Annotated in this window: 52 protein-coding genes (2 of these 52 running past the window's edge); 24 read left to right on the top strand and 28 right to left on the bottom strand. The window is 40.9% G+C overall.

Annotated elements, in window-relative coordinates:
* Positions 1-400, bottom strand: partial view of a YggN family protein gene (locus tag CWB85_RS04695; RefSeq protein ID WP_016708449.1) — the 5' portion only. It extends 374 nt beyond the left edge of the window; the window shows 400 of its 774 coding nt (coding positions 1-400); the start codon lies at positions 398-400; the stop codon falls past the left edge of the window.
* Between the two features lie 110 nt (positions 401-510).
* Positions 511-2,940, bottom strand: a complete 2,430-nt coding sequence (locus tag CWB85_RS04690) for a zinc-dependent metalloprotease (protein WP_138554239.1) — start codon at positions 2,938-2,940, stop codon at positions 511-513.
* Positions 2,941-3,103: 163 nt separating this feature from the next.
* On the opposite strand from CWB85_RS04690, the gene CWB85_RS04685 reads away from it, so the two are divergent.
* Positions 3,104-4,072, top strand: coding sequence for a class 1 fructose-bisphosphatase (locus CWB85_RS04685; protein WP_016708447.1), 969 nt, complete (start codon positions 3,104-3,106; stop codon positions 4,070-4,072).
* Between the two features lie 130 nt (positions 4,073-4,202).
* Here the strand turns inward: CWB85_RS04685 and CWB85_RS04680 are convergent, their stop codons facing one another.
* Positions 4,203-4,529, bottom strand: coding sequence for a hypothetical protein (locus CWB85_RS04680; RefSeq protein WP_138554238.1), 327 nt, complete (start codon positions 4,527-4,529; stop codon positions 4,203-4,205).
* Positions 4,530-4,583: 54 nt separating this feature from the next.
* Here CWB85_RS04680 and CWB85_RS04675 point away from each other — a divergent pair, with 54 nt between their 5' ends.
* The 3 genes from CWB85_RS04675 to CWB85_RS04665 all read left to right on the top strand — a co-directional run bounded on the left by CWB85_RS04675 (position 4,584) and on the right by CWB85_RS04665 (position 9,126).
* Positions 4,584-4,940, top strand: a complete 357-nt coding sequence (locus CWB85_RS04675) for a DUF5522 domain-containing protein (RefSeq protein WP_138554237.1) — start codon at positions 4,584-4,586, stop codon at positions 4,938-4,940.
* Between the two features lie 171 nt (positions 4,941-5,111).
* A complete protein-coding gene (locus CWB85_RS04670) occupies positions 5,112-7,544 on the top strand; it encodes a TonB-dependent receptor (protein WP_138554236.1) in 2,433 nt (810 codons plus the stop codon).
* Between the two features lie 64 nt (positions 7,545-7,608).
* The gene (locus CWB85_RS04665) at positions 7,609-9,126 is read left to right on the top strand and encodes a tetratricopeptide repeat-containing sulfotransferase family protein (protein ID WP_249314784.1); all 1,518 of its coding nucleotides are present in this window, start codon (positions 7,609-7,611) and stop codon (positions 9,124-9,126) included.
* Here the strand turns inward: CWB85_RS04665 and CWB85_RS04660 are convergent.
* Entirely contained in the window at positions 9,123-9,977 is an 855-nt protein-coding gene (locus CWB85_RS04660; RefSeq protein ID WP_138554234.1) for a sulfurtransferase, read from the bottom strand. The genes CWB85_RS04665 and CWB85_RS04660 overlap by 4 nt on opposite strands.
* The gene (locus CWB85_RS04655) at positions 9,910-11,145 is read right to left on the bottom strand and encodes a capsular polysaccharide export protein, LipB/KpsS family (protein ID WP_138554233.1); all 1,236 of its coding nucleotides are present in this window, start codon (positions 11,143-11,145) and stop codon (positions 9,910-9,912) included. Before CWB85_RS04655 ends, CWB85_RS04660 begins: the two co-directional genes overlap by 68 nt.
* Before the next feature lie 225 nt (positions 11,146-11,370).
* Here CWB85_RS04655 and CWB85_RS04650 point away from each other — a divergent pair, with 225 nt between their 5' ends.
* Complete coding sequence (locus tag CWB85_RS04650) at positions 11,371-12,387, top strand: CDP-glycerol glycerophosphotransferase family protein (protein ID WP_138554232.1); 1,017 nt, start codon at positions 11,371-11,373, stop codon at positions 12,385-12,387.
* Positions 12,388-12,423: 36 nt separating this feature from the next.
* On the opposite strand, the gene CWB85_RS04645 is transcribed toward CWB85_RS04650, so the two are convergent.
* Positions 12,424-12,825, bottom strand: a complete 402-nt coding sequence (locus tag CWB85_RS04645; protein ID WP_016708439.1) for an FAD synthase family protein — start codon at positions 12,823-12,825, stop codon at positions 12,424-12,426.
* Positions 12,826-13,199: 374 nt separating this feature from the next.
* On the opposite strand from CWB85_RS04645, the gene CWB85_RS04640 reads away from it, so the two are divergent.
* Positions 13,200-14,216 (top strand): glycosyltransferase family 9 protein, encoded by a 1,017-nt coding sequence (locus tag CWB85_RS04640; protein WP_016708438.1) that lies wholly within the window; start codon positions 13,200-13,202, stop codon positions 14,214-14,216.
* Here the strand turns inward: CWB85_RS04640 and CWB85_RS04635 are convergent.
* The 5 genes from CWB85_RS04635 to CWB85_RS04615 form a co-directional block, all read right to left on the bottom strand.
* Positions 14,206-14,592 (bottom strand): group I truncated hemoglobin, encoded by a 387-nt coding sequence (locus CWB85_RS04635; RefSeq protein ID WP_374954834.1) that lies wholly within the window; start codon positions 14,590-14,592, stop codon positions 14,206-14,208. The two genes, CWB85_RS04640 and CWB85_RS04635, sit on opposite strands and share 11 nt — an antisense overlap.
* 32 nt (positions 14,593-14,624) lie before the next feature.
* Positions 14,625-15,458, bottom strand: coding sequence for a DUF3034 family protein (locus CWB85_RS04630; protein WP_138554230.1), 834 nt, complete (start codon positions 15,456-15,458; stop codon positions 14,625-14,627).
* A complete protein-coding gene (locus CWB85_RS04625) occupies positions 15,445-17,757 on the bottom strand; it encodes a bifunctional diguanylate cyclase/phosphodiesterase (protein WP_138554229.1) in 2,313 nt (770 codons plus the stop codon). Before CWB85_RS04625 ends, CWB85_RS04630 begins: the two co-directional genes overlap by 14 nt.
* On the bottom strand, positions 17,750-18,409 hold the full coding sequence (locus tag CWB85_RS04620) for a methylamine utilization protein (protein WP_016708434.1): 660 nt from the start codon (positions 18,407-18,409) through the stop codon (positions 17,750-17,752). The genes CWB85_RS04625 and CWB85_RS04620 overlap by 8 nt, the downstream gene beginning before the upstream one ends.
* Positions 18,410-18,574: 165 nt before the next feature.
* Entirely contained in the window at positions 18,575-19,681 is a 1,107-nt protein-coding gene (locus CWB85_RS04615; protein WP_138554228.1) for a phosphoribosylaminoimidazolesuccinocarboxamide synthase, read from the bottom strand.
* Positions 19,682-19,865: 184 nt separating this feature from the next.
* On the opposite strand from CWB85_RS04615, the gene CWB85_RS04610 reads away from it, so the two are divergent.
* From CWB85_RS04610 to CWB85_RS04600, 3 genes are read left to right on the top strand one after another with little or no spacing between them, the layout of a single operon-like run.
* Positions 19,866-20,552 (top strand): ABC transporter ATP-binding protein, encoded by a 687-nt coding sequence (locus CWB85_RS04610; protein WP_138554267.1) that lies wholly within the window; start codon positions 19,866-19,868, stop codon positions 20,550-20,552.
* Positions 20,552-21,826: an ABC transporter permease gene (locus CWB85_RS04605; RefSeq protein ID WP_138554227.1), complete on the top strand. Its 1,275-nt coding sequence runs from the start codon at positions 20,552-20,554 to the stop codon at positions 21,824-21,826. The genes CWB85_RS04610 and CWB85_RS04605 overlap by 1 nt, the downstream gene beginning before the upstream one ends.
* Positions 21,827-21,836: 10 nt before the next feature.
* Positions 21,837-22,337 (top strand): DUF3299 domain-containing protein, encoded by a 501-nt coding sequence (locus CWB85_RS04600; RefSeq protein WP_016708430.1) that lies wholly within the window; start codon positions 21,837-21,839, stop codon positions 22,335-22,337.
* A gap of 25 nt (positions 22,338-22,362) precedes the next feature.
* On the opposite strand, the gene CWB85_RS04595 is transcribed toward CWB85_RS04600, so the two are convergent.
* The 5 genes from CWB85_RS04595 to CWB85_RS04575 are packed head-to-tail and all read right to left on the bottom strand — an operon-like array spanning position 22,363 to position 29,475.
* Entirely contained in the window at positions 22,363-23,760 is a 1,398-nt protein-coding gene (locus CWB85_RS04595) for an efflux transporter outer membrane subunit (protein ID WP_138554226.1), read from the bottom strand.
* Complete coding sequence (locus CWB85_RS04590) at positions 23,753-26,893, bottom strand: efflux RND transporter permease subunit (RefSeq protein ID WP_138554225.1); 3,141 nt, start codon at positions 26,891-26,893, stop codon at positions 23,753-23,755. The genes CWB85_RS04595 and CWB85_RS04590 overlap by 8 nt, the downstream gene beginning before the upstream one ends.
* A gap of 2 nt (positions 26,894-26,895) precedes the next feature.
* On the bottom strand, positions 26,896-28,089 hold the full coding sequence (locus tag CWB85_RS04585) for an efflux RND transporter periplasmic adaptor subunit (RefSeq protein ID WP_283235127.1): 1,194 nt from the start codon (positions 28,087-28,089) through the stop codon (positions 26,896-26,898).
* A gap of 56 nt (positions 28,090-28,145) precedes the next feature.
* A complete protein-coding gene (gene mutM, locus CWB85_RS04580; protein ID WP_138554224.1) occupies positions 28,146-28,955 on the bottom strand; it encodes a bifunctional DNA-formamidopyrimidine glycosylase/DNA-(apurinic or apyrimidinic site) lyase in 810 nt (269 codons plus the stop codon).
* Positions 28,948-29,475 (bottom strand): hypothetical protein, encoded by a 528-nt coding sequence (locus CWB85_RS04575; RefSeq protein ID WP_138554223.1) that lies wholly within the window; start codon positions 29,473-29,475, stop codon positions 28,948-28,950. The genes mutM and CWB85_RS04575 overlap by 8 nt, the downstream gene beginning before the upstream one ends.
* A gap of 160 nt (positions 29,476-29,635) precedes the next feature.
* On the opposite strand from CWB85_RS04575, the gene CWB85_RS04570 reads away from it, so the two are divergent.
* Positions 29,636-30,562: a manganese-dependent inorganic pyrophosphatase gene (locus tag CWB85_RS04570; RefSeq protein ID WP_138554222.1), complete on the top strand. Its 927-nt coding sequence runs from the start codon at positions 29,636-29,638 to the stop codon at positions 30,560-30,562.
* Between the two features lie 318 nt (positions 30,563-30,880).
* Here the strand turns inward: CWB85_RS04570 and rpmG are convergent, their stop codons facing one another.
* From rpmG to radC, 3 genes are all read right to left on the bottom strand, one after another.
* Entirely contained in the window at positions 30,881-31,036 is a 156-nt protein-coding gene (rpmG, locus tag CWB85_RS04565) for a 50S ribosomal protein L33 (protein ID WP_004335545.1), read from the bottom strand.
* An 11-nt stretch (positions 31,037-31,047) separates the two neighbouring features.
* On the bottom strand, positions 31,048-31,284 hold the full coding sequence (gene rpmB, locus CWB85_RS04560; protein WP_016708423.1) for a 50S ribosomal protein L28: 237 nt from the start codon (positions 31,282-31,284) through the stop codon (positions 31,048-31,050).
* Positions 31,285-31,560: 276 nt separating this feature from the next.
* On the bottom strand, positions 31,561-32,235 hold the full coding sequence (gene radC, locus CWB85_RS04555) for a RadC family protein (RefSeq protein WP_138554221.1): 675 nt from the start codon (positions 32,233-32,235) through the stop codon (positions 31,561-31,563).
* Between the two features lie 153 nt (positions 32,236-32,388).
* Here radC and coaBC point away from each other — a divergent pair, with 153 nt between their 5' ends.
* The 3 genes from coaBC to CWB85_RS04540 all read left to right on the top strand — a co-directional run bounded on the left by coaBC (position 32,389) and on the right by CWB85_RS04540 (position 35,142).
* Positions 32,389-33,606: a bifunctional phosphopantothenoylcysteine decarboxylase/phosphopantothenate--cysteine ligase CoaBC gene (gene coaBC / locus CWB85_RS04550; RefSeq protein ID WP_171038986.1), complete on the top strand. Its 1,218-nt coding sequence runs from the start codon at positions 32,389-32,391 to the stop codon at positions 33,604-33,606.
* A gap of 113 nt (positions 33,607-33,719) precedes the next feature.
* Positions 33,720-34,307 carry a nucleoid occlusion factor SlmA gene (slmA, locus tag CWB85_RS04545; protein WP_016708420.1) on the top strand — a complete coding sequence of 196 codons (588 nt, stop codon included), beginning with the start codon at positions 33,720-33,722 and terminating at the stop codon, positions 34,305-34,307.
* A 628-nt stretch (positions 34,308-34,935) separates the two neighbouring features.
* The gene (locus CWB85_RS04540; RefSeq protein WP_138554220.1) at positions 34,936-35,142 is read left to right on the top strand and encodes a hypothetical protein; all 207 of its coding nucleotides are present in this window, start codon (positions 34,936-34,938) and stop codon (positions 35,140-35,142) included.
* Between the two features lie 299 nt (positions 35,143-35,441).
* Here CWB85_RS04540 and CWB85_RS04535 read toward each other — a convergent pair whose 3' ends face one another.
* Both CWB85_RS04535 and CWB85_RS04530 read right to left on the bottom strand, forming a co-directional pair.
* A complete protein-coding gene (locus CWB85_RS04535) occupies positions 35,442-36,458 on the bottom strand; it encodes a lytic murein transglycosylase (RefSeq protein ID WP_138554264.1) in 1,017 nt (338 codons plus the stop codon).
* A 4-nt stretch (positions 36,459-36,462) separates the two neighbouring features.
* The gene (locus tag CWB85_RS04530) at positions 36,463-36,744 is read right to left on the bottom strand and encodes a YcgL domain-containing protein (RefSeq protein ID WP_016706617.1); all 282 of its coding nucleotides are present in this window, start codon (positions 36,742-36,744) and stop codon (positions 36,463-36,465) included.
* 155 nt (positions 36,745-36,899) lie between these two features.
* Between CWB85_RS04530 and minC the strand changes: the two genes are divergently transcribed.
* The 3 genes from minC to minE are packed head-to-tail and all read left to right on the top strand — an operon-like array spanning position 36,900 to position 38,687.
* Positions 36,900-37,604, top strand: a complete 705-nt coding sequence (minC, locus tag CWB85_RS04525; protein WP_016706618.1) for a septum site-determining protein MinC — start codon at positions 36,900-36,902, stop codon at positions 37,602-37,604.
* Positions 37,605-37,609: 5 nt separating this feature from the next.
* Positions 37,610-38,419 carry a septum site-determining protein MinD gene (gene minD / locus CWB85_RS04520; RefSeq protein WP_016706619.1) on the top strand — a complete coding sequence of 270 codons (810 nt, stop codon included), beginning with the start codon at positions 37,610-37,612 and terminating at the stop codon, positions 38,417-38,419.
* Position 38,420: 1 nt separating this feature from the next.
* A complete protein-coding gene (minE, locus tag CWB85_RS04515; protein WP_016706620.1) occupies positions 38,421-38,687 on the top strand; it encodes a cell division topological specificity factor MinE in 267 nt (88 codons plus the stop codon).
* A gap of 43 nt (positions 38,688-38,730) precedes the next feature.
* Here the strand turns inward: minE and CWB85_RS04510 are convergent, their stop codons facing one another.
* From CWB85_RS04510 to CWB85_RS04500, 3 genes are all read right to left on the bottom strand, one after another.
* Complete coding sequence (locus CWB85_RS04510; protein WP_016706621.1) at positions 38,731-39,102, bottom strand: YciI family protein; 372 nt, start codon at positions 39,100-39,102, stop codon at positions 38,731-38,733.
* A gap of 31 nt (positions 39,103-39,133) precedes the next feature.
* Positions 39,134-39,991 carry a YciI family protein gene (locus CWB85_RS04505; RefSeq protein ID WP_138554219.1) on the bottom strand — a complete coding sequence of 286 codons (858 nt, stop codon included), beginning with the start codon at positions 39,989-39,991 and terminating at the stop codon, positions 39,134-39,136.
* Between the two features lie 100 nt (positions 39,992-40,091).
* A complete protein-coding gene (locus tag CWB85_RS04500) occupies positions 40,092-41,369 on the bottom strand; it encodes an RNA polymerase sigma factor (protein ID WP_138554218.1) in 1,278 nt (425 codons plus the stop codon).
* 183 nt (positions 41,370-41,552) lie between these two features.
* Between CWB85_RS04500 and CWB85_RS04495 the strand changes: the two genes are divergently transcribed.
* Entirely contained in the window at positions 41,553-41,903 is a 351-nt protein-coding gene (locus tag CWB85_RS04495; protein ID WP_029215972.1) for a DUF2200 domain-containing protein, read from the top strand.
* A 97-nt stretch (positions 41,904-42,000) separates the two neighbouring features.
* Here the strand turns inward: CWB85_RS04495 and CWB85_RS04490 are convergent, their stop codons facing one another.
* From CWB85_RS04490 to CWB85_RS04480, 3 genes are all read right to left on the bottom strand, one after another.
* Positions 42,001-43,005 (bottom strand): isoaspartyl peptidase/L-asparaginase family protein, encoded by a 1,005-nt coding sequence (locus CWB85_RS04490; RefSeq protein WP_138554217.1) that lies wholly within the window; start codon positions 43,003-43,005, stop codon positions 42,001-42,003.
* A 69-nt stretch (positions 43,006-43,074) separates the two neighbouring features.
* A complete protein-coding gene (locus CWB85_RS04485) occupies positions 43,075-45,924 on the bottom strand; it encodes a discoidin domain-containing protein (RefSeq protein ID WP_138554216.1) in 2,850 nt (949 codons plus the stop codon).
* Between the two features lie 142 nt (positions 45,925-46,066).
* The gene (locus CWB85_RS04480) at positions 46,067-49,048 is read right to left on the bottom strand and encodes a TonB-dependent receptor (RefSeq protein WP_138554215.1); all 2,982 of its coding nucleotides are present in this window, start codon (positions 49,046-49,048) and stop codon (positions 46,067-46,069) included.
* Positions 49,049-49,443: 395 nt separating this feature from the next.
* Between CWB85_RS04480 and CWB85_RS04475 the strand changes: the two genes are divergently transcribed.
* A complete protein-coding gene (locus CWB85_RS04475; protein WP_016706629.1) occupies positions 49,444-50,184 on the top strand; it encodes a copper homeostasis protein CutC in 741 nt (246 codons plus the stop codon).
* Positions 50,177-51,052 (top strand): glucosamine kinase nucleotide-binding domain-containing protein, encoded by an 876-nt coding sequence (locus tag CWB85_RS04470; RefSeq protein ID WP_016706630.1) that lies wholly within the window; start codon positions 50,177-50,179, stop codon positions 51,050-51,052. Before CWB85_RS04475 ends, CWB85_RS04470 begins: the two co-directional genes overlap by 8 nt.
* On the opposite strand, the gene CWB85_RS04465 is transcribed toward CWB85_RS04470, so the two are convergent.
* Positions 51,049-51,774, bottom strand: a complete 726-nt coding sequence (locus tag CWB85_RS04465; protein WP_029215974.1) for an AraC family transcriptional regulator — start codon at positions 51,772-51,774, stop codon at positions 51,049-51,051. The genes CWB85_RS04470 and CWB85_RS04465 overlap by 4 nt on opposite strands.
* A gap of 159 nt (positions 51,775-51,933) precedes the next feature.
* Here CWB85_RS04465 and CWB85_RS04460 point away from each other — a divergent pair, with 159 nt between their 5' ends.
* The 5 genes in view from CWB85_RS04460 to CWB85_RS04440 are tightly spaced (at most 36 nt apart) and all read left to right on the top strand, a layout consistent with a single transcriptional unit that may run on beyond the window.
* Positions 51,934-53,100, top strand: coding sequence for a Gfo/Idh/MocA family protein (locus tag CWB85_RS04460; RefSeq protein ID WP_138554213.1), 1,167 nt, complete (start codon positions 51,934-51,936; stop codon positions 53,098-53,100).
* 7 nt (positions 53,101-53,107) lie between these two features.
* Positions 53,108-54,163 carry a sugar phosphate isomerase/epimerase family protein gene (locus tag CWB85_RS04455; RefSeq protein WP_138554212.1) on the top strand — a complete coding sequence of 352 codons (1,056 nt, stop codon included), beginning with the start codon at positions 53,108-53,110 and terminating at the stop codon, positions 54,161-54,163.
* Between the two features lie 15 nt (positions 54,164-54,178).
* Complete coding sequence (locus CWB85_RS04450) at positions 54,179-55,396, top strand: MFS transporter (protein ID WP_138554211.1); 1,218 nt, start codon at positions 54,179-54,181, stop codon at positions 55,394-55,396.
* Between the two features lie 36 nt (positions 55,397-55,432).
* Positions 55,433-56,125, top strand: a complete 693-nt coding sequence (locus tag CWB85_RS04445) for a 3-keto-disaccharide hydrolase (RefSeq protein ID WP_138554210.1) — start codon at positions 55,433-55,435, stop codon at positions 56,123-56,125.
* Positions 56,126-56,127: 2 nt separating this feature from the next.
* On the top strand, positions 56,128-57,671 hold the 5' portion of the coding sequence (locus CWB85_RS04440) for a GMC family oxidoreductase (protein WP_138554209.1). It continues 136 nt past the right edge of the window; 1,544 of the gene's 1,680 nt are visible here — the first part of the coding sequence; the start codon lies at positions 56,128-56,130; its stop codon lies beyond the right edge, outside the window.

The raw sequence follows: 57,671 nt of genomic DNA, 5'->3' as shown, positions 1-57,671 counted from the left end.
TATCCATTAAAGCACGTTCTACATATTGCAGTTGTGTTTTCAATACCTCTGGTTCTTTATCAGACATACCTTCAACAACTTGCTCTATCGCACTTAACCCAAGGTTTACACCATCAGTTGCAAGTTCTACCAATTCAGGCACCGTATCACGAATACCTGCGCTGAACTGCATTAATACTTGGCTTTCTTCAGGGCTTAAATCTATCCAATACCCACGAATAAACAACTGGTTATCATTATTTATCTGTACGCGTGTTTGGCCTTTATCAACAATACGTATTACATCATCAGTAATGATCAAGCCATGCCCTAATTCAACGTCACAACTGACTTTCGCGCAGACATTAAAACTTGATAGTGCTATGGACATCGCCAATATCGAACGAGATAAGAACGCCATAAACACCTCAAAAAAGACTAAAAATGAAAGGCAGCTAGGTTAACAAAAACCCAGTTTTATGCAAGAAAAACTAAACCTAGGCCCTAGCAGCTAGGGCCTAGCTGGTTGTGTTAAATCGGTGACCCCGGTGGAATAGGAAGTACTTTGAAGTTCATAGGCCAAGCACCATTTATTAGAAACTGATTAATTTGCTCTACCAGATACTGCTTAAATGCACTTTCACCCACATCGACACTGCCAAGCAATGAACGCTGTTGATATTCTTCACTCAATTTCACTAAATAATAGCGCAACTGAGCTTGCACCTCTGGTTCAACTTTATCACTAGCAATTAAATCAGCAAATTGTTTAGCTGTAAGTAGCTGCACTCGCTGCGCAATTTTCTGCGCCATAGTCGTAGTTGTTTGAACTTTAAAAACCTGTTCATATAACTGTGCGAGGAGCTCGTCTAAACTAAAGAATGCTTCACTGCGTGCCTGCTGTTGCGCTAGACGATTTAGCCGCTGAGCATTTAGTAGTAACGATAAGCTATGCTGAGCAGACACTTCAGGTAATGCCATAGCATCAAGTGTTAAACCTGTACGGCCAATGACACTTTCGCGGTTTTTAGATTCACCGTACGCTTTGGGCGGAATTAAAGCGAGTACAGTCTCGGGTAACAGCAAATTATCGGCTTTTAACGTACTTAAAATAGCGCTTAATGCCTGCTGCTGCTGCTTTTTAGCAACCACCAGTGCACCTTTAACAGGTGAATTTCCGCGAACCTCGTAATCATAATCAACGCCGGCAATCAGTTTAACCACAGACTCCACTTGATAGCGATGAAATAAATAAAGCGGCACCAGCATTTCTTCTAACTGCGATAACGCCGTCCCCGTTTTTATGTTATTAATACCAAATTGAGCAAGTGCCTGTTTTCTTACTTCCAGTACCCGTCTCAGTTCTTCACTGGGTGAACTACCGTTATCCCAAAGATGTGCGGTTGGGTGCGCGCCACCTTGTGCCCTAGCATCACTATCAGAGATAAACTCCAACCCTTTATTTTGATTATCAGCCAAAATAGCAGCTAACTCTTTGCTTTCATCAAAACCAGTAAAATCACTGTAACCGTACTTAATTACTTGGGTATCCCATTGCCCCATACCGTGTGCATAACCACGGTTAACATCCAGCTCACCTTTATCATTAAAGCCAACTAATGGATGAGGGTAATCCATAACAGAAGCACGATCGGCCACTGACGCTGAAAAGTTATGCGCAATACCTAGCGTATGACCAATTTCATGGGCACTGAGTTGACGGATACGATCAAGCGCCATCGCTTGCAGTGTTTTAGCCACTTCGTTGCCTTGTAAATAAGGCGCCGCTAGGGCTTCAGCAATTAAGATATCTTGGCGTACACGCAGTGATCCTAAAGTCACATGCCCTTTTAAAATTTCCCCAGTACGAGGGTCAATCACCGAGCTACCATAAGACCAGCCTCGGGTGGCACGATGTACCCACTGGATCACGTTATAACGAATATCCATAGGATCCGCGTTATCTGGTAATACTTTAACGATAAAAGCATTCTTATAACCCGCCTGGGCAAAGGCATCATCCCACCATTTGGCACCATCAAGTAACGCCGTTTTCACGGGCTCAGGTACACCAGGATCTAAATAATAAGTTATCGGTTCAACAGGTTCACTAATCGGTAGTGTCGGATCTTTTTTACTAAGGCGGTGGCGCGGTATATAGCGCACTAACATAGACTCACCAAGCGGGGCTGCATAATCTTTGTGTTCGATACTCCAATAACCAGACTGAGGATGAAATGCACGTGGTGTGTAATTATCATCCGGTAATTCGATTAAAGAGTGATGCATATGCACTGTTAACGCATACGGATCAGCACTGACTTGACGGATATACTCACCGGGCTGGCTGCCTTTAAACGTTAATACGGCTTCGAGTTCGGTATTCTTCATAAATGCTTTTGAGCGCTCAATATAGACAGCGCTGCGGCTTTCATCAAGATTAAAGTTGCCTTGCTTACGCGCAGCTAAAGTGCGACTCACCCCATGTACATCACTGAGTAAGTAAGGCGTGTAGTCAATCAAAGCGGCCTCTGAATTTTGCGCCACGACATTGAAGCCAGCCAAAATACTCGATGCAAACGCTTCTTGAATACTTTTTTGCTCAGCCTTATTACTGGTATTAGCCCGGTAATAACTGTTAATAGCTCGCAACATCACTTTGTCGCCAAAGCGCTCAAATTGTACCAAATGAGTATTACCTAATTGACCACGGTCAAGGCCAATATCATTAGAGCCGACGCCATAAGGCAAGCTTTGCTGTAATAGAAATTGCTGCTTGAGTTTATCGACTTTTAAGTAAACTTTGCCATTTTGAGTATCATAATAAAAAGAAAAATAGCCCGGAAAATGATTCATTTGCTCAGTAAAATCACTAATAGACTTAATTGCTGCGTGCGCTTGGGTTATCATAGTCAGCAACACAGTAAAGAGTATGTAACGTATCAATGGTATTTTTTGCATAATCTTATCTTTGTTATTCGCGTTTTAAATACATTCAAGGTGTTTCCAGTATAGGATATTGCGCCTAAAATACAGTTATTTAAGACGAAATTCAGCGCTTGCTTTGATAATCCCTCTCACCCCTTATGATTATCATAGCTCATAACGTTATCAGGAAAATAGAATGCGTAGACTACCTCCAGTATTACTCGAAGACGGTTGCCCTAGAGATTTAATCTCGTTGATCCGAACAGTTTTAGCAGCATGTAAAGAAATTTCTTTTCGCGTAGGCCAAGGCGCATTATCTGGCGTACTTGGTTCAACTCTCGATGAGAATATTCAAGGTGAAACCCAAAAAAAGCTAGATGTGTTAACCAATCAGCTACTAAAAGACATTTTACTGGAATCAGGCTATGTAAAAGCCATTGCCTCTGAAGAAGAAGATTACACCGTGGCTGGTAACCCTGATGCAAGCTATATTGTTGCATTTGATCCACTTGATGGCTCGTCAAATACTGACATCAATTCATTAGTGGGCACTATTTTTTCAATAATGAAAGCACCTGAAGGCTCAGATCCTGCCGATCAAAGTATTTTCATGCAACCAGGTAAAAACCAAGTTGCGGCAGGTTATGTTTTATATGGTCCATCAACAGTGCTAGCACTAACTACAGGTAAAGGCACGCGCTTTTTCACACTAGATAAAACCCACGGCACATTCTTATTAACTGAAGATTTTGCGAAGGTTCCTGAAGAGACCAACGAATTTGCTATCAATGCATCAAACCAGCGTCATTGGCAGCCAGCCATGCAAAATTACATTAACGACTTAATTGCAGGTGAAACAGGGCCACGTGCACGTAACTTCAACATGCGTTGGATTGCAGCCATGGTTGGTGACGTGCATCGCGTATTATGCCGCGGTGGTATTTTTACCTACCCTACAGATACTAAAGATCCGAACAAGCCAAATAAACTGCGTCTACTTTACGAAGCAAATCCAATGGCGATGCTAATCGAACAGGCTGGCGGCATCGCCTCAACGGGTACTGAGCGTATTATGGATATTCAACCTGATGCTATCCACCAACGCGTAGCGGTGATTTTAGGTTCGAAAAACGAAGTAGAAACCTGCTTGGGGTATCATAAGTAGCTCTCAGCTCTCAGCTCTCAGCTCTCAGCTCTCAGCTCTCAGCTCTCAGCTCAAAAATAAGGGCCATGCTTGTTAAATCAAGATGGCCTTTATTTTACAGGGGTCAGATCACTAAACTGACGGCTGACGGCTAGATTTTCAATAACTCAACCAGCCTCGTCACTTTGCTCTTATCCAGCTCCCCCATTTGTTCGCTATTACTTAGCGCGTAAATAACCCCTTCAACGGCGCTGTAGTCGATGTCGGTTCTTGATTCTATAGCGTTAGCCCACAGCTCTAGGTCGTCTAAATCTATTTCGCCTGTAAGGCATCGATTGAGCACATCAAGTACGCTTTCGAGCGTTAATACATAGCATGGGATCGGCTCAGCATCATTTGCTGAAATAATTATACCAATGGCTTGATCCCTGTTTTTACCAAAAGTAACGAATTCTGCTAGCGCTTGTGCTCTGTTCATAGTTGCTTATCTGTTATTCTAATAATGATTACTTTAAAAACTGAATGAATATAAATGACGATTTTAGCCTGCTCACAATGCCAAACAACGCTTACATGTAATGTTGATAACATTAATGCCTGTTGGTGCAATGAACTGCCCGCTATTTTACCCCTTGATAGCACAACCACCAGCTGTTTATGCAAAGCGTGTACGCTGGTTAAAATTAATCAATTTTTAACTACCTTGTATGACCAACCTTTAAAAGAGCAACTGGCTTTTGCTAAACGCTTTCAAAGCAATGCTAATTTAATAGAAAACCTCGACTATGAAATGCAAAATAGCTACATGGTATTCACTCGTTGGTTTTTCTTAAAGCGTGGAAAATGCTGTAAAAACAATTGTAAAAATTGCCCTTATAAAAACGTATAGAGTATTTATTCAAAATAATGACATAAAGCTGCAAATAACGCATGACTAAAAGAATAAAAATACACTATAATTGGATATAAATTCACTAAACATCCACTGTATTCTGTTTAAAAAATCAAATTACTTTGATTTTTAAGCATAAAATTACTGTAACTTATTCGGAAAATGAACATGAGCACCTTTAGGCCAGCACTTCTTGCATCAGCTGTTTCAGCTATTTTATTTAATAGCCAACACCTTGCAGCTGAAGAATCCACAACCCAACTAGACAAAGCGATTGAAACCATTCAAATTACCGCTACTCGTCGTGCGGGCTCAGTGCAGGAAGCACCACTAAATATTACCGCTCTTGATGCTGATGTGATTAAAGATCAAAACATTACTGATCTTGAAGATGTCGCACGCTGGGTGCCTGGTTTAACAATTTCTGATCAGGGTGGTCGTGAAGGCTCACCTATCATTGTACGTGGTTTAAATACCAATACCTCTGATCGTATTTCTGATGGTGGTACGGTGGCAACTTACGTTGGTGAAATCCCACTTAATATTGATTTACGTTTAACTGACGTTGATCGTGTTGAGGTGCTTATTGGTCCACAAGGGACTTTATACGGTGCAGGTACATTAGGTGGCGCTATTCGTTACTTATTAAAGCAACCAGAGCTTGATATTACCGAAGGCCAAGTTACTGGTGACGTATTTAGCTTAAATGAAAGCGACGGCACCGGTGGTGAATTTGGTTTAGTGTTTAATACACCATTAATTGATGATGTATTGGCAATCCGCGCCAGTGTTAATTATTACACTAACCCAGGTTATATCGATTATAACTACGTGGTGCAAAACCCTGGGGTATCGAACCCAAATCCTGATTTTACGAATGAGCAAGACGTTAACGCTAACTTACGCAGTGTCAGTGATGTGAACGATGAGCAGATTACCACAGGTCGTGTATCACTGCGCTGGCAAGCCAATGAAGCTGTAGAAGCAACGCTTAACTATTTTTATCAAAAACAAGAAAATGGCGGCAACTCTACGTCACAATATAACTCATTAAGCGACAGCAGCGCCTTACACGGTATGGTTGGGCAGTATGAAAATGCCGCCCGCATACTTGAGCCGGGTGAAGAAGAAAACGACTTACTAAGCTTAGAGATCAAGGCTGACTTAGGCTTTGCTGAGCTTGTTTCAGCCTCAGGCTGGTCAAGCTACGAGCAATCTGGGCAACGCGACCAAACCGATTTACTTTACGATATTTGGAGTGGCTATGCAGAGTTTCCTGCGTTTGTAGCTCAAACTTTGGATACTTCAAAACGTGATAGTTTCACTCAAGAAATTCGCTTAGTGTCTAACTCTGATAGCGCTTTCAACTGGATTGTCGGTGGTTACTACAACAAGCTTGAGAGCCACTCAGACGATCGTGAATACACACCAGGTTTAACTGAGTTTTGGGGTGGTGGTATTCCAAATGTACAAGATGATCTTGAGTATATTTTAATCAGCGATTCTGAAACCACCGAAACGGCCCTTTTTGGTGAAGTCGGTTATGCTTTTACTGAGCAATTTAACGTAACGCTAGGTGCACGTTTTTATGAGTATGATGTATCAACCACATCAGGCTCTGCAACACCGCTGTACTCAGGTGACTTTACATCTCTTGACGATTTAGTAATGGAAAACGTTAGCGCTAGCGACAATGGAAACTTGTTCAAATTTAACGCCAGTTACACATTTGATTCTGGAGTGCTTGCTTATTTTACCGTCAGTGAAGGCTTTAGAATTGGTGGTGGTAATGGTATCGCACCTTGCCCAGAGGTACTACCTGAGCAACAAATTGTCTGTGCACTACCAAGCGAAGAAGATTATAAACCAGACACTACGGTAAACTATGAACTTGGTTTTAAATCGAGCTGGCTTAAAAACCGCTTACACTTTAACGCGGCACTTTTTAATGTTGATTGGAAAGATGCTCAGGTTGGTACTGCAACCGTAAATGGCCAAGAGCTAATCACCTCAAATGCCGGTGCAGCCAATTCAAAAGGTGTGGAAATTTCATCACGCGCTATGATTGCTGATAACTGGACTGCCTACGCCACTTATGCTTACGCAAAGGCAGAGCTAACTGAAGATGCTCCTGGATTGTTAGGCATATTAGGCGAAGATTACGCACAGTATCAATCATACTACGATGGTGCTGATGGCGATCGTTTACCAGGTGCGCCTGAGCATCAATTTTCATTCGGCCTGCGTTATGAGCAAGATGTGTTAGACGATAAACTATTAAGTATTAACTATGGTATGACTGCACAAAGTGATGTGATCACAAAAGTTGGCTTAAAAGCCGATGGTGAAACGCTTGCAGGCTATGCTCTGAGTAACTTATCAGCCAAATTAACAGGCGATATGTGGTCAGCCACTCTCTATGTTGATAACTTATTCGATAAGTATGCGTTTACCTCAGTACGTCGTGATAAATCATGGGCGGGAATGGCTAAGTATGAAGAGCTAAACAAAGACCTGCCTGAACTACAACGTGTGTATGGGCACTACACCACAGCCCCTCGTACTATCGGCATGAAGTTTACGTATAATTTTGAACTGTAATAACGGTTCTTTATAAACTAAAAAAGCCTTGGTGTTTTACGCCAAGGCTTTTATGCTTATTGCTATGCTGACATCTATACAAAAACACCTACAACAACGCGTTGAGCACGCCATTAATCAAGGTAAGCTTAATGACGCGCATTTATTCCTGATCAGTAATATAAAACAAAACCCAGATGACCACTTTAGCTACTTTTTACTGGCGCAAGTAAATATTGCAGCTAAGGATATTAACAAGGCCAATAAACTACTCGCCAAAGCGATTAGCATTGCCCCTGTGCCAGTGTACTTTGCTCACTCGGCTAAACTTGCTGTGCTCAGTGGCCAGCTATTAGATGCGCAACTAGCTATTGATGAAGCTATAAAACATCCACAATTTACAGCTATTGAATGCGATTTAATTGCCAATGTATTAACGCGTCTAGGACACTATCAGCTCGCACTCGAATGGCAATCACGTGCCTATCAACAAGCCCCTAAAAATCCACAAATCTGTTATAACTTAGCCGTAGCCTATAAAATCATGGGGCAATTTAGTGATGCGCAACAGCTGCTACACAAATTAATAAAACAACATCCACAGCATTTTCAAGCTCACTATTCGCTAGCTGAATTAAACGACAGCCAACAGGCTAAACACCATCTACAACAACTATTATCTTTGAGCGAATCCGCTAAAACGCCCATGCAACAGCAATTTTTACACCACGCGATCGCACTGAACTATGAACATTGCGCTGATTATCAACAAGCCTTTGTACACTTTACTACCAGTAAACAAGCAATCTCTGAGCATGTGAAATATGATGCACAAACCCACCATCAATTTTGTGAGCAACTGATAACACTCAGTAATGATTATAAGGCGCGCTCAAGCGACAGCAATTTTGCGCCGCTATTTATCGTAGGTATGCCACGCTCAGGCACAACGTTGTTAGAAAAAATAATGAATCAGTCAACACAAGTACATGGAGTGGGTGAACTTAATGATATTGCCCAGCTTTGCCAAGGCAAGCATGCTCAGGTATTGAGTAAGCATGTGCTCAATGAGGCATATAAAAATACAAAGCTGCCAGTTCAGCTTAGCCACTATCAGCAGCGTATTAAGCAATTAGTGGCACCACTACTGCGTAGTTGTGACAAACAACCGTTTAATTTTTACTATATTGATTTAATTTTAGCGGCATTTCCAAAAGCAAAAATTATTTGCATGCAACGAGGACGCGAAGACAGCTGCATAGCTAATTATCGTCAACTATACAGCCCAGCCAGTGCGTTTCATCACTACAGTTATAACCTACAAGATATAGACAGCTTTTATCAGGATTACAGCGATTTGATCAATCACTTTGCAGCAAAACACTCCGCTAATGTGATGATTATGCAATACGAAACATTAGTGTCAGAACCAATAAAAAGCACGCAACAACTCTATGATTTTTGTGATTTGCCTTGGCAGGCGCAATGTCTTGATTTTTATCAGCACCTCAGCCCGTCAGCAACGGCGAGTAAAGTACAAGTGCGCCAGCCACTTAATAACAAAGCAATTGACTACTGGCGGCACTACGCGTTTGCATTTTAACGTGCGGGGCAAGGGCCTGTTTCAATAGGCAACTCTTCTCGAGCCCCCCATTCACTCCATGAACCATCATAGACATGCAAGTTTTGATAACCACATTCATCGGCAAATAACGCCAAAATACAAGCAGTCACACCTGAGCCACAACTAAATTGCAAGCGAGTGTGTAGATCAGCTTGATCGCCAAGAACTACATCAAATGCTGCTTTAATGTCAGTTAATGGTTTTGCTTCGCCGCCCTCTAACAGTTCCCCAAAAGGCAAAGCACGGCTATTAGGAATATGGCCGCTGCGCATACCCACTCTCGGCTCTGCCATTTCACCTAAATAACGCTGATAACCCCGCGCATCAAGCAGTACCGTGTGCTCATCATCAATACCGTTAAATACCGCTGCTGCATCTATAAAATAATCTGTTCTTGGGTTGGCTATAAAGTTACCTTTATGATGATTATGGCTGTATTCAACTTGGGTGAGATACCCGAGAGATTGCCATTTTTCTAAGCCCCCACTGAGAACTTTAACATTATCAAAGCCCATGGCTTTAAACATCCACCAACCTCGGGCCGAACTAAATAATCCTTTATCCTCGTAGATAACCACCAGCGAATCTTTATCAACCCCCAGCAACTGCATTTGCTGAGTAAATTGCTCAGCACTACACATAGTATGTGGTAGTGGATTTTCTTGATCGGCTAATTGCTTTTTAAAATCAAAACGTAAAGCATTCGGTAACTTAGCTTGAGGTTTATATTCACCCGGCTTACCAGGGCGCACCATGCCGGCATCAAAAATAATCAGCTTGGGGTCGTTCAAGTGCTCGTTCAACCATTGGCAAGTTACTATGTTTTTCATTATGGTCCTTTACTTCATTAATTTGCTGAGAAAAAACATCTAACCCGAGTAAACGTTGCTCCACAGCTTTAGCATGCTCTTTGCAGCAATCTTGCCACCTTCCTTCAATACTGTAAACATGCTTTAAATAATTGAAAAATTGCTCCCTAAGTTGAGGGTTGAATTGCCAACCTTGGCTCATTAGTAATATTCGCTTAATTAATTCCTCGCTGTTACCTGCATGTAAAACCAATTCATCAATGTTATAGCAAGCCTGCCCTAATGTAATAACGCGTCGCCCCAACAATAGCGCCTCCAAGCCAACGGTTGAATTAATTGTAATCACATACTCTGCGTTATTAATTAAATCAGCTGCCATATTACCATTAGCAAATACTGCTTGAGGGTGCTTTTTATATAAATGAGAATAATGTTTATGCCAAGAAGGGTGTTCTTTAAATACGACTTTTAGGTCTGGATCATTTAGCTTTTCAATCGCAGTCATTACCTCTGTAAATAGCATCTCCATCGAATTAACCCAAGGCGAATAACATACTAGTTGCGTATCATGAGGAACTTGAAACGGCACAAAAATATAACGAGCTGGCAGCTTGCTTTTCATAAAGGCTTTGCGTTTTCTATGATTTACTCTAGCTGTTAATTCTGATGCTTCACAAACTGCAGTTTTTGAAGGTGCAATATCGAGGTAAAAATGTTTCTCACGTTGAATTGAAGATGCATAATTAACGCCTTTGGGATCCAAACAAGTTGTATTAGGTAATAAGCCATTTTCATAATAAATAACACTAATACCTAACTTTTTGGCTGCATTTACGACTGTAACATTAGGCAGTTTATGACCATTCCAAATAACTAAATGGGTGGCCTGCTCCTTCTTGAATAACGCTAAATACTTAGCATAACGACAGCGCTCAACTACATTCATTAAAAAAGAGTAGACTAATTTTATCAGATAGTTATGCCAAATAGCATGCTTTGCTTGTTTACGCTTTAATTGCGTAGCAATAACGCTATCAAAGGATACTTTAAATGCGTCAGGTAAATATGTTAATGCACTGAGCATTGGTTTACCAAAAATATGTAAACTTGCATGCAGATCTAGTTGAGCAATTAACTTTTTATAATATCGAGCATGTATATTACGACGAGATACAAAGAGGAAATGCATAGTAAGATCGCACCCATTTAGCTTCTTTAGGTGGTAATACTAAGCTGTAATTATGACTAATTTATGAACAAAAAATCGATTCGGCTTTTTTGACAGAGAAGATACACTATTTTCTTTTAATGTAATAAAACTGTATTATATGAAACTAATTCCGGTAAATAGAGTCTTTACCAATACCTTCGAGATGTATTTTATTGCCAACTTAAAGTCGAAAAGTGACTTCACATGCCTAAACATTATTTATTCTATGTAGAACAACCCTATAGCTTTGCTATTTTACGCCCTATTCAAGCAGCTATTAAAGCAAATGGAGATAAAGCTTGCTGGTTTATTACAAAAAAAAGCGGTATTACCAACAGCTTATTAGACGGTGAGAAACAACTTCATACTATTGAAGAAGTTAAAAACTTTAACCCGTGTGCCGTATTTGTGCCAGGTAATGTTGTTCCGGATTTTTTCCCTGGGGTAAAGGTACAAGTGTTTCATGGCTTAGAATATAAAAAGAAAGGGCATTTTGCGATCAGAGGCTTTTTTGACTTGTACTGCACTCACGGTCCTCTCACCACTGAGCCATTTAGACAACTCGCGAAAAAACACGGATATTTTAGAGTCACTGAAACTGGCTGGCCAAAACTCGACCCTTACTTCGATTATCAAAAACAACAGAATATAAAGCCGGTTATTTTATATGCGCCAACATTTTCGCCAAACTTATCTTCGCTTGAGAGCTTATTTGAGCAAATAAAAGCACTTGCAAGTAGTGGTGATTACGACATTAAACTGAAGTTTCACCCAAAAACTAAACCGCAGTGGCAACAATTGTATCAGTCACTTGCTGAGTTAGCACATTTTGAGATCTGTCAAAGTGATAACTTAATTCCTTTAATTCAACACGCAGATGTTGTTATTTCAGATACATCGAGCGCCGTTGATGAGTCCCTACTATTAGGTAAACCAGTGATCACTTTTAATAACTCTCAACCGCAAGATGCACTGATAAATATCACTAAACCGGAGCAATTAAGTAATGCTTTGGCACAAGCTCTCACTTTAAGTGATGAGCAGCAACTAAAGATTAATCAGTATATAACTCAAGTACACCCTTTTACTGATGGCAACAGTGCTCAACGTGTACTGGCTGCAACCGCACAAGTAATTGAAGCTGGGGTTATGCAAAAGCCACTCAATCTATTGCGTCGATACAAAATCCGAAAAGCACTCAACTATATGAAATTAAAGTGATGTAACTTGAGGGTGGGCGGGCTCCACCTTAACGGCTTATTGCGATAATGGATTACGTACCACTTCAATTATTTCAGTGGTTGAAATTGAAGGTGTGCGAGTAAGGTACTGTACATCACAAAGGCTTTTAAATTCATCAAAACGTCCTGCCCAATCATCCCCCATAACTAATAAGTCAGCTTTATGTGTAGTGATGTATTCCCCTTTAAGCTCTAACGAGTGCTCGATAAACACCTCATCAACACAACGTAATGAGCTGATAATTTTTACTCTGTCGGCTTCACTGTAAACAGGGTTGCGCCCCTTTTTTGACATATTGAGCGCATCTGATGACACCCCAACAATCAAGTAGTCGCCCAATGCTTTTGCACGCTCTAATATATTGATATGGCCAACATGGAAAATATCAAACGTTCCAAAAGTTATTACTCGTTTCATTTATTTTCCTCTAAATAGTTCGCAATTCGCTCAGCAGATAAGCCATCTATTTTACCCATGGGCGTTTTGGTAACACTAGTTTTATTTTGTTAAAAGTCAGTCCTTAATGCAACTCATCGTCACGAGCTATTAATAGTATATAGCTTACAGAGCATTCACATTGAAATAATTAATACTTCTTCTTAATCCTGCAATAAAATAAAGTAAAATTAACCATTTCAATATTTTAATAACAATTAAGTCCACTTTCATTTTTTATTATTAAAGCTATAAAAACATATTTTTATAGCTTTAATAATTCCATATTGTGGTTCAATAGACTTCACAAACACGCATTGCTACAATCGATGCACAAACCGAATGGTACAATTTAGATGAAAAAAAGTAACTGTAAAATAGCGACGCAAAAAATAATGGGGAACATCTTAATCGTCTTACCAAAGTTTATTGGTGATGCTGTTAATTGCACTCCATCGTTAAAGTTACTCAAAGAGTTGTATCCGAACAACAAAATTTTTTTATTACTAAGACCTAACTTAGTCGATTTATTTTCACGCAATCCAGACTATTCAATTATTGTTGATGAACGTTTCAATCAAAGCAAGCCTATATCAATTTTAAAACAAGCGAAAATACTCAAAGTCGCTAACATCCAGCTTGCTATAATAATGCGTAACTCGCTATCCGAAGCAATGCTATGTTTCTTGGCAAGCATTAAATATAGAGTAGGTTATGCAAAAAATGGACGTTCGTTTTTATTGACACATAAACTAAAATTAAATGCGAATCACCATTATATATTCCGTTATTGTCGGCTCGTAAATGAGCCTCATGGCAACCCCTTTAATACGATACCAAATACAGCCCTTAAAAAAGAGCCTAGTTTTCTAATACCCAATACAGGGAAAAAGTCAATTGGAGTATATTTTGGTGGAAAAAATAAAGGCCTACGCCATTATCCAAACAAGCTTTCATTTGATGCTATGGCAAGCATAGCTGTAGAAATTGATTGCGTTTTTTATATTTTTGGCGACAAAAGTGAACTTGATGATGCTCAACAATTACACAGACAATTAAATCAACAACAAATTGACTCTGTATTGCTGGCTGGAAAAACCTCCATTCTAACAATGAGTGATGCTATTAGTGAATTAGATTTGTTGCTTACAATAGACTCTGGCCCTATGCATATTGCAGCTGCATTTAATGTACCTTTTGTCGCAGTTGTTGGCTTAGGTACTTCTCCATGGAGTATTGTTGCGCCTAAAGTAAGTAACTACATAGCATTAGTTGCAAATGGCAATCAGCTACTTGAGCCTGACATCATTAACGAAATTCATCCAACGGAAATAAGTAATGCAGCTTTGAGGCTTCTGCATGCTAAATCTTAATTATCTGCGATCTTAGTGGTGCCATTCTCGCAAGTATTTTATTTTGTACTGTGTGATCAATATTTTGTTCATTCATGGCATTAATAAGTAAATCGACAACATGATTGAAGTCCGCTTCAGTGATGTGCATGCCGGTGTGGATCTCCACCATACTATCGCGCGTGTATTTACAAGGGCCATCCGTTAACACGCATAGGTGGTTAAGGAAGCCTGCACGAAAATGGCTAATATTGGCATGCTCAAAATAGTGAAAAACCTGCTCATCATTACCAATTTGATTAATAAAGCTATCAACTAACCTTTCTAGGCCTGCTTGGCCATCGAGTTGTTGGTACAAAGTTAAGTTGCTTATATTTGAGCAAGCACTGAGTATCATTGTAAAAACTATTACCGGAATAAATTTAAGCATTACCAATACCCTGTTACCGATAAATACCAGCCCGTTTGCTCAGCAGCTCCCGCAATACTCCCTAAATCAAGGTATGCTGCGGTAACGCTAACATATTTATTAGGCATCCACGCTACAAACAGATCGTGCCAATCTTGCTCGCCGAGCGCTAGATTATTTGATTTTTGTCGATATTCAACACCAATGGCAATTTCTCGGCTTAAGAAAATAGCAGTGCTGCCTTCAAATAATAATTTTTCGCCGCCATTGGCTCCACCATAGCCAAGTAACCCTAGCTGATTTGCTTCACTATAGCGTGTAGTTATATTCCAGAACCAGTTATAACCCGCGATAGCACCTAAATGTAACTTACTCGCCGCAAGATAAATATCAGTGCCCGAAGTCTCTTTTGCGCCTACGAGTGTCGCAACAGTGCCATCGTCAAGAGACTTATGCTGCGCACCGAGTGTTAGCTGTGGCCAATCACTGTAGACAATATCGCCATAGAGCCTAACTTTAACACCTGTAATTGCTTGTTCTATTTCAGTATCAAGTGCTGGCACAGCAAAATTTTGCTGTGCATAACTAAGCTCAACACGATTAAATAAATTAATTTGTGCACCACATACATCTAGAGTGTAATCTGTCACATCTGCACGGCTACAAAAGCCATTGATGGCAAATTCATCTTCGCTGGCATACCCTGCAAGTTGCGCCCAGGGGACGATCCCCCCACCGCCACTTCCTTCTACTTGCGATACCCCGGGTGTTGCTAACAACTTACCCTGTGATGCAAAAGAATCAAAAACGGATAATGTCATAACGGTAACAAATAATAACTTAAGCTTGTTCATTATATTGCTCCAACCATTGTTCAAACACCTCCGCTTTGAGCGGCCGACTTAAGTAATAACCTTGCACATGATCACACTGCATTCTTTGTAACAATTCAAGCGAAGCTAAGGTTTCGACTCCCTCTGCAACCACAGAAAATCCAAGTTGATGACCTAAGGTGATGGTGGATTCCACAATGAATTGATCTTTTTCTGATTCATCTAGCTTTAAAATAAAACACTTATCAAGTTTCAGCTCATCAATAGGAAGCATTTTTAAACGACCTAAGGAAGTTTGCCCTACGCCATAATCATCCAACGAAATTTTTACGCCTATAGCTTTAAGGTTTTCCAGTGCGTGAATACCTTTTTCTTCATTTTCGATCATATCGCGCTCGGTTAATTCGATAGTAATAAGCGCTGGAGCCACCGAAAACTGTTTTAACGTACGTATTAAATTTGCATGAAATCCTGGGTAAGCTATATCTTGGGCTGACACATTAATAGCTGCTTGCATATAAATACCTTGCTGTTGCCAAAGCCCCACTTGTGCAACTACTGTTTTAACAACCCAGCCTGTTAACTCAACAATTAACCCTGATTGTTCTGCTAAATCAATAAATAACTCTGGAGACACCCAACTACCATCTTTACGTTGCCAACGAATGAGTGACTCAACTTTATCTATTTTTTGAGTGGCGATATGTAATTTGGGTTGATAAGTCATAAATAATTGACCATCATCGTCATTAATAGCCTGTTTGAGCTCATCGATCATTCTCAGCCTTTCAAGGTGCTCTTCATCTTCACCTTGCTGGTAATAATGGATATTTTCATGCGCACTAGCGGCACTATCAACAGCAATCAACACCCGGCGCATTAAATCATCGGCTTGCAAACCCTGAGAGGGATATTGCACAACCCCTGCACTGAAACGTAAATTAATCTTCAACTTTTGAATCGTGTAACATGCTTGCAACTGCGCCATTAAACCAATTATGCCACTTTTAAGGTTGCTGCCAGTATTGCTCGCAAATGCAGTTAAAAACTCATCGCCTCCAATGCGGGCATGTAAACCACCTAAGTCATCTGAAAACTCAGCAATCCGTGATGCTACGGCTTTTAAACAATCATCACCAATACGTGCACCGAGCTTATCGTTAATGTGCCTGAGGCCACGAATATCAATTGCGACTAAAGTATATTCTTGATTTTGGTTAAGGGTCTCATTCAATACTTCTAACATCGCTGAACGATTATAAAAACCTGTTAAGGAGTCATGTTTTGCTGCAAAGCTAATTTGCTGTTCACGTTCTTGAATATCATTACCCATATTTTTAAAAGCATCGATCAAGGTTGATATTTCATTGCTTTGTTTTTTACTCATTAGCTCAACATTGTAATTACCACGCGCAAATTGCCGCGCTAAGCTAGCCAATTGTGATAGTGGCATGGTTAAGTTTTTTGCTAATAAGCTACTGGTAATCACACCAATAAAAATGGTTATCGTGGCTAAAATAACTAACGTGTAAAACAGCCGCTCAAACTCACTGTAACTTTGCGTTAAATCAGCACTTAGTAACACATTCACAGGGTGGTTATTGAGTGAGGGTAAATGTACGTCACGATTGCTATAAACGAGTTGTTCACCAAAAATTCGTTGTGTGGTTTTATTATGAAAATATTCAGTTGGAATAAAGGGCGTTGGCCGTTCTAATAACGAACTTTTTACTAAGTCATCACTTTTAGCAATAAAGCTTACATCCATGCCGGTTAGGTTTTTTAATTCAACAGCAACCTCGTCATCAATTTTAAACCCAACAAGGCTATAAGCCACGGTGCGAGGTGCTTTGATCGGTAATAAAATAACCTGGTATAGTTCTTTTTTTAGCACAACAAAGCTTGATTGCTCGGTATTATTGAGCAACTCATTCATCAGTTCTTGTAAATTACTATCAAAATCTTGCTGTCGGTTAGTTGATACTAACTTCCCTGATAGGTCTAATAACAACATCAAGTCAGCATTGATACGTTGGCTATGATTATACAATACACTACTTATAGTATTGGCATCTCTAGTCGCAACCGCTTGTTTAAAACCAAAGTCAGCAGTTAATACTTTAGCAGCTGTAAGTAGTAAACTTTCTTTTGAGGTCAGATACTGCTTATAGACATTTTCGGCCACGTTAATATCTTGTGTGACCTTTTTCTCATTAAATTGGCTCGTCGACCACCAAAAACTCAATAAGCTGACCATAGTCGTCAATAGTACAAGGCCTACACATAAAATAGTAATGCGATTTTTTAAGCTGTTAGTCATTCCCGCCCTTAAACTTACTACCAAACGTATTACGTGGCTTAGGCTCTATTGTTTGCAATGTAACTTGGACACGATTAGGTGAATTTACAGTTAACGTTAAAGATTGTTTTTCTTCTAGAGCGTTTTTTTGCAGTGAGTGCCACAGACTAAGCTGAACGGGCAGTGTTAAGCCATTTAGCTGCACATTTCCATGCTCATCACTTTGATATACATGAGAACTTTTAGCGACATAAATATACCCTAACATAGAATCATGGATATTACAGCCAAGCACCACGACCCCTTGATTCTCAAATGTAATTGGGCTTTCAGGCTGCCCTGAATAAAGTTTCAACTGAAATGGTTTTGCAGGAGAGAAAGAATACACATGATGACGAATATTATCGCTATTCGGAAAATTAACCTGTTGTCCCTGCTGAGCAATTAACAATGAGGGTGAAAACTGCTTGTCGACTTGATCCATGATAAGTACGGGTAACTGCGATGATGATTTACTAGTATCTTCACCAACCAGTTCGACAACTGTATTTTTAAGTGGCAAGCCATGTTGATCAACAATATTAAGTGCAACATTCTGCGCACAGGCTGCGTATGAGAGCGCCACTGTAAAAAGAGTCACTATGCTTTTGCTTGCCATTTTTTGCAGTTTCATTTAGTCATCCTCGGTAGCGCGTAAGCACTAACCTATGAGTGTCTCTAATTAATCTTAGGTTAAGTTAATTAGAGACTGACCCGAAATGCAAGAATAAAAGCCCAGTTACACTAAATAAGAGTAAAACTTAAGGCTTTTAAACATTAGCAAATAAAAAACTCATGATTAAAGCTTGGTGATCAAGCCATATTGCTGATCTAAAATAGTAATAACCTCAGTACGTGGATCTGTCGGAATGGCGATATCATAGCCAACTATCTTACTAGCAATACCAACATAAGTTTCTGACACCGATAACATTACTGATTCTGGCAAAATATAATCTTTAGCAAGCTGCTCTCGCTCAGGCATACGGTCTTTATTTAATAGCACATCACTATCAGGTACATTGCTAATTAATAACTGCCGGAAACCTTCTTTTGAATTCTCAACAATTTTACCATCACGGTAAGCTGCACCATCCCAAATGCGTGATGAGTCAGGTGTGCCTACTTCGTCGATATAGATCAGCTTATCTGTACCATCAATATCTTCTACATAACCAAACTCAAACTTTGTATCTACAAAAATTTGATCCAATTTAGCCAACTCAGCACTAATTAAAGTAAAACCTTCAACAAGTAGCTCTTCGTATTTTGCAACATCATCTTCAGATTTAAAATTAAAAACACTCAAATTATTAGTGATATTGTCACGCGTGATATTTACATCATCCACGGCAGGAATATCTGCAACGCCTGTAATAATACCTTTCGTTGATGGCGTAATTAAAACATCATCCAACTTCTGATTCGCGGTTAAGCCTTCTGGTAATTCTAAACCACAAAAATGACGAACACCTTTGCTGTAATCACGCCACATACTGCCGGTAATATACTGGCGAGCAATGGCTTCTACTTTTACTGTACTGGCTTTACGAACAATCCAAACATATGGATGTGGAATATCAACAATATGATTTCCTGCAAGACCCGCTTGATCAAATAGCTTAAACCAGTGCGATGCAACAGTGTTTAATGCAATCCCCTTACCTGGCACACCATTTAGGCCATTTTCACCTTGCCAAATGCAATCAAATGCAGAGATACGATCAGAAATAACCATAATAGCCAGCTCAGTACCTTTAGGTACTTGATAACCTTTTTCGTTAATCAAACGCGCACTATCTTCGTCTGTTAGCCAATAAACTGACCGAACTTTACCACTATGAACAGGGCCCTTAGTGCGTATTGGTAAGTCATCGTTTACATCTAAAACTTTATAGCTAGTCATGCTATCTCCGGATCTATGGCGAGCCCATTACAGGCACTAGTATGGGATTGGGGTTATAAGCCGCTAATAATAATCGAGACCGAAGAAAATCACAATTAAAGCACTATGTGATTTAACGCAGATTAGTTGGTATTTTGTTATTAACGTTATAAGATAACATCAAATTCCAGCAGTAAACTGTATGATGATTGATATAAAGCAGCTAAGTTTTAAATGGCAAAAACACCAAATTAAGCCCACTCTAGCAATTGCATCGTTGGAGGTAATAAAAGGTGAGCATGTATTTTTACATGGCCCAAGCGGTTGTGGTAAATCCACATTGCTAGCATTGCTAGCGGGGATAAATCAACCAACATCAGGGACGTTAAAAATTTTGGATTGTGAGCTTAACCAACTAAGCAATAGTAAGCGTGATGCTTTTCGTGCTGATCACATTGGCTATATTTTTCAAAACTTTAATTTACTGCCTTACTTATCACCGCTTGAGAATGTGACTTTAGGTTGTCAGTTTTCAAAGCTGCGACAAAAAAAAGCATTAACAACTAGCTCAAGTCTGCATCAAGAAGCTAGCAGACTAATGAATGCGCTTGGCTTGGACGAGCAATTCCACCAGCAAAATGTTGCTAATTTAAGTATCGGGCAACAACAACGTGTCGCTGCCGCACGGGCATTTATTGGTAGCCCTGAGCTTATCATCGCTGATGAACCAACGTCAGCACTTGATAGCAATAACCGTCAAGCATTCATTAAGTTATTGTTCGAACAAGCTCAAGCCGCTAACAGCACCCTCGTTTTTGTCAGTCACGATGACAGCTTACAACCCTTATTTAATCGTAATATTGATTTGATCGCGTTACAGGAGCAAGTTTAATGGTCCTAGTAAAGCTTGCTATAAGCAGCCTATACAACCGCCGTGCAAGTGTGTTTCTGACCTTGTTGACTATTGCTATCAGCGTAATGCTATTACTGAGTATTGAACGCGTACGTGTTGATGCCAAAAGTAGTTTTAGTAATACCATTTCAGGTACTGATCTCATTGTTGGTGCACGAACGGGTGATATTCAGCTGTTACTGTCGTCAGTTTTTCGCATTGGTCACGCTAATAACGGGGTTAGTTGGCAAAGTTATCAATATATAAAACAACAACGCGGCGTAAAATGGAGTATCCCCTTATCACTTGGCGATAGCCATAAAGGTCAAGCCGTACTGGGCACTTCTGCAGACTATTTCCAGCATTATAAATTTGCTAAAAAGCAGCCACTTAGTTTTAGCCAAGGGCGGCCTTTTCAGCATTTAAATGAAGTTGTGCTCGGCGCTCAAGTCGCCAAGAGCTTAGGCTACTCGCTTGGCGATAGTATTATTATTTCCCACGGCATGGGTAACACGAGCTTTCATCATCATGATGACAACCCTTTTACGGTTGTCGGCGTTTTAAATGCCACTGGCACCCCTGTTGATAAAACGCTGCATATCCCATTAGCTGCAATTGAACAAATTCACAGTACAAACCACACCAGCCATGAGCATGAACATGAACATGAACATGAACATGAACATGAACATGAAAAGCCTACTGATTTGATTGGCAACCCAAAACAAATTACCGCATTTTTAATTGGTTTTGATTCACCACTTTATACTCTCCAGGTACGCCGTAATATCAACCAGTTTAAAGATGAAGCATTGCTTGCCATAATGCCCGGTGTCACATTACGTGAATTATGGGAAATGCTCACCATTGTTGAAAAAATCTTACTGCTGTTTTCTATAGTCGTAGTATTAGTAAGCCTATTAGGCATGCTCACTACGCTATTAGCGAACCTCAATCAACGCCGTCGTGAATTAGCAATCTTGCGTTCAGTGGGTGCAAGACCTTGGCACCTATTCGCCTTGATCAGCATTGAATCCTTATTGACCACATTTTTAGGTTGCTTAGCGGGCTGTGGATTATTTTATTTACTCATGGCCCTCGCTTCAGGCTACTTACAAAGCCACGCAGGGATCACTACCACCATTACTATGCTATCGAGCTATGAACTGATGCTGATCGGCGCTATTATGGCGGCCGGTTTTATCGTTGGCTTAATTCCAGCCTCCCGTGCTTATTTTTATTCATTATCAGATGGCATGAGCATTAAAATTTAAGAGGAACACCATGCAGTATTTTCAAAAACTCACTGTAGTTTGCTTAGTTATTTTTAGTTTTGTTCTAAGCTTTAATAGCTTAGCCAACGAACCTAAAGAGATATTTTGGGAAGATTTAATCCCTAAAGGGCACGTGCAAATAGACACTCAAGAGCAAGCCAGTCATGAAGGAACAGAGCAAAATTGGGTGCAACCCGACTTAGATGCCCCAGTTGTAAAAGAACTTAATGGCCAATCAGTCAGTTTACCCGGGTTTGTTGTACCGCTCGAAGGTGATAGCGAAGTGATCACTGAGTTTTTACTGGTGCCGTATTTTGGCGCCTGTATTCATGTGCCACCACCACCACCAAATCAAATTGTTCACGTCACAATTAAAGGCGGTGTGCCAATTGAAAGCCTCTACGATGCAATTGTTGTTACCGGCGTAATCAACACTGAAACTTGGAGTGGCGAAATAGCTCAAGTGGGCTATAAAATGACAGCCGTCGGCGTCGCACCATTTGAGTTGTAATTAATAGCACCTAGTTGCTAGGTGCTTATTCAGTTACTTTTTCTGTAGCTATATCTGATTGCTGGTTGGTTTCATACCAACCACCACCTAATGCTTTGTAGAGCTTAGCCATACTCTGGAGACGATTATTTTTGGCTTGAGCTAAACCAATTTCAGCAGAAAACAACTGCCGCTGTGCATCGAGCAAATCCAAAGAACTGGCAACCCCATTCGTATAACGTAAATGCGCAAGGCGATAATAGTCTTTACTACTGAGCACTAAGCTGTGCTGCGCATCATAAATTTGTTCTGAACTTTGAAAACTAGAGATTTGATCACTCACGTCTTGTAAGGCTATTAAGACTGCTTTTTCATATTCGACACTGGCCTGATACGCTCGCTCTTGGGCGGCCGATAAGCTGTCTAAATTTTTACCCATATTAAATATCGGCATTAACAACTCACCACCAAGTAGCCAAACGGCTGAGTTAGCTGTGAGTATATCACTCAAACTATTGTTCTCGCGGCCCACTTCTACATACAAATTTAACTTTGGGAATAAGTCAGCTTTAGCAATGCCAATCTCGGCCATTGCACTGTGCCACCTCATCATCGCTTGTTGTACATCAGGGCGGCGCTTTAATAACTCACTTGGTAAGCCCGTAGGTAGCGCCCGCGGCATAACTTGCGCAGACAGCTCACTTCCCCCACTAATATCTGCCGTTGCATCACCAATCAAGAACCGTAATTGATTGATCTTGATATGTTCTTGGTGACGTAGTTTAGGCACATTAACTTTGGCCGACTCCAGCTCAACTTCAGCTTGGCGTTGCTCAAGTCCTGAAATAATACCACCGGCTTTACGAATACGTGCCAACTCTAACTCTTTCGCCCGTAATTTAATGGTATTTTCACTGATTTGCAGCTCTTCTTGAATTTCTTTAAGAGCAAAAAACTGCTGAGCAATATCTGCTATTAAAGTAAGCTGTATTACGTTACGGCCTTGCTCAGTTGCATAATATTGGGCAAGAAGTGCTTCACTCGCTCTGCGGTTTCCTCCAAATAAATCCACTTCCCAATTAAAATACGCTTTTAAGTCATGTGTGTTAGCAATATTGCTGGTGTCTTTTTCACGCTCTGAGGTTAAACCGATACTCGCATCAGGCCACAAGTCGGCATCACTAATATCACTGTTTAAGCGCGCCTCTATAATACGAGAACGTGCAATGAGCATATCGTGATTATTTTCCAGCGCAAGCGTTATGAGCTTTTGTAAATAGGGGTCTTGATATATTTGTTGCCAACCAATTAAAGCCTCACTGCTCGCTTGTGCTTCAGTGGTCATAAAGGTGCTGATGTCGTCATGCTCAGGCGCGGAAAAATCAGGGCCAACAGCACAACCACCCAGCAATAATGCAGTCGCCACTAGCGATAACTTATACATGGCTTTGCTCCTGCTTAGTGCCTATTTCTACTTTTTTTACAACATGCTGCTTAACAAACCGTGCAGCTGTAATAAAAAATAATGGCACCAAAATAATACCAATAGAACTTGCTAGCAGCATCCCACCTAAAATCGGCATAGACACAGACTGACGCCCAACAGAACCAGGTCCTGTTGCTAATACTAACGGTAATACTCCCAGCACAAACGATGATGCAGTCATTAAAATAGGTCTAAATCGAGAACGCGCAGCTTCTATCGCGGCTTCTTTAGCATTCATTCCATCGCGATATAGTTGGTTAGCAACCTCCACAATTAATATTGAGTTCTTAGCCGCAAGACCAATCAGAGCAATAAAAGCAACTTGGAAAAACAAATTGTTTTCCAACCCACTCACTAGTGTCAGTAATGACGCACCAAGCATGGCAATTGGACTTATCAGTAATACTGCAAACGGTAATGCCCAACTTTCATACAGTGCAGCTAAAAATAAGAATACAAACACCACTGCAAGGCTTATGGCAATCCCTAATTGGCCTGAAGAGCGTATTTCTTGAAAAGTTAATCCTGTCCACTCAAAGCCAATATTAGGCGGCAGCTTTGCTACCTCTTGCTCAATCGCTTTGATCACATCACCAGATGCATAACCCGCAGCTGGCGAGGCGTTAACCGAGGCGCTTGTAAACATATTAAAGCGATTAATGATTGACGGCCCTGTCGTGAGTTGTAGTTTAGCTAAGACATTAGATGGCACCATAGCGCCATTATCACTGCGCACATAAAATTCATTTAAATTTTCAGGGCGTTCACGGAACTCCCCTTCAGCCTGCACTTTCACACGATAAACACGCCCAAATAAATTAAAGTCATTAATGGTCGATGATCCTGTCAGCACTTTCATGGTGCTATACACATCAGCAATAGGGACTTCCAGCGCCATGGCTTTTTCACGATCTAACTCTAAAAACAACTGGGGGACAGAGCCTCTTAGTGAGCTCGTTGCTTTGGCTATTTCAGGACGGTTATTTAAATTAGCCAGCAATACATCGAGCGATTCAACCAAGCTGGTAAGGTTCCCGCCGGTTTTTTCTTGTAATGCAAATTCAACCCCAGAGCCTGAACCTAATCCTGCAACTGCAGAAGGCTGATACACACTAAAAGATGCCTCTGGAATACTATAAAGCTGCTGGCGAATATCATTCATTACATTACTAACAGTGTAATTTTTATCTGCGCGATACGCCCATGGCTTTAGGATAATTTCAAACTGACCATTGGATTGCGCCCCACCGGCGCGGCGGTTTTCGCCAGCCAAAGAGAACGAATAAGCAATACCATCATGCGCCATAATATATTTATTCGCCTTGCTGATCACTTCATTAGTTCGTGATACAGTCGCAGCATCCGGTAGGGATACATCAACAAAAAAACGTCCTTGATCTTCTTGTGGCATAAAGCTACTTGGTAATTGCGCAAATACAAAATAACACCCGCCGGCAATAATGATAAACGCGACATAACTACGCTTAGCTTTTTGACAAGTAACTGTAACTAACCAGGTATATTTATCACCTAAGTTAGCCAACATAGCATTAAATTTAACAAAAAATTTATTCGTTGAAGGGGCGCTTGGGCGTAAAAATAAAGCACACATCGCAGGGCTTAAAGTTAGCGCAACTAAGGTAGAAATTAACACCGCAACAGTAATAGCAATAGCAAATTCACGATACATAATACCGGTAATGCCCGCTAAGAATGACACAGGCACAAATACCGCAGCAAGCACCAATGAAGTAGCAACTATTGCCCCTGAAAGTTCAGTCATAGCTTGCTTGGTCGCGCTGACAACATCCATTTTTTCTTCGTTGATTAATCGCTCTACATTTTCAACTACAACAATGGCATCATCGACCACAATACCAATCGCCAACACCATCGCTAATAAACTCACGTTATTAATGGTAAAACCAAATGCTGCAAGCGCTATAAAAGTGCCCACGATAGAAACCGGCACCGCCAATGCAGGAATTAACGTAGTGCGCCAATTTTGTAGAAATAAATACACCACCAAAATAACTAGAATTAGTGCTTGGATCAAAGTGTTGATCACTTCATCGATTGAAAGCTTTATAAACTCCGAAGCATCATAAAATAGCTGCCATTTTATTCCTTGCGGGAATGCGGCACTTAAACGGGCCATTTCAACTTTGACACTTTGCGTTACTTCCAGCGCATTGGAGCCGGGAAGCATATAGATCTGTAGGATAGTAGCGGGTTGCTCGTTTAATTTAGAATTTAACGTATAAGCGGATGATGCTAACTCAACTCGCGCTACATCGCGTAACCTGATCATCGAGCCATCGCTATTAACTCGCAGCATAATATTCTTAAATTCTTCGACTTTATTTAACCGCCCTTGCGCTCGCACAGGAAAGTTTAACTTGATATGTTCACGACTTGGTTGGGCACCTATCTCACCAGCGGCAGCTTCTTTGTTTTGTGATTTTATGGCATCAGTTACATCATTAACTGTGAGCTCATAGCCTGCCAAAATATCCGGTTTGAGCCAAACACGCATTGAATATGAGCGCGAGCCAGTATTACGCACCCTACCAACACCTGGCACTCGCTTAAGTGCGGCTTCTACATTAATACTGGCATAATTACTTAAGTATATTTCATCATAACGCTCATCATCAGAGGTTAAGGCCAACTTAAGTAATTCAACCGAGCTTTCATTTGAAACCGATACCCCTTCGGTTTGTACATCAACAGGTAAGTTACTCCCTGCTTGACTCGCAGTATTTTGGACATCGACTAATGCTAAATCGGGATCAGTGCCAACATCAAAAGTCAGCGTAATATTAGCACCACCAGAATTTGTGGCTTTTGATTCCATATACAACATATTGGGCGTACCGTTTAGCTCTTGCTCTAATGGTATTGCCACGGACTCAGAGGCGGTTTCAGCTGTAGCCCCAGGAAATGATGCTGATATTTTCACTGATGGCGGTGCGATGTCTGGGTATTGATCAATTGGCAAAGTAAATAACGACACCACACCCGTTAATAAAATAACTAAAGAGATCACCGATGCAAACACCGGTCTATTAATAAAAAAGTGAGAAAACACCCTTACTCTCCTTGCTTTTTAGCGAGAGTAACTGCATTTTTTTCCTGCTCACGGGCAGTAAATTCATCTTCACTGAGCGCCATCACATGCTGTCCATGACGAATACGATGCAAGCCTTTGATCACTACTTTTTCACCGGCACTCAAACCACCACTGATCACAATGCCTTCTTCACCATAATGTTCAACCACCACAAAACGCCGCTCAATGATATTGTTATCAAGTACCACCATCACATAAATACCGCCTTGTTCAACTTGGGTTGCTTCTTCAGGCACCACAACGGCACTAGTTATTTCATCAAGCTTAATACGTGCTTTAGTGTATTGCCCTGGTAATAGTTCACTTTCAGGGTTAGGTAAAACGGCTCTCACCTTAAAGGTGCCTGTTTTTGGGCTAATTTTAGGATCAGTAAAACTTACATCTCCCCAGTAACGGTATTCACTGCCGTCAGGTAATGATATGCGTACAAAACCTTGCAGGGCTTTGCCTTTTTGCTCAGCTTCTAATTTATCAATAATGGTCGTCATACGACGTTTTGCATTTAAATAATCTAACGCCGACATATTAAAGTTAACGTAAATAGGGTCGATTTGCTGAATAGTCGTGAGTAATGAAATACCACTGCTGCCTACTAACGCGCCTAAATCTGCTTCAGAGCTACCAACCATGCCACTTATTGGCGCGGTAATACGGGTATAGGCTAATTCTAACTTAGCCTCATCGAGCTCAGCTTGGGTAGCGGCAAGGCTTGCTTTTGCTTGTTCTTGTGTTGATATCGCATTGTCATAATCTAGCTGGCTAGCTGCATCTTGTTCATACAAAGGTTTTAACCGAACTACATCGCGCTTCGCTTTTGCTAATGCTGCACTGTCTTTTTCATAGGCGGCTTGTACACGATTTAATTTCGCTTTATAAGGACGATCATCAATCTTATAGAGTAAGTCACCCTCATTTACCCAGCTGCCTTCAACAAAATCAACGCTTTCCACAAAACCTGTGATCCGCGCGCGTACTTCTACATCTAGAGATGCATCTGTACGCGCGACATAATTACCATAAATTGGCACGTCCATTTTCTTAGCCTGTGCCGTCACCACTTCTTCTATTGGCTGCTCTACAATGTCCTTACTGCAGGCACACAATACAGTCAATAAAACCAAAATCGTAAACATACGATTGACACTAAAATACATTAGTTTCTCACTTGTAATTTTCTAGGTATATCGCTCATACGGGCCATAAAAGTCAATTAACGCTGGCACTGACTACAAAATACAGTGCTGCGCTGACCTAACCGAATTTCAGTTAATATTTGTTTACACACCATACACGGCTCACCTTTACGACCATACACTAAAAGTTGTTGAGCAAAGTAACCTGGCTTACCATCACTTTGCGCAAAATCTTTTAGCGTTGTACCACCTTGGGTGATCGCCGCAGCGAGTGTATCTTTAATAATAGGCACTAATTGCTGATAACGCGCCAGTGATACTTTACCTGCCTCGCGTTTAGGATGAATACCGGCTTTAAAAAGGGATTCATTAGCGTAAATATTACCTACCCCAACCACCACGGCGTTATCCATGATAAACTGTTTAACTGGCACTTTTTTATTACGCGACTGCTCATATACCCGTTTAGCGGTAAATTCATCAGTAAGCGGTTCAGGACCAAGCTTACTTAATAAGCTATGGCACTGGTCAAGCTGCTGCCACAAGCAACAACCAAAACGGCGCGGATCATTGAGTCTCAGTGCTTTGTTATTAGCAAATATGAATTCAATATGATCATGCTTTTTTAATGGTTCGTCTTTATCAACAACCCGTAAATTACCCGACATTCCCAAATGTAAAATAACACTACCCAATTCACATTTCAGCAGTAAATACTTAGCTCGGCGCTGTACATCTAACACAGCTAAATTAGTGATTTGATAAACCTCATCAGGCACTGGCCAACGCATATTAGGGTTATGAATATTCACCTTAGTGACACGTTGTTGCAAAATATGTGGGGTGATCCCCATTCGGCTAACTTCAACCTCTGGTAATTCAGGCATTCGACTTAGGCTCGCTGTGTATAAAATTAAAACTTGGAAATAACCGCTGCGCAGTCTGTTGATCAAGCAACAATACACGCTGGTTACTTTTATCGAGTAAATAATAGCCCTGTGGGGCACGGTATAATTGATATAACCAAGGTAACTGCTCACCTGCCAACCACACAGTAGCAACTGTTAGCGCGGTGGTATTGTGAAATGTCGGCTGTTCTTCTGCAACCGACAACTGCATGTTTTGCCATTGATTAATTAATTCGACAAGATTAACTGTGGTTGCTTGCCATTGACTCGGTGGGGCATTGTCAATTAATGCTATAGCACGCCAAGACGTACCGATCCGCTCTATTTTTTGATTTGGGAATTCAAGCGCTAAAATAAAACTTTGGTCAGGCAACACGCTCTGCACCCTAGCTTCTTCTGGGCCACTGTTTAGTTTAGTGTGTAATCCATTAAAAAAGAAAATCATTAACAGCATGGAAAAAATAACAACATTGTTCCAGCCCTTGCGGCCTAACTGCATTTGAGTTCTTCCTAAAAGATTCAATTAGTTAAAGTGTAACCAAAAATATGTAAAAATGGCAGCCGAAATTTGTTATGCAATATTACTAAAATTCACCAGTGGTAATGTGCCAAAGTTAGATTACTTTGCTAATATACGGCAAAATTTAAGGAGTTCCGTCATGTCAATGTATGTAGTGGGTCATAAAATCCCAGATTCAGATTCTATTTGTGGTGCAATTGCACTGGCTTATTTGAAAAACCAAATTGAAGAGCCTGCAATTCCTACCCGTCTTGGTGAAGTTTCACCTGAGACACAATTTATTCTTGATAAGTTTGGCTTTGAAGCGCCAGAGCTAAAATTAAGCTACGCAGGTGAAGACGTTTACATCGTTGACCACACTGAAAAAACCCAAGCACCAGATGATATCGACCAAGCACGCGTTGTGGGTGTTGTTGATCACCATAAATTAGGTGATTTAACTAGCTCAACACCACTTGAGTGTTGGATCCGTCCAGTTGGTTGCTCAAACACCATCATCAAAATGATGTATGATTTTTACAATGTTGAAATACCAAAAGACATTGCAGGCATCATGATGTGCGCAATTTTAAGTGACACGGTAATTTTCAAATCTCCAACCTGCACCACAGCTGATATAAAATGTGTTGAAGCACTAGCTGAAATTGCTGGCATTGAAGATTTTAAAGAATTAGGCATGGATATGTTCCGTGTAAAATCAGCTGTTGAAGATACACCTGCGCGCGATTTAGTAATGCGTGATTTTAAAGACTTCAACATGAACGGTAAGCTTGTAGGGATTGGTCAGTTAGAAGTTATCGATCTTGCGGTATTTGATGACATAAAAGCCGAGCTTGAAGCTGATATTGCCAAGCTTAAAGAAGAAGGCGGCCGTCATTCGGTATTCTTACTACTTACCGACATTATGAAAGAAGGCTCACAAATGCTCATCGCTTCTGACGATGCAACATTAGTGGAAGCTGCTTATGGTGTAACGCCTGAAGACGGTAAAGTATGGTTAGACGGTGTATTAAGCCGTAAAAAGCAAGTAGTGCCACCACTGCAAGACGCTTTTGCTAAGCTGTAAGCTGTAAGCTGTAAGCTGTAAGCTGTAATTCTAAAAACCGTTGTTATGTAAATAACAACGGTTTTTTGTTGGCTGTAAGCCATTTAAACAGATAAACCGAAGGAGTAAAAACATTCGATAATGCAGTTTTTTGATGCAGGCTGATATGGTATTTTTCGTTGGGTTTCGCGCTGCTCAACCACAACCTACGTAGCCAATTTTAACGCCGTTCAGCTTAAAACTTACAGCTTACCGCTCCTAGCTGCTCTTAACTGACGGCTAGTCTAAAACAAAAAACCCAGCCTAGGCTGGGTTTTTGATATTCAGAGAAAACTAAAATTACTTGATTTTAGCTTCTTTGAAAAGAACATGTTTACGGATTTTTGGATCAAACTTTTTGATTTCCATTTTTTCCGGCATGTTACGCTTGTTCTTGTCGGTAGTGTAGAAAAAACCAGTACCAGCTGTAGAAACTAAACGGATCTTATCACGCATGACTCAGGTCCTTAAACTTTTTCGCCGCGAGCACGGATTTCAGTAAGAACCGTGTCGATGCCTTTTTTATCGATAATACGCATACCTTTAGTAGTAGTGCGTAATGTTACAAAACGTTTTTCACTTTCAACCCAAAAACGGTGTGTTTGTAGGTTAGGTAGGAAACGACGTCTAGTCGCGTTTCTCGCGTGTGAACGGTGATTACCAACCGCAGGACGCTTACCTGTAACTTGACATACTTTAGACATGTCTATATATCTCCAATAACTTCGCTCGAGCTTAATTTTCCCCTAGGCTATGTATTTTGTGCCCCAGGGATAAATCGAAGGGCGCTCTTTATACAGCTTATACAGGCAAAGATCAAGTGATTGATCTAATCCAATCAGCTCATGTGTAAATTTGATAGCGGCTAATTATAAAGATCGAATGCCCTTAGGGAAAGTAAAAACTGCATTTAAATTAAACTAATTTGCAAATAAGTACTAAACCGCTCATTTTTAACACGCTTAGTGATTTGAATGCTCTTAAATCAAGCCTCGTTCTGCGAACGAAACGCAATTATCTCCACCGACAATGATGTGATCTAAAATATTTATATCAACTAATTGTAAAGCTTGCTGCAATTTAGTGGTAATTAATTTGTCTGCTTGACTCGGTTCAGCAATTCCAGAAGGGTGATTATGTGCCAAAATTAGCGCCGCGGCATTATTTTTCAATGCTGCTTTCACCACTTCACGTGGATAAACTGATGCAGCGTTGATTGTGCCATAAAAAAGAGTTTCTTCTTTAATTAATCGATTCTGGCTATCTAAGTACAACACCATAAATATTTCTTGCTGTAAGCCTCGTAATTCAAGCGTTAAATAGTCATACACTGATTGTGGCGAATTAAATACTGCATCGCGCTTACATTGCTCCATCATATAACGGCGACTGAGCTCCAGCACGGCCTGCAATTGCACAAACTTTGCGACCCCTAAACCTTTTTGCGCACAAAAATCATCAATCGTCGCATTAAATAAATTATGAAGGGTTTGATTTTGTGTCATTAAATGCTGCGCTAACTCCACAACATTCATTCCCGGCAAGCCTGTGCGTAAAAATATAGCAAGTAATTCTGCATCACTGAGCGACTTAGCTCCACTCGCTAATAACTTTTCCCGTGGTCGTTGGTTGCTCGGTAAAGACATAAGCTGCATTATTTCGTCCCTGAAAAGTGTTTTATTATTTAACTGTAATGCAAAAATAGAATTTCGCCTGTTAAAGTTAAAATAAAATTCCCTATTAAAACTTCGTCCATAACGCAAAGATTTGCTATCGTTAGCGCATATCGACAAAGGTTTCAGCAAAGTATGACAAAGTTAATGACCAATTTACCTACAGAACTCATCAAGAAAAAAATTGTACTGGGGATCAGCGGTGGTATTGCCGCTTACAAATGCGCCGAACTGGTAAGGCGCTTAAAAGAGCGTGGCTGTGATGTAAAAGTCGTTATGACCGAATCAGCTAAGCACTTTATAACACCACTTACCATGCAAGCAGTTAGTGGTGAAATGGTATCAGATTCTTTACTCGATCCTTCTGCTGAAGCCGCTATGGGTCATATTGAATTTGCGAAATGGGCTGATTTAATTTTAGTTGCCCCTGCCACCAGTAATATAATTGCAAAAATGGCCGCAGGCATTGCGGATGACTTACTCACCACTTTATTACTGGCAACACCAGCAAAAGTAGCGGTAGCGCCTGCAATGAACCAACAAATGTATGCCCACCCGGCCACGCAAGCTAATTTAACAACGTTAGCACAACGCGGCATTGCAATTTGGGGCCCTGGCAAAGGTGAGCAAGCCTGTGGTGATGTAGGCGCGGGCCGTATGCTTGAGCCACACGAATTAGTCGCACTTTGCACCCAACCTGAGCAGCCGCAACTGCTGACCGGTAAAACCATTACAATCACTGCAGGACCAACTCGTGAGCCACTTGATCCGGTGCGTTTTATCTCTAATCACAGTTCAGGAAAAATGGGCTACGCTTTGGCACAAGCCGCCTTACTATTGGGTGCGAAAGTTAATTTAATTTCAGGTCCTGTTACACTCACTCCTCCTACGGGCGCTAACCTTATAAAGATAGAGAGTGCAGAGCAACTACTTGAACAGGCGCTTATTTTGGCTCCAAAATCAGATGCATTTATTGGTTGTGCAGCCGTTGCTGATTACCGTGCAGCCAAGGTTGCTGAACAAAAAATGAAGAAGCAAGGAGACGAGTTAACGCTGACGTTAGTAAAAAACCCTGATGTGATTGCAGCCGTTGCCAATCTCACTGATGGCCGTCCTTATACCGTAGGCTTTGCTGCTGAAACCCAAGATGTTGCAAGTTATGCAAAAGGGAAACTAACGAATAAAAATTTAGATATGATCTGCGCTAATGACGTATCAACAAGTGGCCTTGGCTTTAATTCAGATCATAATGCGTTGACATTATTCTGGCACAATGAGCAAAAAGAATTAGCAATTGACACCAAAAGCGCACTCGCACTGAGTGTAATGAGTGAGCTTGCTAAACGATTGTAAAAAGGCTGGAAAGAAACTGAATAAAACATTAACATAGCCCCACTCATTAGCTCAAAAAGTGAGTGGTCAACGCTGGCCTACGCTCAATAAATTATCAAAAGAAAGGAATGTTCATGCCTGCGACAAAAAGAAGTAATCGCAAAGAGCAAATACTACAAGCACTCGCACAAATGTTAGAAACCAGCCCAGGTCAACGTATCACCACAGCAAAACTAGCTGCTGAGGTGGGCGTATCTGAAGCTGCGTTATATCGTCATTTTCCGAGTAAAGCACGGATGTTTGAGGGGCTAATTGAGTTTATTGAAGACACGCTACTTTCACGGATCAACTTAATTCTTGAAAATGAAAAAGAGACGCAAAGCCGTATCTATAACATTTTATTATTACTATTAGCCTTCGCTGAAAAAAACCCAGGTATCACCCGTATTTTAACGGGTGACGCACTACAAGGTGAGCAAGAGCGTTTACGTGATCGTGTACAAGGCTTATTTGAAAAGCTTGAAACTCAGCTAAAACAAGTACTTCGTGAACGAAAACTACGCGAAGGTAAAACTTTCCAAAGTGATGAGTTAACTATTGCCAATTTTTTACTTGCCTATATAGAGGGCAAAATGAATCAATTCGTACGCAGTGATTTTAAAGCAAAACCTAGCGCTCAATTTGAAAAGCAATGGCTAGAGCTGCAAAAAATCTGGCTTTAAGTTAGGTTCAAGGTTCAAGGTTCAAGGTTCAAGAAAATATAACCACAGAGTTTCAGAGAAGTGAATGAGAAAGCAAAAGTTTTTACTCTGTGCAGCGCGAAGCACCTCTGTGGTAAATAAAAAAGATAACTTATACCAGTTAGGTAACAGATAAATACCAATTGCGATTTTTCCGATAGCATTATTCACCGTTGTTTGGTTGCAAAATAAAAATTATGATTCTTACTGGTTTAACTAATTGTTTACAGAGGTAATTATTGTTGGGATTATTACCTTTTTAATATATGAAGCTTTCCTGTGTGATCAATCACAAAAATCGGGAAATTAAGCTTTTAGACCTTATTAGAGAGCGGTGTTAAATTAAATTATGGTGTTACCTCGAAATAGAAATTACCTTCAGATATTTTTTGCCTCTCTATCACCCATGATTTTCGTGGTACTTATACTCGCAGAGTTCCAGTTTGAATGGGTATATTCATTATCAATTGTTATTCTCTGCTACTTAGCTTCATTCATATTTTAGTTTAAAAATGGAACTAAACCAGCAGCATGGATTAGCAAAGATAAACTACATATTCGAGATGGTGTTTTCAGTACTGATGTTATCCAAAAAGACTTACTAGAATCCATGCGTTATGAAATTGGTCATAAGCGTGCTGTTGCAGGTAGTAATGCAGAGGAAACTGAGATGCACATATTGGTTATTAAAATGAAAGGTTTTGATGAGTGGACTTTGCCTATAAAAGATTTAATAGAACACGGGCCTGATTTAAGGCTTTATAAGTTTATAAGAGATAATTTTTATAACTTGAAGCTCGTTAAAAAGAAGTCCTGACAAATATTTATGTAAATAGAGACGTGTCTTGAACGTTACCTTTTTAAAAATAATTTGAAGAGTTTTCACTACAATAAAAAGAGAAAGGTTTGTTAATACAGAGCCTAGATGCTGTTTGATACGATGTTTATTCGTTGGGTTTCGTTGCACTCTATCCAACCTACGAAGCCAAATTTAACTCCGAGCTTACAACTTAAAGCTTACCGCTCCTAGCTCGCTTATATTCTTTATAAACAAAAGCGCGAGATAAACTCGCGCTTACAGTAAACTCCCCTAGCGCCTAGTCACCTAGTTACCTATTAAATCGCTGGGTAACCAATTCGGTCTGATAAGTAACCCACGCTGGTGGCGAAGTAGTATGAACGGTTCCAATGCATCAGTGCTTTGTAATTGTCATACGCTAAATACATTCGACCGCCCATGTCATCTGGCATAACTAAAGCGGCAGTTACATCTACTTTTGGTAAATCGGTGCCATCCATTTTACGCAGGCCAAGTGCTTGCCAATCCGCAAGTGAGCGCTCTGATTTAGCCCAATATTCTAGCCACTGCTTACGTGTTTTAGTGCCGCGTTGTAATACGTAATTTGAATCAAACCCTTCTGGTAGTTGCACCTGGCGACCCCATGTAAGGTTGTCATTCCAACCCGCTTGTTTTAGGTAATTTGCAATCGATGCAAAGGCATCAGCTTGGGTAGTCCAAATATCTTTGCGGCCATCTTTGTCGTAATCTACCGCATAAGCGTTAAATGAGGTTGGCATAAACTGTGTTTGCCCCATCGCACCAGCCCATGAACCTTTGAATTTGTCTAAAGTGATATGCCCTTCTTTAAGAATATCGAGGGCAGCCCACAATTGATTTTTGTACATGGTTTCACGGCGGCCATCAAACGCAAGCGTTACCACTGATGAAATTACATTGTGACCACCTTGGATTTTACCAAAGTTACTTTCAAGGCCCCACAACGCAACAATAAAACGTGCTTGTACGCCAAACTCCGCAGCCACTTGCTCTAAGATGTCTTTATTTTCAGCGTATAACTTACGTGCGCGGTCAATTTTCCACTGCGGTACACGTTTCGGTAAATAGGTTTCTAACGTTTCTTTGACTTCGGGCTGATTTTTATCTGCTGAAATCACCTTTTCTTTAAAATGCGCAGTAGCAAATGCATCTTCGATTAATTGGCTATCATAGCCTTTTTGCGCAGCCTCTTGTTTTAAGCCTGCTACATATTCATCAAACTGTGCTTGAGTCTTGGCTAGTGCCGACGTACTAATACAGGCACTGCATAAAATTGCAGCCAATTTTGTCATTATATGTTTAGTCACTTTCAACTCCATTTTGTTTTCTGTGCTCAGCTAATAAGTTTGCTTGTGGTGGCGGTATTTGCAAGTAAAACCCATTATCAGTTAACGCTTGCTTAACTTGCTCTAAATCAGCCACGCCTAACTGTACCCGCTTCGCTAAATTTATTAGCATCACATACTCTGGTTTGCCAAACATTGCCATTAAAGGTTCCGGAACCTTGCTAAAATCATCTCTTTTTTCTACAAAAAGGAAGGTATCCGCTTTTTTCTTACTTTTATATACCGCAGTCAGCATTTTGACCCTATAAAATCTTGCTTAACAGTGCTGCACACTATAACATGAGACTTATAATAAGTTAGAAAAATTAGATTGGAAATTTCAATTAAGGCCTTATTCAGCCTGTGTTTATCTAAAATTGATTTCTGATCATACAATTCAATTGAGCGTGTATGTCGGACCAAACTTTTGAGTTAAAAGGGAATCTTTTTACGTTATCAGTTTTACATCTTTATAGTACTGATATTAACCTTTTAGCAGAACAACTGTATGCAAAAATAGCCCAAGCCCCTCGTTTTTTTGAGGGTGCGCCTATTGTTGTAAATTTAATTGAAATAAAAAATAATCTTGTTGATTTTGTACATTTAAAATCATTAATTGAACGAATGAATTTTAATGCTGTGGGTGTGTGCAATGGCTCAGACGAGCAACATGCGCAAGCTAAAGCCGCAGGACTCTCTGTTTTAAATTATGCGCAAGACGTTAAGAGTGAACAAGTTAAGCAACAAAGCAATACTTCGATTGTTGAAAAAACCGTTTACCTACCCGCGCAAGTGATTAATGGCACTGTTCGTTCAGGGCAGCAGGTATATGCAAAAGACCGGGACTTAATCGTCTTTGGTGCAGTAAGTCACGGTGCAGAAGTTATAGCAGACGGTAATGTACATATTTACGGCACTTTGCGCGGCCGTGCAATTGCAGGTGCGCAAGGTTATAACGAAGCCCGCATTTTTTGCCAAAAACTAGAAGCAGAACTTGTTTCTATCAATGGTAATTATTGGATCAGCGATTCTCTGCAAGGTGAGTTCTGGGGCAACGCAGCACAAATCCAACAAAAAAATGAATCATTAGAAATTTCAGCTTTGGTTAAAGGATAAATCTTATGGCAAAAGTAATTGTCGTTACGTCAGGTAAAGGTGGTGTAGGCAAAACTACATCAAGTGCTGCTATTGGCACAGGTTTAGCTCTAAAAGGCTATAAAACAGTCATTATTGACTTTGATATTGGGCTACGTAACCTTGATTTGATCATGGGTTGTGAGCGCCGTGTAGTTTACGATTTTGTTAACGTTATCAATGGCGAAGCAAACCTAAATCAAGCGTTAATAAAAGACAAACGTGTTGAAAAATTATTTTTACTGCCAGCCTCACAAACTCGTGATAAAGATGCACTGACCCGTGACGGTGTTGAGCGCGTATTAAATGAGTTGAAAAAAGACTTTGACTACATTGTCTGTGATTCTCCAGCAGGTATCGAAGCCGGCGCAATGATGGCTATGTACTTTGCAGATGAAGCAATTGTAACAACCAACCCTGAAGTATCATCAGTACGAGATTCAGACCGCATTTTAGGTATTTTGCATAGCAAATCTAAGCGTGCTGAAGAAGGCCTTGAAAATATTAAAGAACATTTATTATTGACCCGCTATAACCCTGATCGCGTAGCCAAAGGTGAAATGTTATCAGTGGAAGATGTACAAGATATTCTTTCTATCCCTTTACTTGGTGTTATTCCAGAGTCACAAGCGGTATTAAGTGCATCAAACTCAGGTCAGCCAGTTATTTTAGACACTGAATCTGATGCAGGCCAAGCCTATGCAGATGCGATTAATCGTTTATTAGGTGAAACAGTTGATTTTCGCTTCTTAGATGTAGAGAAGAAAGGTTTATTCAAACGGATATTTGGAGGTTAACGTGTCACTACTTGACTACTTCCGCTCAGAAAAGAAAAACACAGCGTCACTAGCAAAAGAGCGATTGCAGATCATTGTCGCGCATGAGCGCTCACAACGTGGTACACCCGATTATTTACCACAATTGAAACAAGACATTCTTGATGTTATTCGTAAATACGTCAACATCAATACTGATGCAGTACAAGTACAATTCGATCAAAATGAAGACGACTTAGCAGTATTAGAACTCAACGTCACCTTACCTGACGAAGAGAAAAAACCATAAATAATTAGGGCGCACTTAAGCGCCCTTTTTTATGTTTACCTACCTAATAGCTTTGATTGCCAGTTGCTTGTAGCTCTCTGACGGGCCTTATTTCAATACTACCATAGCGAGCTGGCGGTATTTTACTAGCGACTTGAATAGCTTCATTGAGGTCTTTTACATCTAACAAGTAAAAACCTGCGAGCTGCTCTTTGGTTTCAGCAAAAGGGCCATCGGTTATTTCTACTTGACCACTGCGAACTCGTAACGTGGTTGCAATTGTGGTTGGCTGTAACGCCTGCCCTCCTAGCATATAATTTCGTTCACGCAAAGAGTCACCACAGGCAATGCATTCTTGATTTAATTCGTCCCATTGCTGTTGCGATAAAGTCTGCATTACTGCTTCATCGTAATAAACCAGTGCAACATATTTCATAGTAATACCTGCTTATTATTAATAATATAAATTAGTTGTCACTCGGCGTTGGTAACATTAGCATCCAACCAATACCGAACTTATCCGTTACTTGCCCGTATAAAGGTGACCAAAAAGTCTCTGCTAATGGCATCCTAACCTGACCGTCCTGCGATAAAGCAGCAAATATTCGACGCAGCGCTTGCTCAGAGTCAATCGTCAACGTTAGATTAAATCCTGAGTAATTAACTTCATCAACGCTATCGTTACACCCATCCGTAGCCAGTAGTTTCATATCGCCAATAGTAAACTCACTGTGCATTATTTTGTCATCAAAATTAGCGGGGATCGCTCCCTCAGGTATCGGCTCAGGGCTTTCATTAAAACGAAACATCATGCCTATTTTTGCATCGAGGTGAGTTTGATAATAAGTCAATGCTTCTTCACAGCGCCCAGAGAAAAACAGGTAACAACTTGCTTTCGCCTGATGCATAACAATGCTTTGCTGTTGTCTCTTTTCTTGTTCAGCAACCTCACCATCATTATCTATCTCAGCGAAGTCTGCCATTTCATAAAATGGCCTAATTTCGATATCTGATTCTTCTAGCATCGGATTCGGGCACTTCTTAACCCATGCTATTGCTTCATCCATTGAGTCTATTTCCCACACCCAGTAACCTGCGATCAGCTCGTTCGTTTCAGCAAAAGGGCCCTTGGTTACTGTTCGATCAGTCTTACTAAAGCGGATACGGTATCCCTCACTGCTTGGTCTTAAACCATCGCCCGATTTCATGATCCCCGCATCAATAAGGGCTTGGTTATACTCCCCCATTGCCGTCAACAACTCTTTGTCTGGTAAAGTGCCTGTTTCTGAGCTTGTTGTTGCTTTAACTATTACCATTACTTTCATTTTCATGCTCCTTTATGTTTTTAAATAAATTGCTTTCAGGTAATAATCGAGTGGCAAGGAAACAATTCGACAATTAGTTAAAAATTTTTATTAATATTTTTTAACTGGCAGATAAAGCTGCTAATTTGGATTTTAAAATGCGCTGCTCAGGGGCTTGTTTAGTCAGTGTTAAAGCATGTTTAAGTGCCGTGCGTGCCTCATCTTTACGCCCGACTTGGCCTAACAATTCTGCGTAAGTTGCAAAACACAAGTGGTATTTTTGCATTACTTTTTGCTGTAATAGCTGCTCAACTAACAACAGCGCAGCTTCAGGGCCATGGTGCATTGCAACTGCAACAGCGCGATTTAGCTCAATTACTGGAGAAGGTGCTACTTGTAACAGCAAAGAGTACCACGTCAAAATCTGCTGCCAATTGGTGTCGTTCGCATTGCAGGCTTGAGCATGTTCTGCGGCGATAGCAGCTTGGAGAGTATAAAAACCATATTCCCCCCCAGCAGTACTACTTTTGACTAATGCTATGCCTTCTTGGATCAGCGTTTGATTCCAAAGACTACGATCTTGCTCAGCGAGGAGAATAATGTCGCCTTGTTTATTAATTCTGGCATTGCGGCGAGATTCGTTAAGTAACAATAACGCAAGCAAGCCAGTTATCTCTGTGTCGGCTAAAAATGACTGTAGTTGCCGCGCTAAACGGATTGCCTCTGTGGTCAACTCAGTGCGTGTCACGCTATCTCCTGCAGTAGATGAATAACCTTCGTTATAAACCAAGTAGATAACTGACAGCACGGCGTCAATTCGCTCTTCCAGCTGTGCTTGTGGCGGAAGTTGAAAAGGGATATGTGCGGTACGAATTTTCTGTTTGCCACGCACAATACGCTGTGCCATAGTCGATACAGAGGTTAAAAATGCACTGGCAATCTGTTCTGTTGTTAAGCCACATACTTCACGTAAGGTCAGTGCAACTTGTACCTTGGTATCGAGCGCAGGATGGCAACAAGTAAAAATTAAGCGCAGCTGATCATCAGCAATCAACTGTTCATCAGCTAATAAAAACTCATCGTTGGCTAGGTCTTGGTCGGGAAGTTCGCTCGCTAATTGCGCCACAATTTCGCGATGGCGATGTTGGCGTCGTAATTGATCAATTGCTTTAAAACGGCCAGTAGAGACAAGCCAATTAGCAGGTTTGTTTGGGATCCCCTCTACTTGCCACTTAGTCATCGCGATACTAAAAGCATCATGAAGCGCTTCTTCTGCTAGCTCAAAATCACCTAACAGGCGGATCAAGGTTGCGTAAATGCGGCGTCCTTCATCACGGTAGATAGCCGCCAGCTTGTTTTTAACAGCTTCAGTTGTGACGAGCGTATTTTCTTTATTCATCAACTACCTAGCGCATTATAGTTTATGCTTAATCACTTGCATTTCAGCTTGGGGCTACAAACAAGCCACCGTTTGCACAAAACAGTAGCGCAGCGAAGCACAATTATCAAACAAAAACATGCTAGCATACACAGGCTAATTTATGGGATAGTTATCACTGCTGAGTAGATGAAGGCGAATAAAATGCACAATCAGAAAATATATTCTATGGCATTTGCCAAGGTTTACCCTTTATATATTAATAAAGCACAACGAAAAGACCGTAGCAAAGAAGAAGTAGACCGTATTATTTATTGGTTAACGGGTTATAGTGAAAAACAATTATTAACTCTACTTTCTAACAACACTGACTTTGAAACTTTTTTCAAACAAGCCCCACTCCTAAATCCTGCGCGTAAGCTAATTAAAGGAGTTGTTTGCGGGGTACGTGTAGAAGATATAACGGAAACCTTAATGCAAGAAATTCGCTATCTTGACAAACTAATCGATGAATTAGCAAAAGGAAAATCCCTAGAAAAGATTTTACGGGCATAGCTTCCACATCATTGCATAGCGAAGTCACTCTCATATCCACGTCACAACGAAACTAACGCCATTTACTTATTCTTACTTTAAAGGACAAGCTACTCCTTTATGCTTTAAGAATACTCGCCGCATCAAGTAATTTACTTCCCGCTTTTGATGTCACTGCATAGTTAAAACCTGGTTGAATACAGAACGAGCCATATTCTCCGGATTTACTCAACGCTAAAAACCCTACTTGAAACTGCTTATAATCGCCTAACTTATTTGCAATGCGTTCAACGGCAGCCTTGCAAGCTTGCGTGGGGGTCATGCCTTGGCGCATCATTTCAACCACTAAATGGCAGCCCACAGTTTTGATCATTAGCTCACCCATACCTGTTGCTGTTGCAGCTCCCACCTCATTATCAACATACAGTCCAGCGCCAATAATAGGTGAGTCCCCTACTCTGCCTGACATTTTGAACGCTGCGCCGCTAGTAGTGCATGCGCCTGATAAATCACCATTGCTATCAAGCGCTAACATACCAATTGTGTCATGATTTTCAATATTGATCACAGGTGCATATTTTGATTCCACTAACCAATCTTGCCAGGCTTTTTTGGCTTTACTAGTCAATAGGTTTTGCTCTTCAAAACCCTGTGATTTAGCAAATTGAAGTGCGCCTTCGCCCACCAGCATTACGTGCGGGGTTTTATCCATCACTAATCGGGCAACAGAAATTGGGTGCTTAATATGTTGTAAAAATGCGACAGAGCCACAGTTTTGATTTTCGTCCATAATGCAAGCATCAAGCGTTACATTACCTTCTCGATCCGGGTAACCACCATAACCGACCGTCATCACATCTGGATCCGCTTCAGGGATACGCACACCCGCTTCCACTGCATCAATGGCTTTACCGTGCTTGGCGAGAATACCCCAAGCTTCTTGATTGGCAGCTAATCTATGTTGCCATGTCGATACTACAATCGGTTTAACCTGTACGTTTGCAACAGCTGCAGGTTTATTTAACGGCTGTTCTTGAGCAAATCCCTTAGCAGTCAAAGCGCTTGCACTTAAGGCAAGCATCGTTGTGATTGATTGCTTTAAAAACTCTCTTTTACTATTCATAGCTATATCTTTTGTCATTGTGAAGCATAAAGGCCAGCAGATAAATTGCTGGCCTTGGGTCTGTTAAAACTATTTTTCTAGTCCAAGTAACTCTATTTCAGCTATTTGTAATAGGCCGTCGTTATTGGCATTTTTACTAACACTCAGACGATAACTTAAAAAAGCAAAACCATTATTAAACTCAAATGAGCGCCGCTCTAAACGTTCATTCCAGCTTTCACCAATCCATTTCGATACAAGTGTCCATGTTTGCCCACCATCGTTTGAGCCTAATAAACTAAAGTTTTCAGGATCACGCTCTGGTGCATCATTAGCACTGGTGATAGCAAGTCCACTAACTGTTTGAGGTTCGCTGAAGTCAATTTGGATCCAAGCAGGATCTTCTTCTGTTGGCGGACCTTGCCAATCATTGTGATCAAGCCATTTAGTTTCATTATCATCATCGAATGCTTTATCTGCACTTTCTGCATCCCCGATACTAAAACGTGCGCTAAAAACATTGCCAGCCAAAGTGCTGAGATCGCTAAACGCATAATCAGGGCCAATCAAACCAACTTCTGCTATTTGCACTAACCCATCATTATTTGCATTTTTACTAATGGCTAGCCGATAGTAATTATATGCCAGCGTATTTGCTACAGAGAAACTTCTTTGCTCAAGTCGTTGCTCAAAACTTTCGCCAACCCAAGAACCTATACTATGCCAATTTTCACCATCATTGGATGCTAATAGCATAAATGAATCAGGATCACGCTCCGGCGCATCACCAGCACTGGTTAGTGTTAACGTATTAACGGCTTTTGCTTGTGGCAGCATCACTTGTATCCAAGCAGGATCTTCAGCTGTAGGTGGACCCTGCCAGTCATTATGATCGAGCCATTTTGTATTTAAATCACCATCGAATGCCTGAGCGGCACCTTCGCTATCGCTAATACTAAAACGTGCTCTATAGCTTGCGCCTGACATTTTACTGTGATCGGCTCCTTGTTGTTCAGGACCAATTAAACCAACTTCAGCGATTTGTAATAAACCATCATTATTCTTGTTTTTGGTCACTTCTAATCGATAACTATCAAAAGCCAATTGGTTTTGAAAAGAAAATGTTTTCCTCTGACCTCTTTCTTCGAATGATTCACCCACCCAGCTTGCAAGTTTTTGCCATGTTGTACCGGCATCGTTTGAGGCTAAGATAGCGAAGTTTTCAGGGTCACGCTCTGGTGCATCATTTGCACTAATAATCATTAACTGATCAACCGCGACAGGGCTTGCAAAGTCCATTTGTATCCATGATGGTTTCTCTTCACTTGGCGCTCCTTGCCAATCATTATGGTCTAACCATTTCGTTGCAGCGTCATTATCAAATGCTTTATCGTGATTTTCAGCATCGCCAATACTGTTACTTGCACTAGCTGCACCGCTGCTTGTATCGGTATGATCCACACTACTAAAAACAGGGCCAACCATTTGAATTTCTGACAGTTGAACTAAGCCATCATTGTTTTTATTTTTAGTAATGTTGAGGCGGTAACTCAAATACTTTTGTCCATTGATAAAGCTAAACTCTTGACGAGTAAGGCGCTCATCAAATGATGCACCTACAATATTTGCAAGTGTTATCCAACTTTCTCCACCGTCATTAGAGCCAACTACAGTGAAATTTTCAGGGTCACGCTCAGGAGCGTCATTGGCACTGGTAATAAACACACTATTAACCGCCTGTGGCGTAGCAAAATCAACTTGTATCCAAGATGGTTCTGCCTCTGTTGGGGCGCCTAGCCAGTCATTATGGTCAAGCCATTTAGTGTCAAGGTTGTTATCAAATGCTTTACTCGCGCTTTCTGCATCACTGATTGCATTTCTTGCTGAAAAAACAGCATCGACTAAATTGGCTAATGTTGTCACTTCCTGCAATGGCCCCGTTGAGATCGCTTCATCGAACAATGGCAAAGACAAATCAACGATTGAATCTGCGCTCAAACCCAACTCAGTTGTTAAAGGATGAATACTGACGGCATCATAAATACGCTGGCGAAACGCTGCTAATGCTTCGCTATCTTCTAAAAGTGCAGCGCTGATATTTTGTTTTGCGTTGTCCATTATTAATTTTAGACTTTCAGTTTCACTAAATTGAGCAAATGACGCATTTAACAGCGAAAGTTTAATCGTTGCTTCATCGGCATATTGAGGCGGGCATTCTTGCTCAGCACTGTCGCTATCTTCACACGTTTCATCGGTGATGAAGTTTTCAAGTTTATCGGCACTGATCACTGGCATCGAAAAAACATTGGTATTACCGGTTTGCCAGCCCATAGCCCGCAGTAATAACGCTGACATTTGCGCTTTTGCCAACTCCATTAGCTCAGGCGTTGATACATTGCGCCCTTGTGAAATTTGCTGTTCAACCAGCTCTGTTGCTAGTGTAGTTAACGCATTCACTTGTAAGTTAGTATCTGCAACTGCATCCGCATTATTTCCATAGGGCACTTGCAATAACCCCAATGTTGAAAATTCGGTTCCTGCAATTGCTGCATTGCTGGTTACTTGTGTGAATTCTGCATCACCACAGCGCATAGCATCACAAAGCATTGTAGCGTCTTCGCCTGTAGCAATTGTCAATTTAACGGTAGCATTGATACCAAAACCTGCGTCGCTAGTCAGCTCAATAAAAAAGTCACCTTGTTGATCTGTTTTATTAGCCGTGCCTTGTGCCAGATTACTGCCATTAAGTGCTGTGACAGATACATCCGCATTCGTGACAATGCCTTTGATTATGGTTCCTGCGATTTGTGCATGTGTTATGTCTGGCGTGACGGGAACATTATTTGCTTGCGGATCATTGCTCGAACCACCACATCCGCTAAGTAAACTTGCTGCAAGTAACGAGGTTCCTGCAAGTTGAAATAGATTAAGTTTATACATAATTTTGCCTTTAATAATCAGGTGTCGATAACACGTTAACTCGCCGCTTTCATTTGCTTTATTATTGAACGGCTGCTATTTACAAATGAGCTAATATATAGTTAACGTGTTGATATTAATTACTTATAAAATTTTGTAATGATCAGAATCGATAGGTAAGCCCAGCATAATAACGACGACCACTGTAGCTACTGCTACGAAGCCGTGCCTCGCTATCATCACCGTAATAGGTGCGTGATTCTTCTTCTGTTAAATTGATCACTGATGCTGAAAGCACTAAATTTTCCATCACACTGAATGACGCATTTAAGTCAACTTGCTGATAAGGTTCTTGCGATACGGTTAAGCCATCAGCTAACCCTAAAGCCATTTTTCCACGGCGGTTATAAGATGCTCGAACACTATAATTATCGTCTTCAAAATAAGCTGAAAAGTTAAATTGGTCATCAGCACTGCCTACTAAAGCTGACTCACCAACTTTTTCACCATCAACACTAACGTCTGCTTGATTGGTATCATTGAGGGTGTAATTGGCATTAATGCCAAAGCCATTCTCAAATGCGTGTTGAGCAAATAATTCAATGCCGCGTGAGTTTGCATTTGTGCCATTAGCTGTGGTTGTAAATGGCGATACAGTGATAGGTCCTGGCGGAACAATTTCTTCACCTGTATAAGGGTTTGTGAAACCATCAAATGGTCGTTCAGAGGTAATGATCAAAGGCACAATAAAGTTATCAACGTCCTTGTTAAATAATGCGATCCCAACAGCAGAGCCTATGCCATAATAATATTCAGCAGACAAATCTAATTGTACTGATTCAAACGGTTGTAATGCTTTATTACCACCAGAACCACTCCAACCTTGATCAACTGGGTTTCCTCTAAACTCTAGTCTGTCGTCAGCCCACTCTTGTGAGATAAAAGTGAGTTGTTCAGGCGCGCCTAAATCATTAAAAGGAGCCCGTGACATTGTTTTAGCCGCGGCAGCACGTATAACAAGTGAGTCACTCGCTTCCCAAACAAGATTAAGGCTAGGTAGAAAACGATCGTCTTTAACAGAGCGTAATGTAGTAGTTTCAACATCAACTAAACGTTCATCGCCTAAAATATCTTCTCCCGTGGCATCATTTATATCGTCTAAGAAGTAGTTAATTTTGTCTGATGACATTATTTGTGTTTGCGTTTCTACATAACGTACACCAACATTGCCGCGAAAATCGCCAAACGAAAAATCGGCTTGCAAGTAAGCGGCTGTAATTTCTTCTTCGATATCAAAAACAAAATCGGGTTCACGGCGGGTATATTTAACATATTCATTAGTGACAATATCTCGGTACTGCTGCCAATTGATGGTTGGCATAGTATTGACTTCAAAGCCACCGGCAATATTCTTTTCAGACTCCTTGTTTAATATATCCTCAAGGTTTGGCATTCCGCCAATCCATTGATAAGCCACTTCATCTATTGCCCCTTGGCTAAATGGATCGAGATCACCACTGGCAATACGATCCGCACCATCTTGAGTAATAAAGAATGTGTTATTAGTTTCTCGATGCAAACTGGCTTTACGATGCTTTACCCCTACGCGTAATGTATCAACAATGCCATAAGCAATATGGTAGTCTAAATCGAGTTGACCATAATCTTCTTTTAAATCACTGACGATAAAACTTGAACCTGTTGAACCTGGATCGGGATCGCCAGCAATTCCTGCTTGTAAATTTGTCAGTAATGCAGGATCTGCATACATAGAAACACGATCGCCTAAGCGCCAACCTGCAAATGAGGCTGCATTTTCATTTTTACCTGAATCACTACGACTGCCAGGCTGGCCACTTTTATATGCCGCATTAAATGATTCTGATGGTCCACCGCTTGCTTCTGTACGGCCAAATTTACCTTTAAGGTCAAAAACATCACCAGCGTATTCAAACGCAAAATCATAGGTATCTGAGGTGTCTTTTTCTTCTGTATAACCACCTACGATCCAAGGAAATTCTAAATTACCTTCACTGCCACTTGCGCCACTGGTAAAGTCCATGCCAGTCACAATTGAACCGGTTTCATCAAGGGTCACCCCGGTTAAATAATCAGGGTTATATTTCCACTCAGGGATCATCAATTGAAAAGTCGTGCGATCTTGACCTAATTCAAAGTGAAAATGATTAAATGTGAGCTCTAAATTATCTGTTGGACGCCATTGCAGCGTTGCCTGTATACCCACCCGTTCGCGTTTTTCTTTAGTAACGCCGACCCCAGCAACTTGAGGTGCCCAAACGCCATCATAAACATTTCCATACGCATCTTCTAATGCATCAAAACGTCGAGTACTGTCAGTTATTTCTTTACCATTTGTATCCGTTGCCGGTAAATCACTGCCTGTTGCCCAGCGCCAACCTCCTGCACCAGACATATCACCTGTGAGAGTACGATTTGTGCGATCTTGCTTTGTATAGCCCAGTAATAGGCCGAAGTTTTCATCGTCGTTTTTCCATGAGTAAACGCCGCTAAAATTAGGCTCATACTCTTCGGTCACATCTGCATATGTATATTCAACGTTAAATGCACCAGAGTTTGCTTCCATATCTAAGGGAGTGCGACTATGTAAAATAACCGTACCACCGACACCGCCTTCATCTAAGCGAGCTTCTGAGGATTTAAAAACTTCAACTGATTGCACCATTGTCGAAGGCAATAAAGAGTAGCTAAAAGAGCGAGATGGAGAGCCTGGTGATGAAGCAATAAAGTTTCCGTTAAGTTGTGTAAGAGTTAGATCAGATGACAAACCGCGAATGCTGACATTTTCGCCCTCACCACCACTGCGTGAAATCACCACACCTGGAACACGTTGCAATGAGTCAGCGACATTTTTATCGGGAAATTTACCTATATCCTCTGCTGTGATTGCGTCTACAATCGAATTAGAAAGGCGCTTAATTGATAAATTCTCCGCCATAGAAGCGCGAATACCACGAACTTCTATCACTTCTAAATCATCATTCTTGGCACTTTGCTCATCATTTGCAGCGGCTGTATTAAAGCTTGCCATAACAGCAAGTAATAGTGCTGACTTCTTAAATCGCCTTGAAAGACCTGAAGCTCCTCGGCTGTTATTATTATTCATGTCTATCTCCAGTTTTGTGTGCGTATTTTGTTGTGCTTGTTATATGACCCTGACATGACGGCACCTGATTATGTTCAGATGATTCTGTTCGGGGTTAACATGTTGTTAAACTACATTTCAAGAATAGGGGGCAGTTAACGGAAAGTGATAATAGAAATTCGGTTGCTAGTAGGACAAAATCGGCGCATAGCATAAAAATAGATCCAATTAGTTGTTAGCTAATTTATAGTGGGAAAACTGAAAACAGCATTAGCATTGCGTTTTTTAGTATCAAAAATGTACACAATAAAAATATAACCGCATGAATTTAAATGCTATATTTTATTATCACATTGGCCGTGCTAATACTAAATAATTTATCAAAGCCAATCACCTTAAGATTAAGGAATTACTCGATGGGTAAAAATTTAGAAATTTGCTTAAATGCAGATGATCATATTAATCTCGTTAATAATGTAAAAACTGCATTCAAAGCAGGTGCGAGTCGCATCGAACTGTGCGGTGCAATGCACCTCGCTGGATTGAGCCCAACAGTAGAGGAAATTGAATCTGCCGTATCTGCATTACCTGCAAATGGCGAGTTACTGGTGATGGTAAGGCCAGTCGCTAATCAGTTTAATGTTGATGCCGCATTACTTAAAACCATGACAAACCAAATCTCGCGCGCTGCAAAATTGGGTGCCACAGGCGTTGTATTTGGCGCAATTGAAGGTAATAAGCTTGATATTACTGTGACAACTGAACTGGTTGAGTGCGCTAAACATTATCAGCTAGCAACCACGTTTCATCGGGCTTTTGATTGCATTGATGATAGTCGTAGTGCTATTAATACTTTAACCGAACTTGGAGTAAATCGCATTCTAACTAATGGCACCCGCTGGGGTGAAAATAAAAATATCTCACAAGAGCTTGATCGGTTACAGCGTATTATTGCTAACGCGAAAGGACAAATAGAGATCGTTATTGGTGGTGGTGTCACTGCTCAAAACGCGCACAGCTTATGGCAACTTGGCAACGAAAATGTAATCTCATTACATGCCTACTCAGGGGTACTTAATAGTTGTGGTTTGGTAGACCCATCATTAATTAACTCAATTTTACAAACATCAATTAACGAGCAAACATCCCATGACTAATCAATCCCACGCTGCGTTATTCTTAGGTATTGATGGCGGTGGCACTAAATGCCAAGTTCGACTTGAAAACGAGCACGGGGTGTTATTGGCACTTGCACAAAGTGGCCCTGCGAATATAGCCACTTCAGTAACCATTGCTCAACAATCAATCCTTGCAGCCACAGCATTGGCACTACAAAAAGCAAACTTGCCAGCCACCGCCATTGCTAGAATTCACGCTTATGCAGGTCTTGCTGGCGCAGGACTCAATGGTGCAAAAAGTGCTATGACACTCTGGCAACATCCATTCGCACAATTTAATTTCTCTACTGATTTACATATTGCTTGCAAAAGTGCACATGGTAACAACAGTGGTGCAATTATTATATTGGGTACTGGATTTTGTGCAGGGGCAATAAAAGATCACCAAATCATAGAATTAGGCGGTCACGGCCTACTTTTAAGTGATGGTGCAAGCGGAGGTTGGATTGGCTTAACGTTATTTCGCTATGCATTGGAAGTATTAGATGGTCTGTCACCTTCGAGTCCATTAATTCAGTGTCTATTGAGCGAACTTGGATGTAATACGAGCAATTTGCTAACAGAACGGGCTCTGAACGAAAAACCCGCCTACTTTGCAAGCTTTGCTCCTTTAGTGTTTAAGATGCAAGATGACCCCGTAGCACAATTAATACTCTCGCAAGCAGCCAAATTTATTACCCGCTATATCGAACATTTAGTTAAGCTTGGCTATCAAAGGATTACATTGATGGGCGGTACCGCAAAAGCAATTACGCCTTGGTTATCATACACAACACAAAGCTATTTATGCGATGCACAACGCTCGCCTGAGCAAGGTGCAATTCAATTAGCTAAATTGCACCTTTAACGTTCAATATGAGCACGCATCTGCGATGGAATTTCACCAAATAAGCGCCTGAATTGCTTACTAAAATAACTAGGTTCAGCAAAGCCACATTGATAAGCTATTTGTGAAATCGGTAAACGCGTTTCAACCAGTAACTTACGGGCATTTTCGAGACGTATTTCATTAATAAATTGGTTCGGTGTTTTTGCCAAATGTTTTTTAAAACGCCGCTCTAATGCACTTACAGATAAATGCGCAAGTTCGGCCAGCTCTTCAATACAAATATTTCTATGGTAATGTTCACGAATATAATTAACCGGACCTTCAATGGCTCTAACATTAGAAAGTGCCTTGGAGGTTTTCTGTAAATGGCGAGTTATGCCGTAAGTCCCAAGTATGTTGCCACCATCATCACAGATCATTTTTTTCGACGTTGAAAACCAAGCTAATTCACCATTTGATGTCTGATTTAATTCCAATCGGTCTGTAACAATGTAGCCATTCATAACACGTTTATCATCATTCACATATTGAAATGCAAGGTGCTTTGAAGAGAAATCAAAATCCGTTTTCAGTAAAATTTGCTCTAAAGACTTATAACCTTGATGCTCAACAAAGTGTTGATTAGCATATAAAATTCTACTTTCAATATCTTTTACCCAAAATAGAATATCAGGTAATAAATCAAATGCAGCAATTAATTGCTTCACACCAGCCTCATCTATGATCGTGTCAAAATCCATCCTATCAATCTCTGCAATGCTAAATTCATTAATAATATAAAACGCCGATTTTATTGCATTGTCAACCGAATTTATATTACCCCTACTGTGAGGCATTCCCTATTATTAATAACATGATATTAACTAACTTCAGTTGTCAGTACTGAAATGGAACTTTTAATGAATAAAACAAAAGTCCGCATGGGCATGGTCGGTGGTGCACAAGGAGCCTTTATTGGGGCGATTCATCGAATTGCAGCTCGTTTAGATGGCTTAATTGAATTAGTCGCGGGTTCTTTTAGTGCTGATCCAGCTCGCAGCCAAGCAACAGCAACAGCAACCATGTTAGGTATCGATCCCAGTCGCTGTTATGACAGTTATCAGCAAATGTTTATTGAAGAAGCTAAGTTACCTGCTGATCAACGCATTGATTTTGTCGCGATTGTAACACCTAACCATTTGCACTTCCCCATCGCAAAGCTGGCCATTGAAAGTGGTTTTCACGTTTTATCTGATAAACCAGCGACCTTGAATTTACAAGAGGCCTTGTTATTAGAGCAAATCGTACAAGCAAGTGATTGCTTGTATGGCTTAACCCACACTTATACGGGTTACCCGATGATCAAAGAAGCTCGTCACCGTATTGCTCAAGGCGAGCTTGGGACTATTCGTAAGGTGGTTGTTGAATATAGTCAAGGTTGGCTTTCTAGAAATGAAGACGAGCAAGCTAAACAAGCTAAATGGCGTTTAGATCCGCAACAAGCTGGTATTAGTTGTTGTATAGCCGATATTGGTGTCCATGCTGCAAACTTAGCTGAATATGTCAGTAATCTAGAAATTACTGCATTATGCGCAGATCTAAACCAGATTGTACCAGGTAGAGCGCTTGATGACGATGGTACGGTATTACTGCGCTTTAACACAGGTTGTAAAGGCGTGTTAATGGCAAGCCAAGTTGCATTAGGGGAAGAGAATAACCTTAATTTACGTATTTACGGTGATAAAGCCAGTATTGAGTGGTCGCAGATGGAGCCCAATAGTTTATGGCTTAAAAGTCATAACGCACCAACAACATTACTACGTGCAGGAGTCGCATTAAAAAGCCAAGCTGCTCAAAACGCTTTACGGGCTCCCGCCGGTCACCCTGAAGGTTACCTTGAGGCATTTGCAAACATCTATGTCAATTTTGCTAAGCAGATCGAAGCGAAAAAAGCCGGAAGCTTAGCCGCTAACGCTGACTTCGATGTTCCTGGTATTAAAGAAGCCATTCGTGGCATGGCATTTATTGAAAATGCAGTTGAGGCATCAAACAAAGACACTAAATGGCAACCATTTCAAATTGGATAAGCAAACTATGAAAAAAATAAAAGGCCCAGCAATATTTTTAGCGCAATTCATCAGTGATGAAGCCCCTTTTAACGACTTTAAAAGTATTTGTCAGTGGACAGCCAGTTTAGGTTATAAGGCAATTCAACTGCCAACATCAAACCCCGCGATATTTGATTTAGAAAAAGCCGCTCAAAGCCAAGATTACTGCGATGAGGTGACTGGTATTGCGGCACAAGCAGGGCTTACAATTTCAGAGTTATCAACACACTTACAAGGTCAATTAGTTGCAGTACACCCAGCATACGATGAAATGTTTGATAACTTTGCACCAGAACAATTACGTGGCAACCCTGCGAGTAGAACCCAATGGGCGATTAAGCAATTAAAGATGGCAGCCAAGGCCAGTAAACAGTTAGGTTTGACCACCCATGTTACTTTCTCTGGTGCTTTACTTTGGCATACCTTCTACCCTTGGCCGCAACGACCACAAGGCCTAGTTGAAGCTGGGTTTACTGAACTTGCTAAACGTTGGCTGCCAATACTTGATTACTTTGATGAAATGGGCGTGGATGTTTGCTACGAGCTTCATCCTGGGGAAGATTTACACGATGGTATTACCTTTGAGCGTTTTTTAGCCGCGACTAATAACCATCCACGGGTAAATATTCTTTATGATCCGAGTCATTTTGTTTTACAGCAACTTGATTACCTTTCGTTTATCGATATTTACCATCACAGAATAAAAGCATTCCACGTTAAGGATGCAGAGTTTAACCAAAATGGCCGTAGTGGCGTTTATGGCGGCTACCAAAATTGGCAAGACCGTCCAGGCCGGTTTCGCTCATTAGGTGATGGACAAATTGATTTCAAAAGTATTTTTAGCAAGTTAACCCAATATGGGTTTGATGGCTGGGCCGTTTTGGAGTGGGAGTGCTGTATTAAACACCCTGAAGATGGCGCCCGTGAAGGTGCTAAATTTATACAAGATCATCTGATCCGCCCAACAGCTAAAGCGTTTGATGACTTTAGTGCAATGGACACTAATGATGATCGCAATAAGCGGATATTAGGCATTAAATAAACAGGATCACACACAATGAATAATAACAATAATCACCGTATTATTTTTCGGCTTTGCTGTATTGCACTGATTGTTACATCGATGACATTTGCAATAAGGGCCGGTATCTTAGGTCAATTAGGCGAGCAATTTGGCCTCACGGGTGCTCAACTAGGCTGGGTCAATGCCATGGCTTTTCTGGGCTTTCCGGTTGCAACTATGCTCGGTGGCATTATTTACAATGCTATAGGTGCTAAGAAACTAGTGACACTGGCATTTGTTTGTCACTTAGCAGGGTTGCTTTTAACTATCATTGCAGAAGGCTTTTGGGGATTACTTATCTCAACCTTTTTAATTGGCTTTGCCAATGGCTCAGTTGAAGCTGGTTGCAACCCTCTCATTGCACAAATGTATCCAAAGAACACTACAACCATGTTAAACCGTTTTCACGTGTGGTTCCCTGGTGGCATAGTTATCGGTGCACTGGCCTCAAACGTGATGACCTCCTTTGGTTTTAGTTGGCAATGGCAAGTAGCGTTAATCCTTATTCCGACCATTATCTATGGCTTAATGATGGTCAAAGCACAGTTCCCACAATTTAATACTCAACTAAATTCAACAACTAGCAACTTAAAGCATCTACTTTCGCCTTTATATTTGTTTTTAATTATTTGTATGACCCTCACCGCTGTAACCGAATTTGGCACTCAACAATGGATTGAGCAAATTCTTGGCTCATCAGGTGCCTCGCCTATGGTGATTTTGGCACTAATTACAGGGTTAATGGCATTAGGGCGTTTCTTTGCTGGGCCTATTGTGCATCGCTTTAGTCCTTCGGGCGTACTGCTGGGTTCAGCTGTGTTTTCAACCATTGGCATATTTTTAATGAGTCAAGCACAGGGTAATGCAATTTACTTTGCCGCCGCTTTATTCGCTATTGGTGTGACTTACTTTTGGCCGACCATGATTGGTTGTGTTGCTGAATACACACCAAAAACGGGGGCACTGGGAATGTCTTTAATCGGTGGCGCCGGTATGTTTGCGATGAGTTTGTGGAACCCAGTAATTGGTTATTGGATTGACAATGCCAAACAGCAAGCTCAGCAAACACAACTCAGTACAGAACAAATAGAAATAGGTGCGGGGCAAGCTGTATTACAAAACCTGTTACTCTTTCCAATAGTACTGGTTGTGGTCTTTATTGGCTTTCACCTGTTTATAACAAAACAAAAAAATGTAGAAAAACACGTTTAATAGCAATACGTCACACACAAAATAAAGGGGTACTTTATGCTTAAAACAATTTCAGTATTATCCATTGCACTGGCATTTAGCAGCGTAGCATTTGCCAAAACAGCTGATAACCAGCTGAGCAAAGAAGAACAAAAAGCAGGCTGGCAATTACTGTTTAATGGCCAAGACATGTCGCATTGGCGTAATTTTAAAAGTGATACGATCAGCTCAAAATGGATAATTGACGATGGCGCTATGCTACTAACCAAAGGTGGCGGCGATATATTAACGAAAAAAATCTATGAAAACTTTGACTTAAAGCTTGATTGGAAAATCAGTGAAGTCGGCAATAGTGGCATTTTTGTCCTAGCCGATGAACTTGGTAAATATATATACTCGCACGCACCTGAAATCCAAATTATCGATAATGAGCGCCATTCTGATACCAAAATTGACTCTCACCTTTCAGGCTCTATTTATGATTTGCTAACAGCACCGAAGTCGGCCCATAAGCCTGCAATGCTATGGAACACGGTACGCATAAAAATGCTCAATAATCATTTACAGGTTTGGCAAAATGGCGTTAGCACAACCAGTATTGTTGTTGGCAGCAGCTCATGGAACACCTTAGTTCAAAACAGTAAATTTGCGACTTGGTCTAACTTTGCCACTGCCAATAAAGGCCGTATTGGCTTACAAGATCATGGTGACAAAGTGTGGTTTAAAAATATTAAAATTAAGGAGCTATAATTATGTCAACGTTTGATCATAAAGTGTTAGTTGTTGGCTCTGGAGCCGGTGGTGCTATGGCTGCATACACCCTGACAAAACTAGGTCATAAAGTATTATTACTTGAAGCAGGCCGTAATTACGACCCTAAGACAGAAAGCCCCATGTTTCGTCGTAACAGCGAAGCTCCCCTGATGGGCGCAGGTAACAAAGATAAAAATTTTGGTTTTTACGATGCCACCGTTGATGGCGGTTGGCAAGTACCAGATGAGCCTTATACCAGTGCTAAAGGCAGTGATTTTTATTGGTGGCGTGCGCGTATGCTCGGTGGTCGAACTAACCATTGGGGTCGTTATTCATTGCGCTTTAGTGAGCACGATTTTAAAGGTAAAAGCCGTGATGGTCACGGCGCAGACTGGCCATTTGAATATGCTGATTTAGCTCCTTGGTACGATAAAACAGAAGAACTTGTAGGAATATGTGGTACCAATACGGGCCATGAAGATATGCCTAATTCATCGCCAGGTATTTTACAGCCACCACCTAAACCTCGTGTACCAGAGCTATTAATAGCAGCGTCGGCTAAAAAACTAGGCATTGATGCTGTGCCAATGCACCGCGCGGTTTTAACACGCCCGAAAGATGACCGTATGGCCTGTTTTTATGCGACTCCTTGTGGCTCTGGTTGTTCTATAGGAGCAGCATTCCAAACCACAACATCGCTGCTACCAATGGCAAAAGCAACCGGTAATTTAAAAGTAATAACCGACGCCATGGTTAAATCAGTCAAGGTTGATGAGCAAGGAAAAGTAACCGGAGTGACCTATGTTGATAAACACACAGTAACAGAGCATGCCCTTGATGCAGATGTGGTTATCTTAGCGGCCAGTGCCTGTGAATCAGCACGTATTTTATTAAACTCAAAGAATAAAAAGCACCCTAAGGGCCTGGCTAATTCAAGTGGTCAAGTTGGCCGAAACTTAATGGACTCGACCGGTGCATGGTTAGGTGCACAAATTCCAGCACTTAAAGGTCGCCCACGCTATAACGAAGATGGCCATACCGCCAATCACTTATTTATTCCGTGGTGGGGTCACCAAGCACAAGCAAACAATGAACTGGATTTCCCACGGGGTTATCACTTTGAGCTAGGAACAGGGTTTGGACAACCTGGCTCTGGCGTATCGGGTGACAAAAATGGCTATGGCCCTGCCCTTAAACAACAAATACGTGATGCCTATGGCTCGTATGTAGGGTTTGCACTACGTGGCGAGATGTTACCTAACAAAGATACTTACATGGAAATAGACGAAAACGTCAAAGATAAATGGGGTATTCCGGTTTCAAAATTCCACTTTAAATGGTCAGACAGGGAATTAAAGCAAATTGAGCATGGCTTAAAAACCGCGAAGCAAATCCTAGAAAATATGGGTGCAACCGTTGGTGAATTGCCACCAGCTGAAAAAGCGATTTCAAAAGGCGGTGAAATCATCCATGAAGTGGGCACAACCCGAATGGGTAGCTCAAAGCAAGACTCTGTAACAAACCAATGGGGTCAAACATGGGA

The organism is Pseudoalteromonas sp. S1727 (genome assembly GCF_005886375.1).
In the GTDB taxonomy this organism is placed as follows: Bacteria; Pseudomonadota; Gammaproteobacteria; order Enterobacterales; family Alteromonadaceae; genus Pseudoalteromonas; species Pseudoalteromonas haloplanktis.
The sequence above is the reverse complement of the archived record's forward strand: the minus strand, read 5'-3'. Positions and strand labels throughout refer to the sequence as shown.

Excerpts from the sequence above, each read along its gene's own strand:
- CWB85_RS04690 (WP_138554239.1), bottom strand. The coding sequence starts at position 2,940 with ATGCAAAAAATACCATTGATACGTTACATACTCTTTACTGTGTTGCTG.
- CWB85_RS04470 (WP_016706630.1), top strand. The coding sequence starts at position 50,177 with ATGACTAATCAATCCCACGCTGCGTTATTCTTAGGTATTGATGGCGGT.
- CWB85_RS04450 (WP_138554211.1), top strand. The coding sequence starts at position 54,179 with ATGAATAATAACAATAATCACCGTATTATTTTTCGGCTTTGCTGTATT.
- CWB85_RS04660 (WP_138554234.1), bottom strand. The coding sequence starts at position 9,977 with ATGAAAAACATAGTAACTTGCCAATGGTTGAACGAGCACTTGAACGAC.
- CWB85_RS04475 (WP_016706629.1), top strand. The coding sequence starts at position 49,444 with ATGGGTAAAAATTTAGAAATTTGCTTAAATGCAGATGATCATATTAAT.
- CWB85_RS04460 (WP_138554213.1), top strand. The coding sequence starts at position 51,934 with ATGAATAAAACAAAAGTCCGCATGGGCATGGTCGGTGGTGCACAAGGA.
- CWB85_RS04570 (WP_138554222.1), top strand. The coding sequence starts at position 29,636 with ATGTCAATGTATGTAGTGGGTCATAAAATCCCAGATTCAGATTCTATT.
- CWB85_RS04600 (WP_016708430.1), top strand. The coding sequence starts at position 21,837 with ATGCAGTATTTTCAAAAACTCACTGTAGTTTGCTTAGTTATTTTTAGT.
- CWB85_RS04585 (WP_283235127.1), bottom strand. The coding sequence starts at position 28,089 with ATGTATTTTAGTGTCAATCGTATGTTTACGATTTTGGTTTTATTGACT.
- CWB85_RS04495 (WP_029215972.1), top strand. The coding sequence starts at position 41,553 with ATGCACAATCAGAAAATATATTCTATGGCATTTGCCAAGGTTTACCCT.
- CWB85_RS04620 (WP_016708434.1), bottom strand. The coding sequence starts at position 18,409 with ATGAAACTGCAAAAAATGGCAAGCAAAAGCATAGTGACTCTTTTTACA.
- radC (WP_138554221.1), bottom strand. The coding sequence starts at position 32,235 with ATGCAGCTTATGTCTTTACCGAGCAACCAACGACCACGGGAAAAGTTA.
- CWB85_RS04500 (WP_138554218.1), bottom strand. The coding sequence starts at position 41,369 with ATGAATAAAGAAAATACGCTCGTCACAACTGAAGCTGTTAAAAACAAG.
- mutM (WP_138554224.1), bottom strand. The coding sequence starts at position 28,955 with ATGCCTGAATTACCAGAGGTTGAAGTTAGCCGAATGGGGATCACCCCA.
- CWB85_RS04685 (WP_016708447.1), top strand. The coding sequence starts at position 3,104 with ATGCGTAGACTACCTCCAGTATTACTCGAAGACGGTTGCCCTAGAGAT.
- CWB85_RS04610 (WP_138554267.1), top strand. The coding sequence starts at position 19,866 with ATGATTGATATAAAGCAGCTAAGTTTTAAATGGCAAAAACACCAAATT.
- CWB85_RS04540 (WP_138554220.1), top strand. The coding sequence starts at position 34,936 with ATGCGTTATGAAATTGGTCATAAGCGTGCTGTTGCAGGTAGTAATGCA.
- CWB85_RS04455 (WP_138554212.1), top strand. The coding sequence starts at position 53,108 with ATGAAAAAAATAAAAGGCCCAGCAATATTTTTAGCGCAATTCATCAGT.
- rpmB (WP_016708423.1), bottom strand. The coding sequence starts at position 31,284 with ATGTCTAAAGTATGTCAAGTTACAGGTAAGCGTCCTGCGGTTGGTAAT.
- CWB85_RS04445 (WP_138554210.1), top strand. The coding sequence starts at position 55,433 with ATGCTTAAAACAATTTCAGTATTATCCATTGCACTGGCATTTAGCAGC.
- CWB85_RS04645 (WP_016708439.1), bottom strand. The coding sequence starts at position 12,825 with ATGAAACGAGTAATAACTTTTGGAACGTTTGATATTTTCCATGTTGGC.
- CWB85_RS04605 (WP_138554227.1), top strand. The coding sequence starts at position 20,552 with ATGGTCCTAGTAAAGCTTGCTATAAGCAGCCTATACAACCGCCGTGCA.
- CWB85_RS04680 (WP_138554238.1), bottom strand. The coding sequence starts at position 4,529 with ATGAACAGAGCACAAGCGCTAGCAGAATTCGTTACTTTTGGTAAAAAC.
- CWB85_RS04675 (WP_138554237.1), top strand. The coding sequence starts at position 4,584 with ATGACGATTTTAGCCTGCTCACAATGCCAAACAACGCTTACATGTAAT.
- coaBC (WP_171038986.1), top strand. The coding sequence starts at position 32,389 with ATGACAAAGTTAATGACCAATTTACCTACAGAACTCATCAAGAAAAAA.
- minD (WP_016706619.1), top strand. The coding sequence starts at position 37,610 with ATGGCAAAAGTAATTGTCGTTACGTCAGGTAAAGGTGGTGTAGGCAAA.
- CWB85_RS04490 (WP_138554217.1), bottom strand. The coding sequence starts at position 43,005 with ATGAATAGTAAAAGAGAGTTTTTAAAGCAATCAATCACAACGATGCTT.
- CWB85_RS04575 (WP_138554223.1), bottom strand. The coding sequence starts at position 29,475 with ATGCAGTTAGGCCGCAAGGGCTGGAACAATGTTGTTATTTTTTCCATG.
- rpmG (WP_004335545.1), bottom strand. The coding sequence starts at position 31,036 with ATGCGTGATAAGATCCGTTTAGTTTCTACAGCTGGTACTGGTTTTTTC.
- slmA (WP_016708420.1), top strand. The coding sequence starts at position 33,720 with ATGCCTGCGACAAAAAGAAGTAATCGCAAAGAGCAAATACTACAAGCA.
- CWB85_RS04530 (WP_016706617.1), bottom strand. The coding sequence starts at position 36,744 with ATGCTGACTGCGGTATATAAAAGTAAGAAAAAAGCGGATACCTTCCTT.
- CWB85_RS04615 (WP_138554228.1), bottom strand. The coding sequence starts at position 19,681 with ATGACTAGCTATAAAGTTTTAGATGTAAACGATGACTTACCAATACGC.
- CWB85_RS04635 (WP_374954834.1), bottom strand. The coding sequence starts at position 14,592 with ATGATACTCAGTGCTTGCTCAAATATAAGCAACTTAACTTTGTACCAA.
- CWB85_RS04670 (WP_138554236.1), top strand. The coding sequence starts at position 5,112 with ATGAGCACCTTTAGGCCAGCACTTCTTGCATCAGCTGTTTCAGCTATT.
- CWB85_RS04665 (WP_249314784.1), top strand. The coding sequence starts at position 7,609 with ATGCTGACATCTATACAAAAACACCTACAACAACGCGTTGAGCACGCC.
- CWB85_RS04595 (WP_138554226.1), bottom strand. The coding sequence starts at position 23,760 with ATGTATAAGTTATCGCTAGTGGCGACTGCATTATTGCTGGGTGGTTGT.
- CWB85_RS04485 (WP_138554216.1), bottom strand. The coding sequence starts at position 45,924 with ATGTATAAACTTAATCTATTTCAACTTGCAGGAACCTCGTTACTTGCA.
- CWB85_RS04625 (WP_138554229.1), bottom strand. The coding sequence starts at position 17,757 with ATGACTAACAGCTTAAAAAATCGCATTACTATTTTATGTGTAGGCCTT.
- CWB85_RS04465 (WP_029215974.1), bottom strand. The coding sequence starts at position 51,774 with ATGGATTTTGACACGATCATAGATGAGGCTGGTGTGAAGCAATTAATT.
- CWB85_RS04630 (WP_138554230.1), bottom strand. The coding sequence starts at position 15,458 with ATGAACAAGCTTAAGTTATTATTTGTTACCGTTATGACATTATCCGTT.
- CWB85_RS04510 (WP_016706621.1), bottom strand. The coding sequence starts at position 39,102 with ATGAAATATGTTGCACTGGTTTATTACGATGAAGCAGTAATGCAGACT.
- CWB85_RS04480 (WP_138554215.1), bottom strand. The coding sequence starts at position 49,048 with ATGAATAATAATAACAGCCGAGGAGCTTCAGGTCTTTCAAGGCGATTT.
- CWB85_RS04505 (WP_138554219.1), bottom strand. The coding sequence starts at position 39,991 with ATGAAAGTAATGGTAATAGTTAAAGCAACAACAAGCTCAGAAACAGGC.
- CWB85_RS04655 (WP_138554233.1), bottom strand. The coding sequence starts at position 11,145 with ATGCATTTCCTCTTTGTATCTCGTCGTAATATACATGCTCGATATTAT.
- CWB85_RS04650 (WP_138554232.1), top strand. The coding sequence starts at position 11,371 with ATGCCTAAACATTATTTATTCTATGTAGAACAACCCTATAGCTTTGCT.
- CWB85_RS04640 (WP_016708438.1), top strand. The coding sequence starts at position 13,200 with ATGAAAAAAAGTAACTGTAAAATAGCGACGCAAAAAATAATGGGGAAC.
- minC (WP_016706618.1), top strand. The coding sequence starts at position 36,900 with ATGTCGGACCAAACTTTTGAGTTAAAAGGGAATCTTTTTACGTTATCA.